Source organism: Mesorhizobium sp. CC13 (assembly GCF_039907765.1).
Lineage (GTDB): Bacteria > Pseudomonadota > Alphaproteobacteria > Rhizobiales > Rhizobiaceae > Aminobacter.
On the sequence record NZ_JARDJI010000008.1, the window covers coordinates 110,467 to 165,679 of the forward strand.

General features: G+C 65.1%; 62 protein-coding genes and 1 tRNA gene (2 of these 63 running past the window's edge). 28 read left to right on the forward strand and 35 right to left on the reverse strand.

The annotated features are described in order from the left end of the window. Positions 1-549: the 3' portion of a class I SAM-dependent methyltransferase gene (locus tag PV773_RS13415; RefSeq protein ID WP_347966818.1), read on the forward strand. 72 nt of this gene lie to the left of the window's left edge; the window shows 549 of its 621 coding nt (coding positions 73-621); its start codon lies off the left edge, out of view; the stop codon is at positions 547-549. A 21-nt stretch (positions 550-570) separates the two neighbouring features. Here PV773_RS13415 and PV773_RS13420 read toward each other — a convergent pair whose 3' ends face one another. The 5 genes from PV773_RS13420 to PV773_RS13440 form a co-directional block, all read right to left on the reverse strand. Then, entirely contained in the window at positions 571-915 is a 345-nt protein-coding gene (locus tag PV773_RS13420; RefSeq protein ID WP_347966819.1) for a cupin domain-containing protein, read from the reverse strand. Positions 916-974: 59 nt separating this feature from the next. Further along, on the reverse strand, positions 975-2,258 hold the full coding sequence (locus tag PV773_RS13425; protein WP_347966820.1) for an O-acetylhomoserine aminocarboxypropyltransferase: 1,284 nt from the start codon (positions 2,256-2,258) through the stop codon (positions 975-977). A gap of 146 nt (positions 2,259-2,404) precedes the next feature. Then, positions 2,405-2,926, reverse strand: coding sequence for a CoA-binding protein (locus PV773_RS13430; protein WP_347966821.1), 522 nt, complete (start codon positions 2,924-2,926; stop codon positions 2,405-2,407). Positions 2,927-3,028: 102 nt separating this feature from the next. Further along, a complete protein-coding gene (locus PV773_RS13435; protein WP_347966822.1) occupies positions 3,029-3,451 on the reverse strand; it encodes a VOC family protein in 423 nt (140 codons plus the stop codon). A gap of 1 nt (position 3,452) precedes the next feature. After that, on the reverse strand, positions 3,453-4,274 hold the full coding sequence (locus PV773_RS13440) for an enoyl-CoA hydratase (protein WP_347966823.1): 822 nt from the start codon (positions 4,272-4,274) through the stop codon (positions 3,453-3,455). Between the two features lie 174 nt (positions 4,275-4,448). Here PV773_RS13440 and PV773_RS13445 point away from each other — a divergent pair, with 174 nt between their 5' ends. The 5 genes from PV773_RS13445 (at position 4,449) to rpsI (ending at position 6,764) form a co-directional block, all read left to right on the forward strand. Beyond that, positions 4,449-4,901 (forward strand): PaaI family thioesterase, encoded by a 453-nt coding sequence (locus PV773_RS13445; RefSeq protein WP_347966824.1) that lies wholly within the window; start codon positions 4,449-4,451, stop codon positions 4,899-4,901. Positions 4,902-4,957: 56 nt separating this feature from the next. Next, on the forward strand, positions 4,958-5,143 hold the full coding sequence (locus PV773_RS13450; RefSeq protein WP_347966825.1) for a type II toxin-antitoxin system HicA family toxin: 186 nt from the start codon (positions 4,958-4,960) through the stop codon (positions 5,141-5,143). An 18-nt stretch (positions 5,144-5,161) separates the two neighbouring features. After that, positions 5,162-5,560: a type II toxin-antitoxin system HicB family antitoxin gene (locus PV773_RS13455; protein WP_347966826.1), complete on the forward strand. Its 399-nt coding sequence runs from the start codon at positions 5,162-5,164 to the stop codon at positions 5,558-5,560. Positions 5,561-5,826: 266 nt separating this feature from the next. Further along, on the forward strand, positions 5,827-6,288 hold the full coding sequence (rplM, locus tag PV773_RS13460; RefSeq protein WP_340037657.1) for a 50S ribosomal protein L13: 462 nt from the start codon (positions 5,827-5,829) through the stop codon (positions 6,286-6,288). A 2-nt stretch (positions 6,289-6,290) separates the two neighbouring features. Next, positions 6,291-6,764, forward strand: a complete 474-nt coding sequence (gene rpsI / locus PV773_RS13465; RefSeq protein WP_347966827.1) for a 30S ribosomal protein S9 — start codon at positions 6,291-6,293, stop codon at positions 6,762-6,764. An 87-nt stretch (positions 6,765-6,851) separates the two neighbouring features. Here rpsI and PV773_RS13470 read toward each other — a convergent pair whose 3' ends face one another. Beyond that, positions 6,852-7,925, reverse strand: coding sequence for a glycerophosphodiester phosphodiesterase family protein (locus tag PV773_RS13470; RefSeq protein ID WP_347966828.1), 1,074 nt, complete (start codon positions 7,923-7,925; stop codon positions 6,852-6,854). Positions 7,926-8,113: 188 nt separating this feature from the next. On the opposite strand from PV773_RS13470, the gene speB reads away from it, so the two are divergent. From speB to PV773_RS13485, 3 genes are all read left to right on the forward strand, one after another. Beyond that, entirely contained in the window at positions 8,114-9,070 is a 957-nt protein-coding gene (gene speB, locus PV773_RS13475; RefSeq protein WP_347966829.1) for an agmatinase, read from the forward strand. Between the two features lie 87 nt (positions 9,071-9,157). Further along, positions 9,158-10,090 (forward strand): N-acetyl-gamma-glutamyl-phosphate reductase, encoded by a 933-nt coding sequence (gene argC / locus PV773_RS13480; protein WP_347966830.1) that lies wholly within the window; start codon positions 9,158-9,160, stop codon positions 10,088-10,090. Further along, entirely contained in the window at positions 10,091-10,930 is an 840-nt protein-coding gene (locus tag PV773_RS13485; protein ID WP_347966831.1) for an aminoglycoside phosphotransferase family protein, read from the forward strand. On the opposite strand, the gene PV773_RS13490 is transcribed toward PV773_RS13485, so the two are convergent. Further along, a complete protein-coding gene (locus tag PV773_RS13490) occupies positions 10,920-12,014 on the reverse strand; it encodes a COX15/CtaA family protein (RefSeq protein WP_347966832.1) in 1,095 nt (364 codons plus the stop codon). The two genes, PV773_RS13485 and PV773_RS13490, sit on opposite strands and share 11 nt — an antisense overlap. A gap of 166 nt (positions 12,015-12,180) precedes the next feature. On the opposite strand from PV773_RS13490, the gene PV773_RS13495 reads away from it, so the two are divergent. Further along, positions 12,181-12,390, forward strand: coding sequence for a DUF2842 domain-containing protein (locus PV773_RS13495; protein WP_347966833.1), 210 nt, complete (start codon positions 12,181-12,183; stop codon positions 12,388-12,390). Between the two features lie 4 nt (positions 12,391-12,394). On the opposite strand, the gene PV773_RS13500 is transcribed toward PV773_RS13495, so the two are convergent. Next, positions 12,395-13,453, reverse strand: coding sequence for a polysaccharide deacetylase family protein (locus PV773_RS13500; RefSeq protein ID WP_347966834.1), 1,059 nt, complete (start codon positions 13,451-13,453; stop codon positions 12,395-12,397). A gap of 91 nt (positions 13,454-13,544) precedes the next feature. Here PV773_RS13500 and PV773_RS13505 point away from each other — a divergent pair, with 91 nt between their 5' ends. Further along, on the forward strand, positions 13,545-14,747 hold the full coding sequence (locus PV773_RS13505) for a GNAT family N-acetyltransferase (protein WP_347966835.1): 1,203 nt from the start codon (positions 13,545-13,547) through the stop codon (positions 14,745-14,747). A gap of 4 nt (positions 14,748-14,751) precedes the next feature. On the opposite strand, the gene PV773_RS13510 is transcribed toward PV773_RS13505, so the two are convergent. Beyond that, positions 14,752-16,941: an exopolysaccharide transport family protein gene (locus tag PV773_RS13510; protein WP_347966836.1), complete on the reverse strand. Its 2,190-nt coding sequence runs from the start codon at positions 16,939-16,941 to the stop codon at positions 14,752-14,754. Positions 16,942-17,133: 192 nt separating this feature from the next. Between PV773_RS13510 and PV773_RS13515 the strand changes: the two genes are divergently transcribed. From PV773_RS13515 to PV773_RS13550, 8 genes are all read left to right on the forward strand, one after another. Then, entirely contained in the window at positions 17,134-17,700 is a 567-nt protein-coding gene (locus tag PV773_RS13515) for a polysaccharide biosynthesis/export family protein (RefSeq protein ID WP_340037670.1), read from the forward strand. Positions 17,701-17,718: 18 nt separating this feature from the next. Continuing rightward, positions 17,719-18,900, forward strand: a complete 1,182-nt coding sequence (locus PV773_RS13520) for a glycosyltransferase (protein ID WP_347966837.1) — start codon at positions 17,719-17,721, stop codon at positions 18,898-18,900. Between the two features lie 53 nt (positions 18,901-18,953). After that, positions 18,954-20,489 (forward strand): undecaprenyl-phosphate glucose phosphotransferase, encoded by a 1,536-nt coding sequence (locus PV773_RS13525; RefSeq protein ID WP_347966838.1) that lies wholly within the window; start codon positions 18,954-18,956, stop codon positions 20,487-20,489. Beyond that, positions 20,486-21,724 carry an O-antigen ligase family protein gene (locus tag PV773_RS13530; RefSeq protein ID WP_347966839.1) on the forward strand — a complete coding sequence of 413 codons (1,239 nt, stop codon included), beginning with the start codon at positions 20,486-20,488 and terminating at the stop codon, positions 21,722-21,724. Before PV773_RS13525 ends, PV773_RS13530 begins: the two co-directional genes overlap by 4 nt. A 214-nt stretch (positions 21,725-21,938) precedes the next feature. After that, on the forward strand, positions 21,939-22,181 hold the full coding sequence (locus tag PV773_RS13535; RefSeq protein WP_347966840.1) for a hypothetical protein: 243 nt from the start codon (positions 21,939-21,941) through the stop codon (positions 22,179-22,181). A 192-nt stretch (positions 22,182-22,373) separates the two neighbouring features. Then, positions 22,374-22,616 (forward strand): hypothetical protein, encoded by a 243-nt coding sequence (locus tag PV773_RS13540; protein WP_347966841.1) that lies wholly within the window; start codon positions 22,374-22,376, stop codon positions 22,614-22,616. A 202-nt stretch (positions 22,617-22,818) separates the two neighbouring features. Beyond that, the gene (locus PV773_RS13545; RefSeq protein ID WP_340037676.1) at positions 22,819-23,055 is read left to right on the forward strand and encodes a hypothetical protein; all 237 of its coding nucleotides are present in this window, start codon (positions 22,819-22,821) and stop codon (positions 23,053-23,055) included. Between the two features lie 270 nt (positions 23,056-23,325). After that, the gene (locus PV773_RS13550; RefSeq protein ID WP_347966842.1) at positions 23,326-23,577 is read left to right on the forward strand and encodes a hypothetical protein; all 252 of its coding nucleotides are present in this window, start codon (positions 23,326-23,328) and stop codon (positions 23,575-23,577) included. A gap of 126 nt (positions 23,578-23,703) precedes the next feature. Here PV773_RS13550 and PV773_RS13555 read toward each other — a convergent pair. The 7 genes from PV773_RS13555 to PV773_RS13585 form a co-directional block, all read right to left on the reverse strand. Next, positions 23,704-23,780, reverse strand: a tRNA-Pro gene (locus PV773_RS13555). A gap of 123 nt (positions 23,781-23,903) precedes the next feature. Beyond that, positions 23,904-24,440 (reverse strand): MerR family transcriptional regulator, encoded by a 537-nt coding sequence (locus PV773_RS13560; RefSeq protein ID WP_347966843.1) that lies wholly within the window; start codon positions 24,438-24,440, stop codon positions 23,904-23,906. Between the two features lie 111 nt (positions 24,441-24,551). Beyond that, the gene (locus tag PV773_RS13565; protein ID WP_340037679.1) at positions 24,552-24,875 is read right to left on the reverse strand and encodes an integration host factor subunit alpha; all 324 of its coding nucleotides are present in this window, start codon (positions 24,873-24,875) and stop codon (positions 24,552-24,554) included. 130 nt (positions 24,876-25,005) lie between these two features. Next, on the reverse strand, positions 25,006-25,977 hold the full coding sequence (locus PV773_RS13570; protein WP_347966844.1) for a beta-ketoacyl-ACP synthase III: 972 nt from the start codon (positions 25,975-25,977) through the stop codon (positions 25,006-25,008). A gap of 11 nt (positions 25,978-25,988) precedes the next feature. Beyond that, positions 25,989-27,056, reverse strand: a complete 1,068-nt coding sequence (gene plsX / locus PV773_RS13575; RefSeq protein WP_347966845.1) for a phosphate acyltransferase PlsX — start codon at positions 27,054-27,056, stop codon at positions 25,989-25,991. A gap of 106 nt (positions 27,057-27,162) precedes the next feature. Next, positions 27,163-27,717, reverse strand: coding sequence for a DUF177 domain-containing protein (locus PV773_RS13580; protein WP_347966846.1), 555 nt, complete (start codon positions 27,715-27,717; stop codon positions 27,163-27,165). Between the two features lie 12 nt (positions 27,718-27,729). After that, positions 27,730-28,272: a ubiquinol-cytochrome C chaperone family protein gene (locus tag PV773_RS13585; RefSeq protein WP_347966847.1), complete on the reverse strand. Its 543-nt coding sequence runs from the start codon at positions 28,270-28,272 to the stop codon at positions 27,730-27,732. Between the two features lie 124 nt (positions 28,273-28,396). On the opposite strand from PV773_RS13585, the gene PV773_RS13590 reads away from it, so the two are divergent. Next, a complete protein-coding gene (locus tag PV773_RS13590) occupies positions 28,397-28,918 on the forward strand; it encodes an outer membrane protein assembly factor BamE (RefSeq protein ID WP_347966848.1) in 522 nt (173 codons plus the stop codon). A 148-nt stretch (positions 28,919-29,066) separates the two neighbouring features. On the opposite strand, the gene PV773_RS13595 is transcribed toward PV773_RS13590, so the two are convergent. Both PV773_RS13595 and PV773_RS13600 read right to left on the reverse strand, forming a co-directional pair. Then, a complete protein-coding gene (locus PV773_RS13595; protein WP_347966849.1) occupies positions 29,067-31,208 on the reverse strand; it encodes a sodium-translocating pyrophosphatase in 2,142 nt (713 codons plus the stop codon). Between the two features lie 195 nt (positions 31,209-31,403). Next, a complete protein-coding gene (locus tag PV773_RS13600) occupies positions 31,404-31,898 on the reverse strand; it encodes a DUF2165 domain-containing protein (protein WP_347966850.1) in 495 nt (164 codons plus the stop codon). Between PV773_RS13600 and PV773_RS13605 the strand changes: the two genes are divergently transcribed. Beyond that, a complete protein-coding gene (locus PV773_RS13605) occupies positions 31,897-32,208 on the forward strand; it encodes a hypothetical protein (protein WP_347966851.1) in 312 nt (103 codons plus the stop codon). The two genes, PV773_RS13600 and PV773_RS13605, sit on opposite strands and share 2 nt — an antisense overlap. A gap of 7 nt (positions 32,209-32,215) precedes the next feature. Here PV773_RS13605 and PV773_RS13610 read toward each other — a convergent pair whose 3' ends face one another. The 15 genes from PV773_RS13610 to PV773_RS13680 all read right to left on the reverse strand — a co-directional run bounded on the left by PV773_RS13610 (position 32,216) and on the right by PV773_RS13680 (position 46,176). Then, the gene (locus PV773_RS13610; RefSeq protein ID WP_347966852.1) at positions 32,216-32,968 is read right to left on the reverse strand and encodes an ABC transporter permease; all 753 of its coding nucleotides are present in this window, start codon (positions 32,966-32,968) and stop codon (positions 32,216-32,218) included. Then, the gene (locus PV773_RS13615) at positions 32,965-33,903 is read right to left on the reverse strand and encodes an ABC transporter ATP-binding protein (RefSeq protein ID WP_347966853.1); all 939 of its coding nucleotides are present in this window, start codon (positions 33,901-33,903) and stop codon (positions 32,965-32,967) included. The genes PV773_RS13610 and PV773_RS13615 overlap by 4 nt, the downstream gene beginning before the upstream one ends. Further along, positions 33,900-35,066 (reverse strand): ABC transporter permease, encoded by a 1,167-nt coding sequence (locus PV773_RS13620; RefSeq protein ID WP_347966854.1) that lies wholly within the window; start codon positions 35,064-35,066, stop codon positions 33,900-33,902. Before PV773_RS13620 ends, PV773_RS13615 begins: the two co-directional genes overlap by 4 nt. Positions 35,067-35,127: 61 nt before the next feature. Next, complete coding sequence (locus tag PV773_RS13625) at positions 35,128-36,024, reverse strand: ABC transporter substrate-binding protein (RefSeq protein ID WP_347966893.1); 897 nt, start codon at positions 36,022-36,024, stop codon at positions 35,128-35,130. A gap of 173 nt (positions 36,025-36,197) precedes the next feature. Next, positions 36,198-37,400 carry an MFS transporter gene (locus PV773_RS13630; RefSeq protein ID WP_347966855.1) on the reverse strand — a complete coding sequence of 401 codons (1,203 nt, stop codon included), beginning with the start codon at positions 37,398-37,400 and terminating at the stop codon, positions 36,198-36,200. Further along, positions 37,397-37,897: a transcription antitermination factor NusB gene (gene nusB, locus PV773_RS13635; RefSeq protein ID WP_347966856.1), complete on the reverse strand. Its 501-nt coding sequence runs from the start codon at positions 37,895-37,897 to the stop codon at positions 37,397-37,399. The genes PV773_RS13630 and nusB overlap by 4 nt, the downstream gene beginning before the upstream one ends. Further along, a complete protein-coding gene (ribH, locus tag PV773_RS13640; protein WP_347966857.1) occupies positions 37,894-38,358 on the reverse strand; it encodes a 6,7-dimethyl-8-ribityllumazine synthase in 465 nt (154 codons plus the stop codon). The genes nusB and ribH overlap by 4 nt, the downstream gene beginning before the upstream one ends. Positions 38,359-38,474: 116 nt before the next feature. Beyond that, positions 38,475-39,092 carry a riboflavin synthase gene (locus tag PV773_RS13645; RefSeq protein WP_347966894.1) on the reverse strand — a complete coding sequence of 206 codons (618 nt, stop codon included), beginning with the start codon at positions 39,090-39,092 and terminating at the stop codon, positions 38,475-38,477. Next, positions 39,092-40,216: a bifunctional diaminohydroxyphosphoribosylaminopyrimidine deaminase/5-amino-6-(5-phosphoribosylamino)uracil reductase RibD gene (ribD, locus tag PV773_RS13650; protein ID WP_347966858.1), complete on the reverse strand. Its 1,125-nt coding sequence runs from the start codon at positions 40,214-40,216 to the stop codon at positions 39,092-39,094. Before ribD ends, PV773_RS13645 begins: the two co-directional genes overlap by 1 nt. 3 nt (positions 40,217-40,219) lie before the next feature. Next, complete coding sequence (gene nrdR / locus PV773_RS13655; protein ID WP_340037695.1) at positions 40,220-40,684, reverse strand: transcriptional regulator NrdR; 465 nt, start codon at positions 40,682-40,684, stop codon at positions 40,220-40,222. 126 nt (positions 40,685-40,810) lie between these two features. After that, positions 40,811-42,112, reverse strand: coding sequence for a serine hydroxymethyltransferase (gene glyA, locus PV773_RS13660; RefSeq protein WP_347966859.1), 1,302 nt, complete (start codon positions 42,110-42,112; stop codon positions 40,811-40,813). A gap of 186 nt (positions 42,113-42,298) precedes the next feature. Then, positions 42,299-43,552, reverse strand: coding sequence for a L,D-transpeptidase family protein (locus PV773_RS13665; protein ID WP_347966860.1), 1,254 nt, complete (start codon positions 43,550-43,552; stop codon positions 42,299-42,301). Between the two features lie 428 nt (positions 43,553-43,980). Continuing rightward, on the reverse strand, positions 43,981-44,496 hold the full coding sequence (locus tag PV773_RS13670; protein ID WP_347966861.1) for a winged helix DNA-binding protein: 516 nt from the start codon (positions 44,494-44,496) through the stop codon (positions 43,981-43,983). Between the two features lie 214 nt (positions 44,497-44,710). After that, entirely contained in the window at positions 44,711-45,106 is a 396-nt protein-coding gene (locus PV773_RS13675) for a DUF6163 family protein (RefSeq protein WP_347966895.1), read from the reverse strand. A 26-nt stretch (positions 45,107-45,132) separates the two neighbouring features. Beyond that, positions 45,133-46,176, reverse strand: a complete 1,044-nt coding sequence (locus tag PV773_RS13680; RefSeq protein ID WP_347966896.1) for an enoyl-CoA hydratase/isomerase family protein — start codon at positions 46,174-46,176, stop codon at positions 45,133-45,135. 142 nt (positions 46,177-46,318) lie between these two features. On the opposite strand from PV773_RS13680, the gene hemB reads away from it, so the two are divergent. The 6 genes from hemB (at position 46,319) to PV773_RS13710 (ending at position 50,427) form a co-directional block, all read left to right on the forward strand. Further along, positions 46,319-47,350 carry a porphobilinogen synthase gene (gene hemB, locus PV773_RS13685; RefSeq protein WP_347966862.1) on the forward strand — a complete coding sequence of 344 codons (1,032 nt, stop codon included), beginning with the start codon at positions 46,319-46,321 and terminating at the stop codon, positions 47,348-47,350. A gap of 47 nt (positions 47,351-47,397) precedes the next feature. Next, on the forward strand, positions 47,398-47,691 hold the full coding sequence (locus PV773_RS13690; protein WP_347966863.1) for a nucleotidyltransferase domain-containing protein: 294 nt from the start codon (positions 47,398-47,400) through the stop codon (positions 47,689-47,691). After that, positions 47,691-47,975 (forward strand): HepT-like ribonuclease domain-containing protein, encoded by a 285-nt coding sequence (locus tag PV773_RS13695; protein ID WP_347966864.1) that lies wholly within the window; start codon positions 47,691-47,693, stop codon positions 47,973-47,975. Before PV773_RS13690 ends, PV773_RS13695 begins: the two co-directional genes overlap by 1 nt. Positions 47,976-48,110: 135 nt before the next feature. Next, entirely contained in the window at positions 48,111-48,581 is a 471-nt protein-coding gene (locus PV773_RS13700; RefSeq protein WP_347966865.1) for an RDD family protein, read from the forward strand. A gap of 139 nt (positions 48,582-48,720) precedes the next feature. Further along, positions 48,721-49,476 (forward strand): arginyltransferase, encoded by a 756-nt coding sequence (locus PV773_RS13705; RefSeq protein WP_347966866.1) that lies wholly within the window; start codon positions 48,721-48,723, stop codon positions 49,474-49,476. Between the two features lie 51 nt (positions 49,477-49,527). Next, on the forward strand, positions 49,528-50,427 hold the full coding sequence (locus tag PV773_RS13710; RefSeq protein ID WP_347966867.1) for a DMT family transporter: 900 nt from the start codon (positions 49,528-49,530) through the stop codon (positions 50,425-50,427). Between the two features lie 14 nt (positions 50,428-50,441). On the opposite strand, the gene PV773_RS13715 is transcribed toward PV773_RS13710, so the two are convergent. Further along, positions 50,442-51,611, reverse strand: coding sequence for an AI-2E family transporter (locus PV773_RS13715; RefSeq protein ID WP_347966897.1), 1,170 nt, complete (start codon positions 51,609-51,611; stop codon positions 50,442-50,444). A gap of 193 nt (positions 51,612-51,804) precedes the next feature. Then, the gene (gene parC, locus PV773_RS13720; protein ID WP_347966868.1) at positions 51,805-54,108 is read right to left on the reverse strand and encodes a DNA topoisomerase IV subunit A; all 2,304 of its coding nucleotides are present in this window, start codon (positions 54,106-54,108) and stop codon (positions 51,805-51,807) included. Between the two features lie 264 nt (positions 54,109-54,372). Here parC and PV773_RS13725 point away from each other — a divergent pair, with 264 nt between their 5' ends. After that, positions 54,373-55,213 carry the 5' portion of a hypothetical protein gene (locus tag PV773_RS13725; RefSeq protein WP_347966869.1) on the forward strand. It continues 350 nt past the right edge of the window, so 841 of the gene's 1,191 nt are visible here — the first part of the coding sequence; the start codon lies at positions 54,373-54,375; the stop codon falls past the right edge of the window.

Here is a 55,213-nt window from a genome sequence, read left to right on the forward strand (position 1 = left end):
GATGCCTACGCATCGCGGAGCGCGCCGGCAGCCGACCGGCTACAGCGTTTCGTCGCGCGACTGCCCGGAGGCGGCACGATCCTCGAGCTCGGCTGCGGCGCCGGCCAGGACAGCGAGGCGATGACGAAGCTCGGCTTCGACGTCACGCCCACCGACGGCACGCCGGAGATGGCGGCTGCGGCTGCCAGACGGCTCGGCCGGCCGGTCAGTGTGCTGCTGTTCGGCGACATCGAAGGGCACCAGCTGTATGACGGCGTCTGGGCCAGTGCCTGCCTGCTGCATGTGCCGCGCACCGACCTGCCGGGCATCCTCGCCAGGATCCAGACCGCGCTGCGCCCGGGCGGCGTGTTCTATGCGAGCTACAAGGCCGGCACGGCGGAAGGCCGCGACCGCTTCGGCCGCTACTACAACTATCCGTCGGCCGAGTGGCTGGCCGCCGCCTACGGCACGACCGGCTGGAAGTCCGTTGAGATCGTCGCGGCGACCGGCGGCGGCTATGACGGGCTGCCGACCGACTGGCTGCACGTCATCGCGACCAAGGCTGCGTAGCGCCGAGGCGCCGAAAGACGACTACAGCCGGATCACATATTCCTTGCGAGTCGTTTCAAGCACTTCCCAGCTGCCCTTGAAGCCGGGCCTGAGCACGAAACTGTCGCCGGCTCGGACGGTGCGGGCATCGCCCCCGTCCTCGGCAATGACGGAGACGCCCGCGAGGATGTGGCAGAACTCCCACTCGTCGTATTCGATACGCCACTTGCCGGGGGTCGATTCCCAGATGCCGGCATAGAGGCCGCCCTCGGCCTCCTCGGCATTCCAGGTGCGGAACCGGGGGTTGCCTGAAATCAGCCGCCCTTCGGCCGGCGCGCCGGTCTCCGGCTCGATGCCGTCGGTCTCGATCTTCAGAAATCTCGGCAAGTCCACCCCCGAACGCAAATGGCCCCGGCGTGGAGCCGGGGCCACTGTCGCACGGCCGATCAGACCTTGGCCAGTGCCTGCTCGAGGTCGGCCACGATGTCGCCGACATCCTCGATGCCCACCGACAGGCGGACGACGTCGGGGCCGGCGCCCGCGGCCACCTTCTGCTCGGCGGAGAGCTGGCGGTGGGTGGTCGAGGCCGGGTGGATGACCAGCGACTTGGTGTCGCCGACATTGGCGAGGTGCGAGAAGAGCTCCAGCGATTCCACGAACTTGACGCCGGCTGCGTAGCCGCCCTTGAGGCCGAAGGTGAAGACCGCGCCAGCACCGTTGGGCGAGTATTTCTTCATCAGCGCGTGGTTCTTGTCGCCCTTGAGGCCGGGATAGGAGACCCAGGCGACCTTGGGGTGTTCGGACAGCCAGCCGGCGACGGTAAGCGCGTTGTCGCAGTGACGCTGCATGCGCAGCGGCAACGTCTCGAGGCCGGTCAGGATCAGGAACGAGTTGAACGGCGAAATCGCCGGGCCGAAGTCGCGCAGGCCGAGCACACGCGCGGCAATGGCGAAGGCGAAGTTGCCGAAGGTCTCGTGCAGGACGATGCCGCCATATTCAGGGCGCGGCTCCGACAGCATCGGATACTTGCCCGACTTCGACCAGTCGAAGGTGCCGCCGTCGACGATGGCGCCGCCGATCGAATTGCCGTGGCCGCCGATGAACTTGGTCAAAGAGTGGACGACGATGTCGGCACCGTGCTCGATCGGGCGGATGAGGTAGGGGCTGGCCAGCGTGTTGTCGACGATCAGCGGCAGGCCGTGCCTGCGGGCAATGTCGCCGACCTTCTCGATGTCGACGAAGGTGCCGCCGGGATTGGCCAGGCTCTCGATGAAGATCGCCTTGGTGTTGCCGTCGATGTGCTTCTCGAAGCTCGAGATGTCGTTGGTATCGGCCCAGCGGACCTCCCAGCCGAAATTCTTGAAGGCATGGCCGAACTGGTTGATCGAGCCGCCATAAAGCTTGTTCGCAGCGACGAAATTGTCGCCGGGGCGCATGAGATTGTGGAACACGAGCAGCTGCGCGGCATGGCCCGAGGCGGTGGCGAGCGCCGCCGTGCCGCCTTCGAGGGCCGCGACGCGCTCCTCCAGCACCGCCTGCGTCGGGTTCATGATGCGGGTGTAGATGTTGCCGAAGGCCTTCAGCCCGAACAGCGAGGCGGCGTGGTCGGTGTCGTCGAAGACATAGGACGTGGTCTGGTAGATGGGCGTGGCGCGGGCGCCGGTGGCCGGGTCAGGCTTGGCGCCGGCATGGACGGCGAGCGTGTTAAAGCCCGGTGTGCGTTGGGACATTTTTCTCTCCAAGGATCAGGTCCATCGAAATCGGTGGCTATCTTTGGCCAAGGGCGGGGCCTAATGCAAAGACGAAAATTTCGGGCCTGCCAGACTTCGGCGGACGAAAATTCCATGACCGATGCAGGCGGCCCCTCCGGATGCGATTATTTTGCCCGGATGCCGAAACTCTGGAAGCCCTGGCGCATCACCGGCCGCTTCGACGAGAGCACGCCTGAATTGACGCCCGTCCAGCCGATCTCACCGGCAAGGCGGGCATATTCGATCTTGGGGCAGCGGTTCATGACCACCTTGATGCCGGCCGCCTCGGCGCGAGCGGCGGCCTCGTCGTGCCGCACCGTCAGCTGCATCCAGATGACCTTCGGCAGGGGTTCCAGCTTCAGCACGTCCTCGACGATCGCAGGGACGGCGGCTGAGGCGCGGAAGACGTCGACCATGTCGATGGCGACGGGAATGTCGGCCAGGCTGGCATAGGTCGTGCGGCCGAGGATCGCCTTGCCGGCATGGCCCGGGTTGACGGGGAAAACCTCGTAGCCCTTGCCGATCAGGTACTTCATGACGAAGTAGCTCGGCCTGACGTCGTTGGCGGAGGCTCCGACGACCGCGATCGTCCGGACCGCATCCAGGATGCCGGCGATGTAGCCGTCGTCATAGGCGTCGTGGTTCATGGCTCGTCCCCGTTCGAACGTCCGGGATAGCGCCTTCCGAAAGAAGGCGCAAACCGAGGATCGCCGCGACCGTCCGGACTGCCTGGAGGGGCGGACAAGGGCTCAGGGCAGCGAGATGCTGCCGTCCTCGGCAATGGGAAAGTCGGGATTGTGCGCAACCTCCCAGAGATACCCCTCCGTGTCGGCGAAATAGCCGTACCAGCCGCCCCAGAAAGCACGCTGCGCCGGCTTGACGATCCGCCCTCCTGCCCGCTCGGCATTGGCCAGCACCTCGTCCACTTCCGCCTCGGTGCGCGTGTTGTAGGCAAGCGAGACACCGGAAAAGCCGGCCTTGCCGGCGGCAACGCCGGCATCGGCTGCGAGCTGATCGCGCCCCCAGAGGCCCAGGACCAGGCAGCCCATCTGGAAGAACGCCACGCCTTCGGTGATGGCCTGGTTCCGCTTCAGCCCCATCGCCTCGTAGAAGCGCACGGCGCGATCGAGATCTTCGACGCCGAGGGTGACGAGCGAAATCCGCGCTTCCAAGCTATTCTCCCTTCCACTCCGGTTCGCGCTTCTCGATGAAGGCGCCGATGCCCTCCTCCGCATCCCTGGCCAGCATGTTCTCCACCATTATGCGCGCGGCGTGGCCGTAGGCTTCGGCCAGCCCCATCTCGGCCTGGGCATAGAATGCCTCCTTGCCGATCTTGAGCGTCAAAGGCGATTTCGAAACAATGGTCTGGGCGTATTTTCCGACAATCTGATTCAGGTACTCCCGGGGCACGACGCGGTTGACCAATCCGAAGTCGCGCGCGGTGATCGCATCGATCGTCTCGCCGGTGAGCAGCATTTCCATCGCCTGCTTGCGCGAGACGTTGCGCGACAACGCCACCATCGGCGTCGAGCAGAACAGGCCGATGTTGACGCCCGGCGTCGAAAAGCTGGACTGGTCGGAGGCGATGGCGAGGTCGCAACTGGCGACCAGCTGCAGGCCGGCGGCCATGGCGACCCCGTCGACCTCGGCGATCACCGGCTTCGGATGCCGGACGATCGCCTGCATCAGGGCCGAACAGCGCGACATCGTGAGTTCGAAGAAGCCGCGGCCCCGGTCGGCGTCAGTGCGGTGCGCGGTCATTTCCTTGAGGTCGTGGCCGGCGCAGAACAGCTTGCCCGACGCGGCCAGGACGATGACGCGCACGGCCGCGTCGTCGCGGGCGGCGTCGAGCCGTTCCTGAAGGGCCGCCATCGTGTCCAGGGACAGCGCGTTGGCGGGAGGATTGGCCAGCACCAGGCGCAGGACGCCCTTGTCGAAAGCGGACAGGACCGGCCCCTCCGAGACGCCGCGCTTCATGGTGACGATTTCTGCCATTCCTGTCTCCAACGGGTGCGCCAGCGGAGAATCGCCGGCTTCGACCAAAGCCATATACGCCTGGGCTTGATCCGCGGTTCCCAATCGTGCCTTGCTGGCGCCCGATCGAGGCGCATGCCGTGGGACCATGATGATGCCGGAACCGCAGTTTCCGGAAATTGGGATGGAATTGCAATGCCGGAACAGAATGGACTGAAGCCGATGCTGGATGCGAGGCAGGTCGACGAGCTGCTCAGACGCGTCTACCCGCAGCTCAACGAGCACTACGACTTCTACCAGACGGTCGAGGTCTTTCCAGGCGGCTGCACGGTGCGGCTGAACGCCGACGAACGGCACCTGAGGCCCGGCGGAACGGTCTCCGGCCCTTCCCTGTTCACGCTGGCCGACATCGGCGGCTACGTCTGCGCGCTGAGCCATGCCGGGCCGGACGCGTTGTCGGTGACCACCAACCTCAACATCAACTTCATGCGCAAGGCCGAGGCCGGACCGATCGACGGCCATTGCCGCATCCTCAAGCTCGGCAAGAGCCTGATGGTGTTCGACATCGACATAGTCGCGGGCCCCGATCGGCATACGGTGGCGCATGCGACCGGCACCTATTCGATCCCGCCGAGACGACCACGCTAGCAAGAACTGGAAACCACCCAGTCAGTGTGTATATATCTACACATCGAGCAACCCAGATGGAACGAGACGGCCGGAAGATCATCAAGCGGCTCAAAGAAGAAGGGTTCGAGCTCATCTCAGTGCGCGGCTCTCACCACAAGTTCCGGAAGGGCGACGTCGTCCTCGTCGTTCCCCATCCGGAGAGGGACTTGCCGACCGGGACGGCGAGGGCAATTGCCAAGCAGGCAGGCTGGATCAAGTAGGCAGCGAGGAGATTGACCATGAGAAGCTATCTCGCACTCGTCGAGAAGGAGGCCGAGAGCGCATTCGGCGTACGCTTTCCCGATCTTCCCGGGTGCTTTTCGGCCGCGGACGACCAGGAAAGGATCGTACCGAATGCCGTGGAGGCGCTGCAGCTCTGGGCGGAGGACATGCCGCTCCCCTCTCCTTCGTCGCATGCCAGCATCCTGGCCCTGCCTGACGTGAAGGAGGCCCTTGCGTCCGGTGGCTTTCTTGTGGCGGTTCCCCTGATCGACAACGACAGCGCCGTCGTACGTGCAAACGTCACCTTCGAACGCGGCGTTCTGCGCGCGATCGATGCCGCCGCGCGCGAGCGCGGGATCACGAGATCGGCATTTCTGGCGAGTGCCGCGCGCCGGGAGATAGAGTCCAAACATTAGGAATCACGAGCAAATCGCCGACAGGCGGCGACCGGCATGTGCGGTAAAATATTACCACAATAACAAGTTATTGTTTTCGCTATATTTTTCGGCACAGTGGCCGGATGTTGGCGCTTGACGCGACCGAAACCCTCGCCTATAAGCCCATTCGAAACAGCGGCCCGCAATGGCCGCCGTTTTGTTATTGGCGCGCGGCTCCGGCTTGTCGCCAATGAAAGCAACAAGAAACGCCTTCTCCGGAAGGTCCCAAACGAAAGCATGTAACCATGGCAACCTTTTCGCAGAAGCCTGCGGACGTGGTGAAGAAGTGGGTGCTGATCGACGCCGAGGGTCTCGTCGTCGGCCGTCTCGCCTCGCTCGTCGCCAACATCCTCCGCGGCAAGAACAAGCCCACCTTCACGCCCCACGTCGACGACGGTGACAATGTCATCATCATCAACGCCGACAAGGTCGTGTTCACCGGCAAGAAGTACACCGACAAGGTGTATTACTGGCACACCGGCCACCCCGGCGGCATCAAGGAGCGCACCGCTCGCCAGCTGATCGAAGGCCGTTTCCCCGAGCGCGTGCTCGAGAAGGCCGTCGAGCGCATGATCCCGCGCGGCCCGCTCGGCCGTCGCCAGATGAAGAATCTCCGCGTCTATGCAGGCGCCGAACATCCGCATGTCGCCCAGCAGCCTGTGACGCTCGACGTCGGCGCGCTGAACGCGAAGAACAAGAGGGCTTGATAATGGCTGATCTTTCCTCGCTCGCAGAGCTCGGCACCGTCGCCGCCGTCCAGCCGGCTGCTCCGGTCCACGTCCAGAAGCTCGACAAGAGCGGCCGCGCCTATGCCACCGGCAAGCGCAAGGACGCCATCGCCCGCGTCTGGGTCAAGCCCGGCTCCGGCAAGATCATCGTCAACGACAAGGAATTCGGCGCCTATTTCGCCCGTCCGGTCCTGCAGATGATCCTGAACCAGCCGATCGTCGCAGCCAACCGCGTCGGCCAGTACGACATCATCGCCACCGTCGTCGGCGGCGGTCTGTCGGGCCAGGCCGGTGCCGTTCGTCACGGCATCTCGAAGGCGCTGACCTACTACGAGCCGGCGCTGCGCGGCGTGCTCAAGAAGGGCGGCTTCCTGACCCGCGACAGCCGTACCGTCGAGCGTAAGAAGTACGGCAAGGCCAAGGCCCGCCGTTCGTTCCAGTTCTCGAAGCGCTAAGCTTCCGGGAAATTGCAGTTTCGGAAAGGCCGCCTTCGGGCGGCCTTTTTCTTTGTTGCAATTTTCTTTGATGCGGTCGCGCCGAACTCAATTGGTCGGCTGCACCGGAACGCCAGCGGTGCCCTGCCCCGCGGCAGACGCCACGGCCTCGTTCGCGTCGGCATAGGGCACCCGGTAGCCGTTGGCCGCCAGCCAGTCGATGGCGGCACGCGGCTCGTCGGTCTGGATCATGGTCGCGCCACGGTCCGCCCAGAAGCCGAACACCTCACCGGGAAAACCTGCCGCCACGGCGAGCTCGTCGCCGCGTCCGCCGGCAAGATAGCCGCCCGGCTTGTTGACGATGGCGTGGGTGTCGACCCAGATGTGCCAGTTGCCGCGCACCGCGGCCGCCCTCACCCGCGCCGAGAACAGCGGGCCGCCGTTGTCCGTCATCTTCTCTGCGTCGCCGCGCCAGGCGATCATCTCCACTGCACGCGCGGCGAAGGCCTTCCCGGCCGCTTCGACGAAGGCGGGATCGCGCACGGCGTCGTCGGCCATGATCGGCATGAACTGGATGCCGCCGCCCAGGCGCGCCATCGTCGCCTTGACCGTGGCGAGGCGCTCGGCGTTCCACAGGTTCGCCTTGACGACAACCTGCGCTTCCATGCCCATGGCGCGCCCCAGCGCCACCATATCGACGAGATCGGCGGTCTCCAGCTTGTTGTCGAGGTTGACGAGGATCCTGTCCTTGGCGACGGCGAGCAATTCGCGCAGCGTCGGAACCGGCTCGGACGTCACCTCGCCGGTGCCTTCGACGACGAGGCGGCACTGCCGCAGCTCGTCCATGGTGCGCGCAACGACCTCGCCCTTGCAGTTCGTGGTCCGGTCGAGCCAGCTGTCATGCATGACCACCAGTTCGCCGTCCCTGGACCTGCGGATGTCGATCTCGACCATTTCGGCGCCGGCGGCGATGGCATCGCGCAGGGCGGCAAGCGAATTTTCGGCAAAGCGCCTCTTGCCGTCCTGCAACCCGCCTGCCCTGTGGGCCACGACCATCACATGGTCGCGCCATTGGTTGGCGTTGCCGAAGCGCTCCAGTATCTGCTCGGAGCGCGAGCCCGCCTGTGCCTCGAGGCCGAGGCCCAACAACAACGAAAGCGCGCCGGCCAGAACCGCTCGCATGGGAATCGCTCCGTGCCCGTGGATGCCGGCTAGCTCCTAGGCAACGGCGATGACAGGGGCGTGAAGCGCACATGACAGGGCTATGAAGGCCGCCGTCATACGGGTTTCGCCATGGGGCTGGCATGTTCAGCCCGGCTTCTGTAGTTCTTGCGCCCTCGAATTGCGAAAGACCGGATAGGAGACTACGCATGCCCGCTTCGTCGATCGATCACGCCTTCACCGCGCGGAACTCCAAGGGCCGTTCGGGTGATCCGACCTATGCGGGCGCGTTGTCCTTCATGCGGCGGAGATATTCGAAGAACGTCACGGGGGCAGACGCCGTCATCTGGGGCATCCCCTTCGACGCGGCCGTGACCAACCGTCCCGGCGCGCGCTTCGGCCCGCAGGCCATACGTCGCGCCTCGGCCATCTTCGACTGCGACCCGCAATATCCGTTCCAGCGCGACCTGTTCGACGACCTCGCGGTGGTCGACTACGGCGACTGCCTGCTCGACAGCGGCAACCACCAGAAGACGCCGGCCGCGATCGAACGGGAAGCCGCGAAGATCCTGAAGTCGGGCGCCTTCCTACTCACCCTCGGCGGCGACCATTTCGTCACCTGGCCGGTGCTCAAGGCGCATGCGGCGATCCACGGGCCGATGGCGCTGGTGCAGTTCGACGCCCACCAGGACACGTGGCCGGACGACGGCAAGCGCATCGACCACGGCTCGTTCGTGGCGCGCGCGGTCAAGGACGGCATCATCGACCCCGATCGCTCGATCCAGATCGGCATCCGGACGCACGCGCCCGACGACTGCGGCATCAAGATCCTCTACGGCCACGAGGTCGAGGAGATGCGCGCCGCCGACATCGCCTATGCGATCGTCGAGCGCACCGGCGGCCGCAAGACCTACGTTACCTTCGACATCGACTGCCTCGACCCGGCCTATGCGCCCGGAACCGGCACGCCGGTGGCGGGCGGCCCGTCGTCAGCCAAGATCCTTTCGGTGCTGCGCCAGATGAACCAGATCGACATCGTCGGCGCCGACATCGTCGAGGTTGCGCCGGCCTACGACCATGCCGATATCACGGCGATCGCCGGCTCGACGGTCGCCATGCACTATCTCGGCCTGCTGGCCGAACGAAAGGCGCGCGGGAATGGCTGAGACGACGATTCAAGGACTTTCGAGCCAGAGTCCGAATTTGGCCACAAGCCTCTGACACTGCTTATTTTTCGACGGAACGACAGGCACATGAAACCGAAAATCTTCATCGACGGCGAGCACGGCACCACCGGTCTGCAGATCAGGTCGCTGCTCGCAGGGCGACACGACATCGAGGTGATTTCGGTGCCTGTCGAGCGCCGCAAGGACCTGGCGGCGCGCAAGGAGTTCCTCAACGCCGCCGACGTGGCGATCCTGTGCCTGCCCGACGACGCGGCGAAGGAGAGCGTGGCGCTCATCGAAAACGACACGACGCGGGTGATCGACGCCTCGACGGCGCATCGCGTGGCCGAAGGCTGGACCTACGGCTTCCCGGAGATGGACGAGGCGCAGACGAAGGCGATCGCCGCCTCGAAGCGCGTGGCCAACCCCGGCTGCTGGCCCCAGGGCCCGATCGCCGGCCTGCGTCCGCTCATCACCGCCGGCCTGCTGCCGGCCGACTTCCCGGTCACCATCAACGGCATCTCCGGCTACTCCGGCGGCGGCCGGCAGATGATCGAGGATTACGAAGCCCAGGGCGAGAATTCGCCGGAATTCCTGCCCTACGGGCTGATGCTCAAGCACAAGCACGTGGCAGAGCTGCGCGCCTACGCCAAGCTCGCGCACGACCCGATCATGCAGCCGGCCGTCGGCAACTTCGCCCAGGGCATGATCACCATCGTGCCGCTGCAGCTCGGCCGCCTCGCCAAGGTGCCGACCGGCAGGGATTTGCACGCCGTGCTCGCCGACCACTATACCGGCCTGAAGGGCGGCGTGGTCGAGGTCGCCCCGCTCATCGACTTCGAGCGCAGCGGCGACATCCAGCCCGAGATGTATAACGGCACCAACAAGATGAAACTCTATGTCAGCGCCAACGACAGCCGCGCGCAGGCACTGCTGATCGCCGTCTACGACAATCTCGGCAAGGGAGCGTCGGGTGCGGCGGTGCAGAACCTCGACCTGATGCTCGGGCTGCATCACTGAATGGACCAGGCGGTCTTTCCGTCTCACTGGAACGTCGCCGACCCTGAGTTCATTGCAGAAACGTTCTCCAGCCGTATCTGGAAGGTGCGGCTGGCAGACGGAGGCCCGGCGATCGTCAAGGCGCTGAAGCCGTTCGACGACGTGGCCGACGAGCTGCGCGGCGCACATTATCTCGGCTGGCGCGACGGCGTGTGCGCCGTGAGGCTGCTCGGTCTCGAGGGGCGGCAGATGCTGCTCGAATATGCCGGCGACCGGCTGCTCACCGATGAGCTGAACGAGCAAGGCGACCGCCACGCCACCGACATCGCCAACGAGGTGCTGGCGCGGCTGTTCTCGCCGTCGGATACCCTTCCTCCCGCCGGCCTGCAGCCGCTCAGGCTGCGTTACGAAAGCCTGTTCAAGAAGGCACGGGCCGATCGCGACGCCGGCGTGGACAGCCTCTATGTCGAGGTTGCCGTGATTGCCGAGCGCCTGCTGTCAAATCCGTATGAGTTGCGCGTGCTCCATGGCGACCTGCACCACGACAACATCCTGCTCGGCGCGCGCGGCTGGCTGGTCATCGACCCCAAGGGCATTCTGGGCGACCCGGCTTTCGACGCGGCGAACCTGTTCTATAACCCGCTCCACCGCCACGACCTCAGCCTGAACCCGGAGCGCATCGCCTACATGGCGGAGAGCTTTGCCAGGACGCTCGGGCAGCGCCCGGACGCCATTCTCGACCACGCCATCGCCTGGGGCTGCCTGTCGTCGTCCTGGCATGCCGAGGACAGGAACGTCGCAGACGAGGCGAGCGAACTCGCCGTCGTGGCGGCGATCCGCGACGTGCGGGCTAGCTTCTGACCTCGACCTCGTTGTCCAGCGGATAGGCACCCTTGGTCGCGCGCCAGTGGGCGGTGGCGAAGATCAGCACGAACAATGCAAAGGCCTGGTGCAGCAGCGCCCAGTGCATCTGCGCCTGCGCCAGCAAGGTGCCTATCCCGATCGCCGCCTGCACGAGGATCAGCAGCGCCAGAACCCAGGCGCGGCGCGCGTGCGTCGTCCTCGGCGCAATACGCACGGTCGAAAACACGTGCCAGAGAGAGACCGCAAGCAGCGTGTAGGCGAACATGCGGTGGACGAACTGCACCGTCTTCGGGCTTTCGAAGAAGTTGCGCCAGACCGGCTCGATGATCAGAAGGTCGCCGGGGACGATCGCACCGTCCATCAGCGGCCAGGTGTTGTAGCTGAGGCCGGCATGCAGGCCGGCCACCAGGGCGCCGAGATAGATCTGGAACAGGATCAAAAGCACCATGATGCCGGCGAAGCGCTGGACGCGCCGGTCGGCCGGCCTTTCGGAATAGACCGCGAGGCCGCGGGCGATGTAGGCGACCGCGATGACGATGATGCAGGCGAAGGTCAGGTGGATCGCCAAGCGATACTGGCTGACCGAAACACGCTCGGACAAGCCAGACGCCACCATCCACCAGCCGACGAAGCCCTGCAGGCCGCCAAGCGCGAGAAGGCCGACCAGCTTCGGCTTGAGGCGGCTTTCGAGACGGCCGGAGAGCCAGAACAACGCCAAGGGGATGGCGACGAGGAAGCCGACGCCGCGGGCAAGCAGGCGATGCGCCCATTCCCACCAGAAGATGCCCTTGAATTCGTCGAGGGTCATGCCCTTGTTGATCTGTTCGTATTGCGGGATCTGCTGGTATTTTTCGAACTCTTCCTGCCATTCGGCCTGGTTGAGCGGCGGAATGACGCCGTGGATCGGCTTCCATTCGGTGATCGACAGGCCCGAGCCGGTCATGCGCGTTGCGCCGCCGACCATGACGAGGGCGAACAGCACGAGCAGCACGACATAGAGCCAGCCGCGCACCCAGGAGCGGTGACGCAGTTCCCTGTTGCGGGCGGCCAATGGAGCGGCGGCATCGGTCAAGGCGGTCATGGCTATCGTTCCGGCACTTTCAAAACCGCGGGGACTGGTGGACCATCACGACCCGGCTGGCAAGCGCGGGTTACGCGACACGCCGTCGCGCCGCGGCAGTGCCCGCCGTCCCAGGTTGCGCGGACGACACCAAAAGACTATGCGGAGCCTCGAAAGGGAAGAAGAAATGCCCGTACGCGTCAAGAAGCTGATCGGTACCGTCCTTCTGGTGCTGCTGGTGGTCATCTATGCGCTGGTCGCGACGATGGTCGCCGTGGCGCAGCTCGCGCAGTCCGGCGCCCTCGTCCATCTCGTCTTCTTCTTCCTGAGCGGACTGCTGTGGGTGCTGCCGGCGATGTGGATCATCAAGTGGATGGTCAAGCCCGCCGGCCGCTAACCGATCACACGGTCACCAGCCGCCTGCCGCGGTTTGCCATCACCGTGGTGGCCCCCGAAAGCATCGCCCGCATAGCAGCCAGATCCTGATGCCGCCCGTTGACCGATAGTCGCGGCAGGGCATGCAGATGCCCTGCATGCTCCGGCCTGAGCACGCCGTGCCGGGTGGTGACGGCCGAGACATAGCCCGCCTCCCCCGCAAGCAGCGTCTCTCGCCGTCCGACGGCTTCCGAATGACCGTAGGGATAGGCAAAATGGCTTGGCGCCTTGCCCAGCTCGGCCTCGATCAGGCTGCGCGACCGGTGCATCTCGCGCAGCACCGCCTCCGGGTCCAGCCGCTTGAGATTGTAGTGGTTGACCGTATGTGCGCCGATGGTCACCAACGGATGCCTGGCGATCTGCCTGACCTCGTCCCAATTCATCAAGAGTTTCGCGCTGGCCGCGTGCACATCCACGCCCGCCGCCCTGGTCCAGCCGTCGAGGACCTTGCGCTGGTCCGCCTCGGCGACCTCGTCGGTGAGGTAGCTCGACAAGCGGCTGAAGGCTGCTGAACGCCCCGCGGGGGTCGAGCAGTCGAAGCTCGCTTCCGCTCCGGCCATCGAAACCGTCAGGCGCGCAGTCGATCCCACCAGCTCGTCGAGCCCTTCCCACCAGAGGTCGACGACACCGGAGGTCAGGCCCGGCGCGACATAGATGGCGATCGGCACCTCGTGGTGCTCGAGCACCGGCAGTGCCTCCAGCAGATTGTCGCGATAAGCGTCGTCAGCAGTCACCGCGGCAAACGGCTCGCCATTGCCGGGCGTGCGCAAGCGCAGGACCGCTTCGTCCATCGAGACGAAGCGGTAGCCCAGCCGCTTCATCTCGCGGACCAGGGCATCGAGAAATTGCGGCGTAATCGAGAGGTGACGGTTGGCGCCGTCGGGACGGCCAAGCCGGGCGGTCACCCGATGCAGCATCAGGATCACACCGACATTTCCGACGAGCGGCCTGGCGAGCGCGCTCAGGCCGGTATGGCCGATCAGCAGAAAAGCCAGCTTCTGGGCGATCTCGGCTGCGTCGAGCATTCCTTCACCTTTGGCGCCTAGCCTGTCGGGACGTTTTCGAACACGCCGCGGCAAACCCCACAAACGATCCATAGGGGGGAAGGATTGAAGTATGGTTGACGCTATCGCCGCGCGCAGTGCCGATGGCGCCCCGCGCCCGGCTCCGTCCAAGGCCGTTCCGGCCGCGCGGGCGGTGCCGGCCACCGGTGCTTCAGTGGCCGCGTACCGCGATTTCGCCCGCACCGCGGTCCATGCGCCGCCACAGAGCCCGGACTGGGTGTCCGCCTGGACGGAGACCAACCGCACCGACGCGATCCTCGCCACGCTGTACTTTGGAGATCGCCCCGTCGTGGCGCTGGCGCTGGAGGTCAGCCGAGTGGGACCGTTCAAGGTCGCCCGCTTCATGGGCGGCAGGCATGCCAACGGCAATTTTGCCGTGGCCGACAAGGCCTGGCTTGCAACGGCGACGGCTGAAGACGTCGACAGGCTGATGCGCGCGATCGCGCAGGCGCGCCCCGACGTCGACCTCGTCGCACTCGAACGCCTGCTCGCCGATTGCGACGGGCTGGCCAATCCGCTCTTGAGGCTCCCCTCCTCGCCGAGCCCCAACGTGGCGCTGGCGGTCGATCTCGACGGCGGCTTCGAGGCCGTGCTCGGCCGCACCCCCGGCAAGAAGAAGGCGAAGCGGCATCGCAGCCAGGAGCGCAAGTACGAGGCGGTCGGCGGCGCGCAACGCTTCGTCGCCACGACGGAAGCCGAGACCGGCGCGATGCTGGACGCGTTCTTTGCCATGAAGGCACAGCGCTTCCGTGCCATGGGCATCGCGGACGTATTCGAGCCGGAAGAAACCCGCTGGTTCTACCGCAAGCTGTTCGCCAAAGCGCTCGGGCAGGAGCGGCCCGCCTTCGTCCTGCATGGCCTGAAGGTCGGCGACGCCTATCGCGCCGTTACCGGCTCCAGCTGGGCCGGCAGCCGCTTCATCTGCGAGTTCGGCGCCATAGCCGACGACGAGTTGGCCCATGTCAGCCCGGGCGAATACCTGTTCTTCGACAATATCGGGGAGGCATGCGGGCAAGGCTTCGGCATCTACGACTTCAGCGTCGGTGACGAGCCGTACAAACGCACATGGTGCGATCTCGAGCTACGGCACGCCGACGTCTACGTGCCGCTGACGGTCAAGGGCCGTGCCTACGCGACCGGCATGCGCTCGGCCGCCGCGCTCAAGCGCGCGATCAAGGGCAACCAGGCGCTCTGGGCGGCGGTCAAGCGCCTGCGAACGATGACGCGCGGCAAGGACCAGCCGGACGCGGACTGACGGCTCAGGCCGCCGAACGCGTCGGCAGGGGCGCGTCGGGCAGGTCGTGGCCCACCGGCGTCACCAGGATCACGTCGTCATAGCCGCCGGCGCGCAGCCCGTCGGCAGCGTCGGCGACCTCGTCGTCGTGATCGAGGAAACTGACCAGCACCTCGGTGCCTTCGCCCACCAGGCGCCTGATCTCGCCGGCATCGGCCGGGCCGCACTCGACGACGACGATGTCGTAGGCCGTGGTCAGCGACTCCATGATGATCGGCAGACGATCGACCGCCCGCATCGCCAGCGCGGGGTCGGCCGTGCCCACCGGCATGACATCGCAGTCGGAATAATAGTCGGTGCGGATGACGTCAGTGAACTGCGCCTCCGCGGCAAGCAGGTTGGTGATGCCCGGATAGCGCCGGCCATCGAGCATCGGCCGCGAGGCGGCGCCCGAGGCAGTGAGGTCGAGCAGCAGCACGCGCAATCCCGCATCGGCCATCTCGCGCGCCACCAGGACGGCGGTAGCCGCAGCCTCGTCGCCCTCGGGCGAGACGAAAATCGCGCGGGTCGCGCCGCTCGCGATCAGCCGCTCGGCTGCACCTTCGATGCCGATCGCCGCGGGCACGCGCATGTCCGCGTCCGTCGCGGCGCCCGAACCGGCTTGCGGCCGTTCCATTTCGTCGGGCTGCTCATCGTCGAGCATCAGGCGAGCCTCGGCATCCTCCCAGGGCAGATCACCGGTGTCGTCGGCGAGGTTGGCCACCCGGCGCGCGGGCATGCCGACCTCGGTCACCGGAGCCACGCGCGCACCAGGCGCCGGACGCATGGCACGGCCCGAAAACAGTTCCTGCAGCAGGGTCACGATCGCCATGAGCAGCAGCGAGCCCGCGAACGCAGCCCCGACGATGGGCAGCACCTTGGGGAAATAGGCCTCCGAAGGCACGATCGCGCGCGAAAACACCCGCGCGTCGACCGGTAGATAGTTGCGGTCCTGGCGCGACGAAGCCTCGCGATAGCGGGTGAGATAGGATTCGAGCAGCGCCCGCTGGGCCGCAGCCTCGCGTTCGAGCGCCCTGAGTTCCACCTCCTGCTCGGAAGCGCGGGCCGACTCGGCCTTCAGCGTATTGAGATCGGCGATCAGCTGCTTCTCGCGCAGATCCGCCGTCCTCTCTTCGTTGACCATTCCCTTCAGCACCTTCTCGGCCTCGGCGCGAATCTGGGCATCGAGGTCGGCAAGCTGCGAGTTCAGCGCCCTGATGCGCGGATGGTTGGGCAGCAAGGTCGTGGAAAGGTCGGCGATGTCGGCCTTGAGCTGCACCTGCCGCTCGCGCAGCCGCTGGATCAGGCCGGACGAGAGTACCTCGGGGATGGCATCGATGGAGCCACCGCCCTTGAGCGCCTGGCGCACGCTCTGCGCCGTGGCCTCGGCCGCGGCCCGGCCGGCGCGCACCCTGGAGAGCTCGCTCGAAAGCTCCGACAATTGCTGCGTGGCCAGAACCGAGTTGTTCTGGCCGACCAGCAGATCCGACTGCGCCCGGTAGGCGGCGACGCTACCCTCGGCGTCCTTCACCCGCTGGGTCAGGTCGGCGATCTCGGGCTTGAGCCAATCGGTCGCCTCCGTACTCGACGCCAGCTTGGCGTCGCGCTGGAACGCCATGTAGGCATCGGCGATCGCATTCGGCACGCCGGCGGCCAGTTTCGGGTCCTCGGAGGAAAACTGGATGACGATGACGCGCGACTTCTCGATACGGTAGACGCTCAACTTCTCGCGGAACGCCTTGAGCACCCGCTCCTCCGGCGGCAATTCGCCGGGATCGCTCTTGAGACCGGCGATCACCAGAAGCCGCGCCAGGCTGGACATGTCGGCCGCGGCATCGAACTCCGGCCGGCTGGCCAGGTCGAGCTGCTTGGCGACCTGCTTCAGGATGTCGCTAGAGGCGATGACCTCCACCTGGCTGGCCACCCCCTCCTCGTCGAGGATCGGCCGTTCGGCCTCGCTGCTGCCGTCGGGCCGGGTGAAGACGGATTCACGCGTCTCGATCAGCACCCGCGTTTCGGCGCGATAGTGAGGCGTGGCCAGCGAGGAAAGTACAAACGCAAGCCCGGTTACAGTTATGGAGACAACGGCAAGTCGCCGCCAGTTCCTGACAAGACTGGCAAAGAGCTGACCGAGGTCGACGTCGACGTCACCTGCGCTGGACTGGACGGCAGACATGCATTCCTACTCCGAGGCTGAGCAGGATGAAGGTAAACAAACATGGTAACCCATCGGTTAATATCGGGCTCGCCCGCCAATATAGGGCATCAGCCGCGACGACTTTACCGACCATTAACCCTAACAAGTCGATAACTGGCACGAACCGCTCAGCCGAGCGTGGCTCAAGCAGTCGAAGGTACGTCTTTTCAAATGAGCAGGTCCGTTCCCGTCCGTAACGCGCTTGTCGCCGCCATGCTCGTGGTTGCCGGGTGCGCGAGCTACAAGCCCGCTCCGGCCGCCTTCCACGAAGTGCTCGACCAGCCCTACAGGCTCGGCGCCGGCGACAGGATCCGCGTCACGGTGTTCGAGCAGGAAGGGCTGACCAACACCTACAGCGTCGACCAGTCCGGCTACATCTCCTTCCCGCTCGTCGGCGCCGTGCCGGCGCGCGGCTACACCGCCCAGCAGATCGAGAAGGCGCTGGCGGCGAAGCTGCGCGAGGGCTACCTGCGCGACCCGGACGTGTCGGTCGAGATCGACAGGTACCGGCCGGTCTTCGTCATGGGCGAAGTCGGCGCGGCCGGACAATATTCATACGTGCCCGGCCTGACCGTGCAAAAGGCCATCGCCATGGCCGGCGGCTTCAGCGCGCGCGCCAACCAGGCCGATGTCGACATCACCCGCGACATCAACGGCAAGGTGATGACCGGCCGCGTAGTGACCTCCGACCCGCTCTTGCCGGGCGACACGGTCTATGTACGCGAGCGCCTGTTTTGAGCCGCAACGGGGCGGAACGTGAGCGACAGACTTCGGATCGTCCACTGCTTCAGATCCCCGGTCGGCGGGATCTTCCGGCACGTGCGCGACCTGACGGAGGCGCAGGTCGAGGCCGGCCACTCGGTCGGCATCATCTGCGATGCGTCGACGGGCGGCGCGCATGAGGACCGACTCTTCGAGGCGATCGAGCCGATGCTGGCCCTGGGCATCAGGCGGACACCCATGCAGCGCCATATCGGCCCAGGTGACATCGCCGCGGGCTGGCGCAGCTACAGGATCATCAAGGAATTGCAGCCGGACGTTCTGCACGGGCACGGGGCCAAGGGTGGCACCTATGCTCGAGCCTTCGGCTCACTGTTGCGGGTTTCAAGGTCTCGCGTGGCCCGCCTCTATTCGCCGCATGGCGGCAGCCTGCACTACGACGAACGGACGACGACGGGGAAGCTGTTCTTCGGGCTGGAACGCCTCATGGAGCGCTTCACCGACCACCTCCTGTTCGTGTCCGACTACGAGCGCCGCACATTCCACCGCAAGGTCGGCCATCCGCGCATAGCCAACAGCCTCGTCTACAACGGCCTCGGCGAAGCGGAGTTCGAGCCGGTGGCGGCCCAACACGACGCGGCGGACTTCCTCTATATCGGCATGATGCGCGACCTGAAGGGGCCGGACCTCTTCATCGACGGGCTCGCCCGCACGGGCCAGCACCTGGGCAGGCCGGTAAGTGCCGTCATGGTGGGCGACGGCGAGCACCTGCCCCGCTACAAAGCCCAGGTGGAAAGGCTCGGCCTCACCGGCGAAGTGCGCTTCATGGACCCGATGCCGGCGCGCCAGGCCTTCGCACTCGCGCGCTGCGTCGTCGTCCCTTCACGCGCCGAAGCGATGCCCTACGTGGTCCTGGAGACGCTTGCCGCGGGAAAACCGATCATCGCCACCTCGGTCGGCGGCATCCCGGAGATATTGGGCAAGGCGTCCCCTGCCCTGACCTATCCCGACGCCGGCGACATATCAGAAAAGATGATGGCAGCGCTAGAATCGCCGTCCGGCTACGCGGCACTCATGCCCGGCATCGCCGAACTCAGAGGCCGTTTCAGCGTGACGGTCATGGCCTCGCAAGTAGAAGAGGCCTATCTTTCCGCCCTCGATCGCCGTCCCTGCCGAAACACTTTTGCCGGGCAGGTCGGTTGTTCAAGGGTTTCTTAGCCGATCTTTGCTAGGTCAACCGGGTTATCCGATGGCTGACCTGCAGATCGACCATGAACAACCTCGACCCGAGCAAGCGCTTCACCCCGGATGCCGTCAAGGCGGCAACCACTGACGGCAAGGCCGACCGTTCGACGCGCCTGAACAGCATTGCCCAGGAAGTGGCCACCCAGTACCGACGGGACACGATGTCCCCGGTCATGGTGAGCGGCGTCCTGCGCATCGTCGAATTCTCGCTGCTGCTCGGCTCGGGCATGCTCTTCTATCTCTACAATGTCGGCTTCCTGGCCCATCTCGGCTGGCAGTACCCGCTGATCATCCTCTTGGCCTCCATCTCGGCGGTGCTGATCTTCGAGATCATGGACGGCTACCAGCTTCAGTCGCTGCTGCGGCCCGGCGCGACCATCGCCCGGATCGTGGTGTCCTGGTTCGCGACCTTCGCGCTGATGGCGGTCGTCGCCTTCTTCATGAAGGTGTCAGCGGATTTCTCCCGCCTGCTCTTTGCCGAATGGTTCGCGGTCGGCCTCGTGCTGGTCGTAACCTTGCGCCTCGTCATGGCCCGCTTCATCCGACGCTGGGCGCGCAACGGCAGGATGGAGCGGCGGGCAGTCATCGTCGGCGGCGGCAAGGCGGCCGAGACCCTCATCCGCTCCATCGAGCAGCAGCCGTTCAACGACATCCGCATCTGCGGCATCTTCGACGACCGCGACGACCGGCGCTCGCCTCCGATCGTCGCGGGCTATCCGAAGCTCGGCACGGTGTCCGAACTGCTCGAGTTCGCCCGCATCGCGCGCATCGACATGCTGATCGTGTCGTTGCCGCTGACGGCGGAGACGCGCGTGCTGCAACTGCTGAAAAAACTCTGGGTGCTGCCGGTCGACATCCGGCTTTCGGCCCATTCCAACCAGCTGCAGTTCCGGCCGCGCTCCTACTCCTACATCGGCTCGGTGCCGATGCTGGACATCTTCGACAAGCCGATCAACGACTGGGATTCTGTCGCCAAGCGGACCTTCGACATCGTCTTCAGCCTGATCGGCATCGTCGTATTCTCGCCGGTGATGATCGCCACGGCGATCGCCATCAAGCTCGACAGCAAGGGTCCGGTGCTGTTCAAGCAGAAGCGCCACGGCTTCAACAACGAGGTGATCGAGGTCTACAAGTTCCGCTCGATGTATGCCGAGCAGGCCGATCCGACCGCGCGCAAGGCCGTGACCAAGAACGACCCGCGCGTCACCCGCGTCGGCCGCTTCATCCGCAAGACCTCGATCGACGAGCTGCCGCAGTTCTTCAATGCGCTGTTCGGCAGCCTGTCGCTGGTCGGCCCGCGGCCGCATGCGGTCGCCGCGCAGTCGCACAACCTGCTCTATAACGAAGTGGTGGACGGCTATTTCGCCCGCCACAAGGTCAAGCCCGGCGTCACCGGCTGGGCCCAGATCAACGGCTGGCGCGGCGAGATGGACACGGACGAGAAGATCCGCAAGCGCACCGAATTCGATCTCTACTACATCGAGAACTGGTCGCTCTGGATCGACGTCAAGATCCTGTTCCTGACGCCGATCCGGCTGCTCGACACGGAAAACGCCTATTGAGCGCGATCACCCATGACCTGCCGCGCGCGGCCGTCAACGCCAAGCTGATCGGCCTGGTTTCGACCGGCGCGGTCGCATTCGGGGTGCTGCTGTCCGGGTTCGTCATCCGCGAGCCCGCGCCATATGAAATCTACATGGCCGGGCTGATCGCCGTCTGGTCGGTGTTCGGGCTGACGCTGTCGCGCGCCATCGCGCCGCTGGCGGTGCTGCTGATCATCTTCAACATCGGCGGACTGATCTCGATGACGCAGATGGCGGACATCGGCAGCACCCCGCTCTATCTTGCCGTCTCCCTGTTCCTTGCGTTCACGGCCATCTTCTTCGCCGCCGTTACAGAATCCGACCTCAAGCTCTACCGGGTCATCTATTTGTCCTGGATCGTTTCGGCCGTCGTGACCTCGCTGCTCGGAATCGTCGGGTATTTCGGCATCCTGCCCGGAACCGAGATGTTCACCAAGTTCGACCGCGCGGCGGGTGCCTTCCAGGATCCCAACGTGTTCGGACCGTATCTCGCCCTTCCCGGCATCTACCTGCTGCAGCGCATCCTCACCGGGAGCCCCGCCCGGATGGCGCTCTACACCGTGCCGCTGCTGATCATAACGGGAGGCATCTTCCTGTCCTTCTCGCGCGGCGCCTGGGGCCTGTTCGCGGTTTCGGCTGTCCTGCTCACGGGCCTGCTCTTCCTCAAGAGCAGCAGCGGCAAATTTCGACTCAGGATCGTCGTCATGAGCATCGCCGCACTGGCATTGCTCGCAGCGGGCCTGATCATCGCCCTGCAGATCCCCAGCGTCGCCGAACTGTTCACCACGCGCGCCCAGCTGGTGCAGGAGTACGACGGCGCGCGCGTGGGCCGGTTCGCCCGCTATGGCATCGGCTTCCTGATGGCGCTCGAGAAGCCGTTCGGCATCGGCCCGCTCGTCTTCGGCCAGATCTATGGCGAGGACACGCACGACATCTGGCTCAAAGCCCTGATGGACTACGGCTGGCTGGGCTTCGCCAGCTACCTCATGTTGATCGTCTGGACGCTCGCCGCCGGTTTCCGCATCCTGCTTCGCGACCGGCCGTGGCAACCCTATCTGCTCCCGGCCTATGTCGTCTTCATCGGCCACGTCGCCCTCGGAACGGTGATCGATACCGATCACTGGCGGCACTTCTACTTGCTGCTCGGCCTGATCTGGGGCGCGATCGCGCTCGAGGCGCGCCACCAGCGCGCCGTCATATCCGTGGCCGGCTGATCCGAAGCGACACGGCCAACCTCACGCATCACCCTCGATATTGTGAACAGTCCGGCACCAAAAGCCGGCTCACTTCCGTGTGACCGTTTTGTGAATCAGAGTGACCGTTCCAGCTATGGTAATCTGAAAAGAAGCCGCCTATTTGAGCATGGTAAGCGAAACGACCAAAACAAAACGATCGGTTCCGCTAATAAAGCTGAAAGGAACTTTCGAAATGAAAAAGATCATCCTCGCTGCCTCGGCAGTCGCCCTCATGTCCGGCGCCGCATTTGCTTCGTCCGCCGATGGCGTTGTTGGTAGCTACAACGCAGACGTCCGTGTCATTACCCTCGAAAGCGGCAAAAGCTTCACCGTTCCGCGTCACGTTGCCGTGCCGTCGATCCAGGCCGGCGAGAAGGTCTCGATCCAGCTGAACGATGAAGGCGACCGTGTCACCGGCGTGCTGAAGTCGCTCTAAGGACTGCGGACTACCCTCCAAGGACTTCCTGAAAGACAGCCTCCCAAGCTGAAGATCGAAAGGGCCACGGGCTCTCCCAACCGTGGCTTCTTTCCCGCCGCGAGGCCGCCTCGACAGGCGGCCCGGCGCAAACACAAAGCGGAACGGCCGGATCAGAAGATCCGCTTCCGCCGACATGAAAGGAATACGACAATGAAGAAGATCATCCTCGCTGCCTCCGCCCTCGCCCTGATGTCCGGCGCTGCCTTGGCATCGTCCGCTGACGGTGTCGTCGGCAAGTACAACGCCGACGTCCGCGTCATCACGCTCGAAGGCGGCAAGAGCTTCACCATCCCGCGCGATGTCGCCGTGCCGTCGATCCAGGCCGGCGAGAAGGTCTCGATCGACCTTAACGACGAAGGCGACCGCGTCACCGCTGTGCTGAAGTCGCTCTAAGGACCTCGGACTACCCTCCAGGGACCACCCGAAAGACAGCCTCCCAAGCTGAAAATCGAAAGAGCCACGGCCCCTCCCAACAGTGGCCTCTTTCCAGCCGCCAAGCCGCCAGCAAGTTGACAGGCAGCCCGGCTCAAACAGCAAGCGGAACGACCGGATCAGAAAGATCCGCATCCGCCGACACGTTGAAAGAAACACGACAATGAAGAAGATCATCCTCACCGCTTCCGCCTTCGCCCTGATGTCCGGCGCTGCTTTCGCGTCCTCCGCTGTCGGCGTCGTCAGCAGCTACAACCCCGACGTCCGCGTCATCACGCTCGAAGGCGGCAAGAGCTTCACCATCCCGCGCGACGTCGCCGTGCCGTCGATCCAGGCCGGCGAGCGGGTGTCGATCGACCTGAACGACGAAGGCGACCGCGTCACCGCCGTACTGAGGTAAGGCGACGGACTCCCCCCCTTGGCAGCCTGCCAGGCTGCCAAGCGAAAAGCCACGGGCCCGCGCCCGTGGCTTTTTTGTTGCCGGCCGTGGCCGACGGGCGCGCAACGAGCGACGAGCGGCCAAGTTTCGCGCCGGACGGAACAATCATCCGTGAGCGCATTGTGTTTCGAGTTTACCGGAATGAGCGCAACCCCGGCCGACGGCGGCCGTAGCTTCGGGCATCCAGGCATCGACCCCGATGCCCCAAACGATCACCGAAGGAGAAATGCCATGCACAAGCTCGTTCTTGCGACCACCTCGCTCGTCCTGATCTCGGGCGCCGCCTTTGCATCTGAAGTCAACGGCGTGATCGCCAAGTTCAATCCCGCGGCTCGCGTCGTCACGCTCGAAGGCGGCAAGAGCTTCACCATCCCGCGCGACGTCGCCCTGCCCTTGCTCCAGCGCGGCGGGCACATCTCGATCCAGCTGGACGACGAGGGGGACAAGGTCGACAGCGTTTTGATCCCGCCCTCGATGATGTGACGGAACAAGGCCGGCGCCACGAGAGGCCAACGTATCCGTGGCGCCGTACGCCCCTGAATTCGATGGAATCACAATGCGCCTGTGCGAGGCGCTTGCCTAAGCAAAGCATTGCAGGGGAAGGGAAAATGGTCGGAGTGGCCGGATTCGAACCGACGACCCCTTGACCCCCAGTCAAGTGCGCTACCGGGCTGCGCTACACTCCGGACCGGTCGCGATGTATCTTGATAATACCGTCCCGGTCAACCCAAATCGGCGGCTTTTCCGTCAATCTTGTTCATAGTTTCGATCGGCGGGGCGGATGCAGCCATCGCCCGCCGATGCGGTCCTCAACGAACCTGATCGAGCAACCTCTTGCACTCCAGGAGGTCGAACAGCGCCTCCTGCAGGAGTGCGCGGTTGTCACGCGTCAGCTTGCCGCCGTCGGCGGCGACGGGCCCTTCGTCATCGGCCTTGCCCAGGCCGAAGAAGCGCCGGCTGAGCTTGGCCCTGGCTTCGCCGACGAGCATCTCGTCGTCGACGCGCGGCTGGGCTGCCGGGGTCATCGGGGCCTCGGCCTGCTTGCGCTGGGCGATGGCCTCTACGGCCGCCACATCGCCGCTGCCAACCGCGACCAGGAACTGGTTGCCGTTGTCGCGCAGGAGTTTCTGCACGCCCTTGATGGTATAGCCCTGCTCATAGAGCATGTGGCGGATACCCTTGATGAGTTCCACATCCTGCGGCCGGTAGTATCGGCGGCCGCCGCCGCGCTTCATCGGCTTGATCTGGGTGAAACGCGTCTCCCAGAAACGCAGCACGTGCTGCGGCAGGTCCAGATCTTCGGCAACTTCGCTGATGGTGCGGAAGGCGTCGGGGCTCTTGTCCATGGTCGCCACTTTCGCAAACGATTCGCGATTCATTTCAGCGGTTTGTGTGACGACATTCAAGCCCCGTACGAATCACGAACGGGCAATCAACCGATAAAAGCCGCGATTGCGCTACTTGGCGGCCTTCGACTTGCCGTTCTGGTGCGCGCGCAGGATGCGGCTCTTGAGCACGTTGGATGCCTTGAAGGTCATCACCCGGCGCGGCAGGATCGGAACCTCCTCGCCGGTCTTCGGATTGCGCCCGACACGCTCGTTCTTGTCGCGCACGTGAAAGGTTGCGAAGGACGAGAGCTTGACCGTCTCCCCGCGGACGATCGCCTCGCAGATTTCGTCGATTACCGTCTCGACCAGTTGTGCCGATTCGGTGCGCGAGAGGCCGACCTTACGGTAGACGGCTTCGGCGAGGTCGGCACGCGTCAGTGTCTTTCCCCCCATGCGGCGGTCCAATCCTCAAAACTACAATTTCGCAAACGCGCCGGAGGTTAAGTAATTGATCCGTCAAGGTCAAGAACCGAACCGCAGCCGGCGCACGCGAGCTGCGGGATGGCGCTTGCGCCATCGGGAATCACCAGCGCAGCAGAACCGCGCCCCAGGTGAAGCCCCCGCCCATGGCCTCGAGCATCACGAGGTCGCCCTTCTTGATGCGGCCGTCCGCGACGGCCGCCGAAAGCGCCAGCGGAACCGAGGCGGCGGAGGTGTTGCCGTGCAGATGGACGGTGACGACCGCCTTCTCCTCGGCGATGCCGAGCTTCTTGGCGGAAGCGTCGATGATTCGCTTGTTGGCCTGATGCGGCACGAACCAGTCGAGGTCGTCGGCAGAGATGCTGGCCTGGGCGAAGACATCCTCGATCACGTCCGTGATCATGCCCACGGCGTGCTTGAAGACCTCGCGGCCCTCCATCTTGAGATGGCCGACGGTGCCGGTTGTCGAAGGGCCGCCGTCGACGAACAGCTTGTCCTTATGGGTGCCGTCCGAACGCAGGCTGGCGGCAAGCACGCCGCGATCGGCAATCGTCCCCTCGCCATGCTGGGCTTCGAGCACGAGCGCGCCGGCGCCGTCGCCGAAAAGGACGCAGGTCGAGCGGTCGTTCCAGTCGAGGATGCGCGAGAAGGTCTCCGACCCGATCACCAGCACGCGCTTGGCCAGGCCGCCCTTGATGTAGAGATCGGCGGTCGTGACCGCATAGACGAAGCCGCTGCAGACGGCCTGCATGTCAAAGGCGAATCCGTGCCGCATGCCGAGCCGGTTCTGGATCTCGACGGCGGTCGCCGGGAACGTGTTGTTCGGCGTGGATGTCGCCAGCACGATCAGGTCGATGTCATCGGGCGTCAGCCCGGCATTGGCGAGCGCGGCGCGCGCGGCGGCTTCGCCCAGCGACGCCGTCGTCTCGTCGTCGGCGGCGATATGACGCTGGCGAATGCCGGTGCGCTGGACGATCCACTCGTCCGAGGTTTCGACCACGCCTTCGAAATCGGTGTTCTTCATGATGCGGCGGGGCAACGCCGAGCCGATGCCGCGCACAACTGATCTGATCACTTCGACAAGTCCTATTCCTGTTCTTCAACCGCGGCGCTGGATCGTCCCATCGCTGCATGCGGGTTGCGTGCATGAAACAGGTCGAGATCGGCCTCGATGCGGTCGAGCAGCCGGTTGCGAACCATATCGTACGCCATCTCTATCGCTGCCGCGAAACCATCCGCGTCGGCACCGCCATGGCTCTTCACCACCACGCCGTTCAGGCCAAGGAACACGCCACCGTTGGCACGGCGCACGTCCATCTTCTCGCGCAGCCGGTCGAACGCGCCCTTGGCGAATATGTAGCCGATCTTGGCCATCAGCGTGCGGCTCATCGCCTCGCGGAGGTAACCGGCGATCTGGCGCGCAGTTCCCTCGGCGGTCTTCAGCGCGATGTTGCCGGAGAAACCCTCGGTCACCACGACGTCCGTCGCGCCCTTGCCGATGTCGTCGCCCTCGACGAAACCCTGATAGCTCATGGAAGCCATGTTGGCCTCGCGCAGCATGCGCCCGGCTTCCTTGACCTCTTCCTGTCCCTTGATCTCCTCGACGCCGACATTGAGCAGCCCGACCGAAGGCCGCTCGATCCCGAACAGCGCCCGGGCCATGCCGGTTCCCAGAATGGCGAAGTCGATCAGCTGATGGGCGTCCGCGCCGATCGTGGCGCCGACATCGAGCACGACGCTCTCGCCGCGCGTGGTCGGCCACAGCGCGGCGATGGCCGGGCGATCGATGGTCGCCATGGTCCGCAGGCAGAATTTCGACATGGCCATCAGCGCGCCGGTGTTGCCGGCGGACACGCAGGCGTCGGACGTGCCCGACTTCACCGCCTCGATGGCCTTCCACATCGACGACTTCCAGCGGCCGTGGCGCAGCGCCTGGCTCGGCTTGTCGTCCATGCGGACGGCGACCTCGCTGTGGTGGAACTCGCTGACCGCGGCCAGCCGCGGATGCTTGGCGAGTTCGGGGCGAACCGCCTCCTCGCGACCGTAGATGATGAAACGAACGTCGCTGCGCCGGACGGCGACCTTGGCCAGAGCGGGGATGACCACGGAGGGTCCGTGATCGCCTCCCATGGCATCAACTGAAATCCTGATCACGCGTCGGTCATCTCACTGTTGGCGTAGCGGGGCACGCATAAACCCGGGCGGAAAATAGCGGTTTTGGATCGCCGTACAACCGGATTACGCGAATCGAAAATCGATTTCAAAGTTTCTTGGCAATCAAACGCAGCTTTTTCTGGAACTCGCTCTCGACCGGCCCGCCGTCTTCGTCGGTCGCGGCGGTCATCGTGGCGCCCTTCTTGCGCGGGTAAGGATCGATGCCGAGGCCGAAGAACTCCTCGGCCAGCGCGCCGACGTCGATGCTGTCGCCCTCGAAGGTTTCGGGGCTATCCGGCCCCTCGGCATCGAGGAGGATCTCACCGCCGACATGGAAACCCTCGCGACCGAGCTTGGAATCCTGCGGCAGGAAGACGCCTTCGACCTCTTCGTCGATCTTCGCGTCGAGCGGCTCCATGGTGACGATGCAGGCCTGGGTGATCGCCGCCTCGACGCGGCCGCGGACCTTGACCCCGTTGCGCTTCCAGCTTGTGACGAGAAGCTCGGCGCGGTAGCGCTCGACCGAAAGCAGGCCATGCGCCTCGGCCAGGGCTTCGCGCTGCGCCGCATCGGCCTCGATGACCACCGACATGCCCTTCTGCGGCAGGCGCGCAACATTGACGGTGAACGAGACCGGGCTGTGGGTCTGGAGGTGTTTCATGGATGGCCTCCTTCAGGCCGCCTTGGGCGCCGGGTATTCGAGCCTGCCGGCGCAGATGTCGCTGGTCTGCTGCGCCTTGAGGAAAACATCTGCCCCCAGCACATAGTCCGCCAGCGCGGAGGCCTCGGGCCAGCTTGCGTCTTCCGGGCGGACATTGCGCGCGAGCGCCGCGGCCAATCCTGCCCTGTCGCTGCCCTCGACCGCCGCCCTGTAGGCCTCGGTGCGGCCATAGAACATCTTAGCCAGCTTCTTCATCCGCTTTGGCACGCCGACGTCGCTGATTCCAAGTTCGCGCAGCGAGTGGTCGACGTCGAGAAAAAACTCGTCGATCAGCAATTGCGCGATCTCGGCCGGAGGCCCCTGTTCGCCGCGCAGGCGGTGCTGGAACAGAAACATGTGCAGCGACAGCATCTCGAAGCGCCCGAGCGGCGTGTCCGGCACGTTCCACGCAGAATAAAGCGGCTCCTGCCGCGCCGCCGCCACGATTCGTGTATAGAGCGCGTCCGTGATGGCGCGGTTGGCTTGGCGTTGACGGCCAAACAGACGCTGGAACATGAGAGGGCGGTCTCCCGGGGACCCGTTTCGCTAGGTGGCCTTGTTGCATCGGCGCGCAAGCTGGTTTACCGGTTTTGCGGCTTCGCGCAAGCCAGGGCCCTGGCACGACAGGATGGAGTTGTTGTTGCAGTCGCTGAAATTCAAGATGCCATTTTCGCTGCGGCCGGCCGGTGCCGCGTCGCTTGTCGCGGCTGCCGTCGTGCTTTCGGCGTGCAACACCTCGAAGACCTTCGGTGACCTTAACCCGGGCGAGACATTGACCCAGGGCTACGTCATCGACCAGCAGTCGATCGACTCCGTGCCAGTCGGCTCGAGCCGCGAACAGGTGCTGCTGGCGCTGGGCACGCCTTCGACCACCGCCACCTTCGACAACGAGGTGTTCTATTACATCTCCCAGACTCGCAAGCGCGCCGTCGCCTTCGCCAAGCCGAAGCTCGTCGACCAGCGCGTGCTGGCCGTCTATTTCGGCACCGACGGCCGCGTCTCCCAGATCGCCAATTACGGCCTGCAGGACGGCAAGGTCTTCGATTTCATCACGCGCACGACGCCGACCGGCGGCAAGGACCAGAACTTCCTCGGCCAGCTGCTCTCGGGTGCCGGCAAGATGGGTTCGAGCGCTGCCAGCAGCATCTTCGGCGGCAGCTGATCGGCCGTCAGGGCTCCAGAAATCTCAGGCAACAAGACCCGCGGGAGCAATCTCGCGGGTTTTTCTTTGCTCTTGCACGCATGAAAAACCCCGCCCGCGCGACGCGGACGGGGTCTTTTTCCTTGCCAGGTCCCCGAAGGGGCGTGGCTCAGCTATGCGCCAGGACGGCCAACAGCAGCAATGCCACGATGTTGGTGATCTTGATCGCCGGGTTCACGGCCGGCCCGGCCGTGTCCTTGTAGGGATCGCCGACGGTGTCGCCGGTGACCGACGCCTTGTGGGCTTCGGAACCCTTCATGTGCTTGACGCCATCCTTGTCGGTGAAGCCGTCCTCGAAGGACTTCTTGGCGTTGTCCCAGGCGCCGCCGCCGGAGGTCATCGAGATCGCCACGAACAGGCCGTTGACGATGACGCCAAGCAGCGATGCGCCGAGGGCGGCGAAGGCCGACGCCTTGGAGCCGGAGATCAGGAGCACGCCGAAATAGACGACCAGCGGCGCCAGCACCGGCAGCAGCGACGGGATGATCATCTCCTTGATCGCAGCCTTGGTGAGCAGATCGACGGCGCGGGCGTAGTTCGGCTTGGAGGTCCCCTGCATGATGCCGGGATTCTCGCGGAACTGCTTGCGCACTTCCTCGACGATCGCCCCGGCCGCGCGTCCGACGGCGGTCATGGCGATGCCGCCGAACAGATACGGGATCAGGCCGCCGAAGATCAGACCTGCGACGACGTAGGGGTTCGACAGGTCGAAGGAGACCGTGCCGATGTCGGCGAAGTACGGGAACTGCGCACTGTTGGCCGCGAAGTACTGCAGGTCGTAGCTGTAGGCTGCGAACAGCACCAGCGCGCCGAGGCCGGCGGAACCGATGGCATAGCCCTTGGTCACCGCCTTGGTGGTGTTGCCGACGGCGTCGAGCGCGTCGGTCGACTGACGCACTTCCTTCGGCAGGCCGGACATCTCGGCGATGCCGCCGGCATTGTCGGTGACCGGGCCGAAGGCGTCGAGCGCCACGATCATGCCGGCGAGCCCGAGCATGGTGGTGACGGCGATCGCGGTGCCGAACAGGCCGGCGATCTGGAAGGTGGCGATGATGCCGCCGACGATGACGATCGCCGGCAGCGCCGTCGATTCGAGCGAAACGGCGAGACCCTGGATGACGTTGGTGCCGTGACCGGTGACCGACGCCTGGGCGATCGAATTGACGGGACGCTTGTTGGTGCCGGTGTAGTATTCGGTGATGACCACGATCAGGCCGGTCACCAGGAGGCCGATGAGCCCGCAGATGAAGAGGTTCCAGCCCGTGACAACGACGCCATTGGCCAGGCCGACCTCGCCCCAGCCGATGGTGAGCGACGTGGCGGCGCCGAGGCCCAGTATCGACAGCAGGCCGGTGACGATCAGGCCCTTGTAGAGGGCGCCCATGATCGAGCCGTTGGAGCCGAGCTTGACGAAGAACGTGCCCGCGATCGAGGTGATGATGCAGGCGCCGCAGATGGCGAGCGGATAGAGCATCACGCTCGAAAGCACCGCCGAGCCGGCGAAGAAGATGGCGCCGAGAACCATGGTGGCGACGACCGTCACCGCGTAGGTCTCGAACAGGTCGGCCGCCATGCCGGCGCAGTCGCCGACATTGTCGCCGACGTTGTCGGCAATCGTCGCCGGATTGCGCGGATCGTCCTCCGGAATGCCCGCTTCGACCTTGCCGACGAGATCGCCGCCGACGTCCGCACCCTTGGTGAAGATGCCGCCGCCGAGACGCGCGAAGATCGAGATCAGCGAGGCGCCGAAGCCGAGCGCCACCAGCGAGTCGACGACCATGCGGTCGTTGGGCGCGAGCCCCATCGGCCCGGTGAGGACCCAGTAGTAAACGGACACGCCGAGCAGGGCGAGGCCGGCGACGAGCAGGCCGGTGATGGCGCCCGACTTGAAGGCGATGTCGAGGCCGGCGGCCAGGCTGTTGGAGGCTGCCTGGGCGGTGCGCACATTGGCGCGAACCGAGACGTGCATGCCGATGAAACCCGCAGTCCCGGACAGGACTGCACCAATCAAAAAGCCGATCGCCGCGGTGCCGGAAAGCAGCCACCAGGCGAGCAGGAACACGACGACGCCGACGATGGCGATGGTCGTGTACTGGCGCGCCAGATATGCCTGCGCACCTTCACGGATGGCAGCAGAGATTTCCTGCATGCGTGCACTGCCCTGGTCGGATGCAAGCACCGACTGCGTCGCCCAGATGGCGTAAAGGACAGATAGCAAGCCGCAGGCGATGACGACGTAAAGCATTGTCATTGCCAATTCTCTTCCCTGATTGCGCCCGGATATCCCCTCCCCGGGCTAAGTGAACGAGACCGGCAGCCTATGTGCTGGTGCCGGCCCCCGGTGCGACAATCCGAAACAGGGCCAAGGACGTCAAGATATCGCCAAGCTTTTGTCCCGGCTTTCGCCAAGCCGCTTCGAAAGGCCCGGCGAAAATCAAAAAGCGCCTCAGGCCAGGTCGCGGTCGGGCTGGTTGACGTAGATCAGCACCGCCAGCATCGTCATGTAGAACTTGAAGGCCGCGTCCTGGCCATTCCAGGTGCTTGACTGCCACATGGCGAACCATTCGCCGCCGACCACCATGAAGCCGAAGAACCAGACGAGAAAACCCATGGTGGCGCCAAGCGCGACAAAACCCTTGGCGTCGTTGAATTCCTGTCCGGACCCATTGCGCTGCTGCCAGAGCTTCAGCGCGGCGACGAGGAAGAGCACGAAGGTCAACGCCTCGCCGAAGATGATCATCCAGTAGCCGACGCTCCAGAGGGTCGGGTTGGTGATCGAGCGATACATCAGCGCATTGCCGGGAAAGGTCGTGTCCATGCTCAGAACGTGCTGGACGAATGCGAAGTTGGAGCCGTAGTCGGTGATATTGCCGAACGCCACGAGAAAGGCGAAAGCTGCGAGGCAGAGACACATGACGATCTTGGAGAGACGCCAAATCATGGCCAGAATTCCTTCGAATGACGGATCGGGGCATCGACCAGATCAATCACCGAGTCTCGCGGGCGGCGCAACAGGCCAGCCGGTCCAGCTGGTGCTGACCGGTTCGGCCAGGATGTACGCCGGAAAGCTCGGGCTGGACGCGGCCATTGGCGCGCTGAAGCTTATGTCGGAATGCCAGACCGGCGACGTGGTCTCGATCGCGTCGGGCGCGGGCAGCCATGATTTCGCCGTGCTGCGCCGCCGCTGGGTCGTGGAAGGCGGTGCAATCCGGCTCGAGATCACGCTCGACCATCCGGTGCGCGGCCGCTAGCAAGGGATCAGGATTGCGTCGCCAGCCCCATGCGCCTGGCTGCGATGCGCTCCAGAGCCGACAGCACGTCATAGATCAGCACGGCAAGGGCTGCCACGATCAGCCCGCCCTGCAGGACGAAGGCGAGGTTGTTGGACTGCAGCCCCGCGATGATGACTTCGCCCACGGTTTTTGCGGCGACCGTCGAGCCGATGGTCGCCGTCGCCAGGCTGATGACGACCGACAGCCGGATGCCGGCCAGGATCACCGGAACGCTCAGCGGCAGCTCGATCTGGACGAGGCGCTGCCAGCCGGTCATGCCGGCGCCGCGCGCTGCCTCGACGACGTTGGCCGGCGTGGTGGTGAGCCCCGTCAGCGTGTTCTCGAAGATCGGCAAAAGCCCATAGAGGAAAAGCGCGATCAGCGTCGGCTTCTCGCCGAAGCCGACGGCCGGAACGGCGAGCGCCAGCACCGCGACCGGGGGAAAGGTCTGCCCGATGTTCACCAGGCTGCGCGACAGCGGCAGGAACTCGGCTCCGGCGGGGCGCGTCACCAGGATGGCGAGCGAAACGGCTACGACGATCGCCGCGGCCGTGGCGATCGCCACTGTCCGCAGGTGCAGAAGCGCCAGCGACAGCAGGCTGCCCTGGTTGTAGATCGCCGGCGCGCCGTTCTGCGTCAGCGGCTTGAACACCGGCTCGAACCAGGCCGGATTGGCGAGGAACGCCACCAGCAGGACCAGCAGCGCCAGTCGCAGGACCGTGGGGATCCACGCCCTCATGCGGGCCTCGCGGCGCGCTTGACCAGCCCGTCGACCGTCACCCGGCCGATGGCCTTGCCGTCGCCATCGGTCACCGGCATTTCGGAACGGCCGGACCACAACAGCTTTGCCAGGGCGTCGCGCTGCGTCGCGTCGGCGCCGATGGCTTCGCCCTCCGCCTGCCCCGGCTCGATGGCCTCGTCGACGGATCCCAGCGAAAGCAGCTTGAAGGGCCGGTCGCTGGTGCCGATCAGCGTCTCGACGAAATCGTTGGCAGGCCGGGCAAGGATTTCCGCCGGCCCGGCGTACTGGACCAGGCGGCCGGCATCCATGACGGCGATGCGGTCGCCGAGGTGGACGGCCTCCTCCATGTCGTGCGTGACGAGCACGATGGTGGTGCCGAAGCGCTTCTGGATGGCAAGCAGGTCGTCCTGCGCCTTGGTGCGGATGATGGGGTCGAGCGCGCCGAAGGGCTCATCCATCAGAAGCACGTTGGGCTCGGCGGCGAGTGCGCGGGCAACGCCGACGCGCTGCTGCTGGCCGCCCGACAGCTCGTGCGGATAGCGCGGCCCGAAGGCCGCGGGATCGAGCTGGAAGAGCGCCAGCAGCTCGTCGACCCGCGCCTTGGTGCGTGCCGCGTCCCAGCCGAGCAGCACGGGCACCGTGGCGATGTTCTGCGCCACCGTCCGGTGCGGAAACAGGCCGTGCCCCTGAATGGCGTAGCCGATGCTGCGGCGCAGCTGCGGGCCCGGCACCGAACGGTTGTCGAGCCCGTCCAGCCTGATCGCTCCCGACGTCTGTTCGACCAGGCGGTTGATCATGCGCAGGAGCGTGGTCTTGCCCGAGCCGGACGTGCCGACGATCACCGTAATCGTGCGCGGCTCGATGACCATCGACACGTCGTCGACGACGGTCACGTCGCCGTATCGCTTGGTGACATGTTCGATTTCGATCATGCGGCCTCCGCCACGGGTCTGCCTGTCGCGGCCGTTTCGATGACCGCGTCGAGAATGATTGCCGCGGCGAAGGCCAGCGCGACCGTCGGCACCGCTCCGAGCAGCACCAGGTCCATCGCCGTCTGGCCGACGCCCTGGAAGACGAAGACGCCGAAGCCGCCGCCGCCGATGAGCGCGGCGATGGTGGCGAGCCCGATGTTCTGGACCAGAACGATGCGGATGCCGGTCAGGATCACCGGAAAGGCGAGCGGGAACTCGACGCCTTTCAGGCGCTGCCAGTCGGTCATGCCGGTGCCGCGGGCGGCATCGTTGGCGGCGCGCGGGACTCCCGCCAGCCCGACGACCGTGTTGGCGACCACCGGCAGCAGCGAATAGAGGAACAGCGCGACGAAGGCCGGCGCCACGCCTATGCCGCGAATGCCGATGGCGGCCGCGCCCGGGATATTGGCCGCCACCCAGCCCAGCGGGGCGATCAGGATGCCGAACAGGGCGATGGATGGGATGGTCTGGATGATGTTGAGCGTATTGAGCACCCCTGCCCTGAGCCATTCGACGCGGTGACTGAGGACGCCGAGCGGCAGGCCGATGACCACGGCGCCGACGAGCGAGCCGAGAGCCAGGGTGACATGACGCCTGGCCTCGATCCAGAAGCTGTCGGCGCGGTTGGCATATTCCTTGAGGAGCGACAGATCGTTCCAGGCCCCGGACGCGAGCAGCAACCAGACCGCCATCGCGGCGGCCGCAAGGACCGCGACGCGCCCCGCCGGCGACAACTGCAGCCTCGTGAGGCCGTCGGCCAGCAGCAGCGTGAACGCAAAGACCAAAATCCAGAATCCGGAGGCCGGCGAGATGCGGGCAAACGTGTTGCCCTCAGGTGTGAGGAACGCCCCGGCGACACCGATCAGAGCCGCGAGCATCACAAGAGCGTCGACACTTGCGGCCAGCCTGATCACGAGCGGCGTTCGCAACAGCGCAATCAGCCCCGACACAACCAAAATGGCGAGAAGCAGCAAGCCAAAGGGCTGCGGCAGCGCCTCGAGTATCGACCGGGGTTCGCCGGCGACGATACGGTTGGCGCGAAACGTGGCGAATGGCGCAACCAAGGCGCCATAGGCGGCGATCGCGGCGATCACCACGCCAAGCTTGTCAAATCTGATGCTCACGGCCGAGATGCGTCCCCGCTGCCTGTGGCGCGCCCCGACAGCCGAGGCGCGCCGCAGGAGCTTACTTCAGAAAGCCGTTCTTCTTCAGGAAATCCTCGGCGACTGCCTTGGCAGGCTCGCCGCCTACCTGGACGCGGCCGTTCAGCTCCTGGAGCGTGACGAGGTCGAGCTTCTCGAACACGGGCTTCAGCAGGGTCTCGATCTCCGGATGCTGCTTGAGCACCGCCTCGCGAACGATCGGCGCCGGCTGGTAGACCGGCTGCACGCCCTTGTCGTCCGTGAGCACGACGAGGCCGGAGGGGGCAATGCCGCCGTCGGTGCCGTAGACCATGGCGGCGTTGGCACCGTTGGTCTGGTTGGCGGCTGCGGCAATGGTGGCGGCGGTGTCGCCGCCGGACAGCGTGATCAGCTGCTCCGGCTTGAGGGTGAAGCCGTAGGTCGTCTGGAAGGCAGGCAGCGCGGCCGCCGAATTGACGAACTCGGCGGATGCCGCCAGCACCACATTGCCGCCGCCGGAGACGTATTTGCCGAAGTCGCTGAGGGTGGCGAGCTTGTTCGGCTCGGTCACGTCCTTGCGCAGCGCAATCGCCCAGGTGTTGTTGGCCGGTGCCGGCGAGAGCCAGACGATCTTGTTGGCATCGTAGTCGAGCTTCTTGGCGGTCTCGTAGCCCTTGGCGGCATCCTTCCAGACCGGATCATCCGCCTTCTCGAAGAAGAAGCCGGCATTGCCGGTATACTCCGGATAGATGTCGATCTCGCCCGCGGCAATCGCCTTGCGGACGACCGGCGTCGCACCGAGCTGGATGCGGTCGGTCGTGGCGATGTCGTTGGCGTTGAGAACCGACTGGATGATGTTGCCCAGCACGCCGCCCTCGGTGTCGATCTTGGACGAGACGACCACCTGCGCACTTGCAGCACCCGTTGCGATGCCGAATGAAACTCCGGCAACCGCCAGAATAGTCTTGAAGCTCACGATACCCCCCTTTGATGTGGCCGGTGACGGACGTTGCTTACATATGAGCACGCCGTCTGCCTTACGTCGGGGCATACGCTTTCACTACATTGGGCTTGCGCGCAATATTTTTTTGAAGTTCGAACTAATCGGCGGCAAGGACTGCCGCCAATTTCCCGTCAGGCCATCTGGCGGCGGCTCGCCTTGGCCAGTGTGGCCAGGGCGCCGAGGCAGACCACGCAAACCGGGAAAACCAGCCAGTTCAGCATGTTCCAGCCATAGGCGTTGTAGACCGCACCCGACAGCAGGGAGGCCAGCGCCACGGCACCGAACAACACGAAATCGTGAAAGCCCTGCACCCTCGCCTTCTCCGAAGGGCGGTAGGCGGTGGCCACGATCGCGGTCGCGCCGATGAAGCCGAAGTTCCAGCCGAGCCCGAGCAGAATCAGGGCCGACCAGAACTGCCAGAGCGCGATGCCCGACAGTGCCACGATGGCGCAGCCGATGAGCAGCAAGATGCCCAACCCCACCATGCGCTCGGGGCCGAAGCGCCGGATGAGGCTGCCGGTGAAGAAGCTCGGCCCGAACATGGCCATCACGTGCCACGAGATGCCGAGCGTCGCCTGGTCGGGCGAGAAGCCGCAGCCGACCATGGCGAGCGGCGCGCCGGTCATGACGAAGGTCATCAGCGTGTAGGTGCCGACCGCGCAGACCAGGGCGGCGGCGAAGCGCGGCTGGGTCACGATCTCCTTGAGCGGCCTGGCGTCCGCGGCGGCGGAATCCTGGTGCGCGTGCGCGCCTTCCGTCACCCGGAGGAAGGACAGGATGACGGCGCCGACCGCGGCGAGCCCGATGATGGCCGCGAACGAACCCGCAAACATCACCGGCGCGAACAACTCGCGGGTGAAGATCACGATCTGCGGGCCGAGGATGGCAGTGATGATGCCGCCGGCAAGCACGAAGGAAATGGCGTTGGCCTTGAATTCAGGCGGGGCGTTGTCGGCCGCGGCGAAGCGGAACTGCTGGACGAAGGCACTGCCGGCGCCAAGCATCAGCAGACCGAACACGAAGAGCCAGAACTCGGCCCGGAACAGCGCCAGCGTCGCGATGGCGCCGCCGACGGCCGTCACGGCCGTGCCGAACATGAAGCCGCCGCGCTGGCCTAGGCTGCGGATGATGGCAGCGGCGGGAAGCGCGCCAAGCGCCATGCCCAGGCTGAAGCCAGTGATGGGAAGCGTCGCCAGCGACTTGTCTTCGCCGAGGAGGTAGAACCCAGCCAGGCCGCCAATCGAGAAGGAGATCGGCGCGGCCGAGCCTATGATGGCTTGCGATGCGGCGAGGATGTAGGCAGTTCGCCGCGCTTCGCGTTCGCCAACGGTCATGTCGCGTCCTTGCCCTTGCCTTCGCCGCGCAGCTTGCGGGAAACGCGGTCGAGCACCGCATTGACGAGCTTGGGCTCGTCGTCCTCGTAGAAGGCCTTGGCGATGTCGACATATTCCGACACGATCACCGCCACCGGAACGTCCTGGCGCTTCATCAGTTCGTAGACGCCGGCGCGCAGAATGGCGCGCAGCGTGGAATCGAGGCGCGACAGCGGCCAGTCTTCGGTGAGCGCCTGGCGGATCACCGGATCGACGGTCTTCTGGTTCTCGACCACGCCGGACAGGATGGCCCGGAACCACTGCGCGTCGGCCTCGCGGTAGAGCGCGCCGTCGACTTCCTTGCCGAGCCGGAAGGCCTCGTACTCGGCAGTGATCTCGAGCAGGCCGCTGCCGGCCACGTCCATCTGGTAGAGCGCCTGGACGGCGGCGAGACGGGCCGCGCCGCGCTTGTTGGCGTGGCGGACGGCCGGCTGGCCCTTGTCTTCGGAAGAGCTCACGATCGGGCGGCTCCCAGTTTCTCGCGCACGGCGATCATGGTCAGCGCGGCACGGGCCGCGAAGCCGCCCTTGTCGCCTTCGCCGCGGCGGGCGCGCACCCAGGCCTGCTCGTCGTTTTCGGTGGTCAGGATGCCGTTGCCGACGGCGATCGACTCGGCGACCGAGAGATCCATCAGCGCGCGGGCGGATTCGTTGGCGACGATCTCGAAATGATAGGTCTCGCCGCGGATGACGGTGCCGAGCGCGACATAACCGTCATAGTGGGTGCCCTCGTCGTCGGCCGCATCGAGGGCAAAGGAGATCACGGCCGGAATTTCGAGCGCACCGGGCACGGTGACCACGTCATAGGAAGCGCCGGCTTCGTCGAGCGCGGCCTTGGCGCCGTCGAGCAGCGCGTCGGCGAGGTCGTCGTAGAAGCGCGCCTCGACGATGAGGAGCTTCAGTTTCTTGTCATTGGCCATGTTCGATCTCCGGCAGAGCCGGTCACTTAGGCCGAACCGGGGGAGTTCGCAAGCGAAGTGTTAAGGGCCAGAGCATGAAACCGCCGGCCGCCTTGCGCAAGCCGCTTGCGGTCGTCTCAGAGCCCTTCCCGGGCAGCGTCGGCGAGCCGCGCCGCATATCGCGCCATGGTGTCGACCTCGATGTTGATGCGGTCGCCGACCTTGCGTTCGCCCCAGGTCGTCACCCGCAGCGAATGGTGGATCAACAGCACGTCGAAACGCGTGCCCTCGACCTTGTTGACTGTCAGCGACGTGCCGTCGAGGGCAACCGAACCCTTGGGCGCGACGAACTTCGCCAATTCGCGTGGCGCCTCCAGCCGGAACCGCACCGCCTCGCCCTCGTCCTCGCGCGAAACGATCTCGGCCATGCCGTCGACATGGCCCGAAACGATGTGCCCGCCAAGCTCGTCGCCGATCTTGAGCGCGCGTTCGAGGTTGATGCGGCGCCCGGCGGTCCACTCGCTCGCGGTAGTGAGGCGCAAGGCCTCCTCCCAGGCTTCGACCTCGAACCAGCGGGCGTTGGACGCCTCTTCCGGCAGCCTGACGACGGTCAGGCAGACCCCCGAGCAGGCGATCGAAGCGCCGATGTCGATAGTCCTGGGATCGTAGGCCGTATCGATGCGCAGGCGCACGCCCTGGTCGAGCGGAGCGGTGGACGCAACGGTCCCCACGTCGGTGACGATCCCGGTGAACATCAGATATCCCTTATCCATTCGGCGAAGCCGTCCTCGGCGTAGCGCGCCTCGTGCACCAGCCGGAACCCTGCCGGTATATGGTCGCGGCCGATCGGCGCCGCAATGCCGTCCGAGCCGATCGCCTCGGGGCCGTAGAACAGCGCGATCCTGTCGACCAGCCCGTCCTCGAGGAACGCGCGCGCCGTATCCGCCCCGCCCTCGACGATGATGCGCGACATGCCCTGATTGGCCAGGTCCTCGAGCAGTTCGGGCAGCGCGACCCGCCCGTCATAGCTCTCGGTCGCCAGAAACTTCACGCCGGCGCGTTCGAGCTCGGCCCGGTTGGCCGGGTCGCCCTCCTCGCAGGTGGCCACCAGCACGGGCACGTCGAGCGCCGAGCGGGCCAGCTTCGAGGCCGCGGGCAGACGGGTCAGCCTGTCGAGCACGATCCGAGCCGGCGACCGCGTCCTGAGGCCCGGCAGGCGCACGGTGAGCTCGGGATCGTCGGCGATTGCCGTGCCGATGCCGATCAGGATCGCGTCGCATTCGGCGCGCATGACGTGGACCTGGCGCCGCGCCACCTCGCCGGTGATTTCGATCTGCCCCTCGCCTCGCCGGCCGATCATGCCGTCGGCGGAAAGCGCAAGCTTCAGAATCACTTCCGGCCGCTTGTTGACGGATCGATTCAGGTAGCCGGCCAGCTGGTCGGCCGCCTCGGCGGCCAGCACCCGCTCCCTGACCTCGATGCCGGCGGTACGCAGGATGGCGTAGCCGTTGCCCGACACGCGGGGGTCGGGATCGCTGGCCGCGCCGACGACGCGCGTTATGCCGGCGCTGACGAGCGCATTGGCGCATGGCGGCGTGCGGCCATGATGGGCGCAGGGCTCGAGCGTCACATAGGCGGTGGCGCCGCGCGCCAGCTCGCCGGCTTCGGCGAGCGCCTGCGGCTCGGCATGGGGCCGCCCGCCGATGGCAGTGACGCCCCTGCCCACGATGACCGGACCGTTGCCGTCGTCGCGGACGATCAGCGTACCGACGGAAGGATTGGTCGAAGTGAGGCCAAGATGCCGGCGCGCGTAACGGATCGCGGCTGCCATGAAGCGGCGATCGATGCGGTCCTGCTCAGGCGTGGTCGTTCCGGGCATGGCTCAGCCGGCGTCCTCGTCGCCCTTCAGTTCGCCGAGCACCTCGTGGAAGTCCTTGGCCTCGCGAAAATTGCGGTAGACGGAGGCGAACCGCACATAGGCGACGTCGTCGAGCGACTTCAGCGCCTCCATGACCAGCCGGCCGATCTCGCCGGAGGGGATTTCGCTTTCGCCCGAGCTTTCGAGCTGGCGGACGATGCCGGTGACGGCGCGCTCGATGCGCTCGGGATCGACGTTGCGCTTGCGCACGGCGATCTCGACCGAGCGGGCGAGCTTGTCGCGGTCGAAGGGAACCTTGCGGCCCGATTTCTTGACCACCACCAGGTCGCGCAGTTGCACGCGCTCGAAGGTGGTGAAGCGGCCGCCGCATACCGGGCAGATGCGCCGCCGGCGGATGGCCGCGCCGTCCTCGGCGGGACGCGAGTCCTTCACCTGCGTGTCTTCAGACTGGCAATAGGGGCAGCGCATCGTTCGGCCTTGTCTTCGAATCCCGTCCGCGAAAGGCTTAAAGCATGATCCGCAAAAGCAGAAGCCCCATCCCGGGCAGCCGGGACGGGGCTTCGCCATTGATGTCGCGCCCGAGGGCGCTCGGGCTCAACCCAGATACGGATAGAGCGGGAAGCGCTCGGTCAGACTGACGACCTTCTGCTTGACGGCAGCTTCAACCGCAGCGTTGCCCTCGTCGGAATTCGCAACCTTGAGCCCGTCCAGGACTTCCGCGATCAGCTGGCCGATCTCGCGGAACTCGGCTTCGCCGAAGCCGCGGGTGGTGCCCGCCGGCGTGCCGAGACGGACACCGGAGGTGACGAAGGGCTTCTCCGGATCGAAGGGGATGCCGTTCTTGTTGCAGGTGATGTTGGCGCGGCCGAGAGCCGCCTCGGCGCGCTTGCCGGTGGCGTTCTTGGGACGCAGGTCGACCAGCATCAGGTGGTTGTCGGTGCCGCCCGAGACGATGTCGAGGCCGGTTTCCTTGAGGCTCTCGGCGAGCGCCTTGGCGTTGGCCGCGACGTTCTGGGCGTAGGTCTTGAATTCGGGCTTCAGCGCCTCGCCGAAGGCCACGGCCTTGGCGGCGATGACGTGCATCAGCGGGCCGCCCTGCAGGCCGGGGAACACCGCCGAATTCATCTTCTTGGCGATTTCCTCGTCATTGGTGAGGATCATGCCGCCGCGCGGGCCGCGCAGCGACTTGTGCGTGGTCGTGGTGACCACATGCGCATGCGGCAGCGGCGACGGGTGCACGCCACCGGCGACGAGGCCGGCGATGTGGGCCATGTCGACCATCAGATAGGCGCCGATGGAATCGGCGATCTCGCGGAAGCGCTGCCAGTCCCAGATACGCGAATAGGCGGTGCCGCCGGCAAGGATGAGCTTGGGGTTGTGGGCATGGGCCAGGCGCTCGATCTCGTCCATGTCGAGCAGGTGGTCGTCCTTGCGCACGCCGTAGGAGACGACCTTGAACCACTTGCCGGACATGTTGACCGGCGAGCCGTGGGTCAGGTGGCCGCCCGAATTCAGGTCGAGGCCCATGAAGGTGTCGCCCGGCTGCAGCAGGCCCAGGAACACGGCCTGGTTCATCTGGCTGCCGGAATTGGGCTGGACGTTGGCGAACTTGCAGTCGAACAGCTTCTTGGCGCGCTCGATGGCGAGTTCCTCGGCCACGTCGACGTACTGGCAGCCGCCGTAGTAGCGCTTGCCCGGGTAACCCTCGGCATATTTGTTGGTCATGATCGAGCCCTGCGCCTCGAGAACGGCGCGGGAAACGATGTTTTCCGACGCGATCAGTTCGATCTCATGGCGCTGGCGACCGAGCTCATTGCGGATCGAGCCGAAAATCTCCGGATCGGACTCCGAAAGCGGGGTGCCAAAGAAGGATTCGAGGTTTTTGGAGACGGCCATCGGCAATTGATCCTTGCTGTCCGGTGGGGGCATCGTGGAGGTTCGGCGGGGCATTAACACACTTGCCCCTGCGTCGCCACGCGAAGTGCGAAATTTCGTGGTCGCATTTGGACCGACAGCAAAAAAGGCCGCCCCGGGGGGGGGGGCGGCCTTTTCTCAGCTTTTCCGAATTGCCAGGCGATCGGCTCAGAGCGCCGAGGTCATCTGCAGTTCGTCGACCCCGTCGCGGCCATAGATGTCGTCGCGGAACTGGACGACGCCATCGCCGGTGGACCAGGCGGAGATGTAGGTGAAGTAGACCGGCACCGGATTGGTGACGGGGACCGGCGTGTTCTCGCCCGACTTGATGGTCTGCTCGAAATGCTGGCGGCTCCAGCCCGGCGTATCGCGGAGGATCCAGGTCACCAGGTCGCGGACGTTCTGGACGCGCACGCAGCCCGAGGAATCAAAGCGCATCAGCTTGTCGAACAGGCTCTGCTGCGGCGTGTCGTGCATGTAGACGCCATCGGGGCTCGGGAAGTTGATCTTCACCGACGCCATGGCGTTGATGGCGCCCGGATCCTGGCGGAACAGGTACTTGGCGGCCTCTTCCGTCGACCAGTCGACGGTCATCGGATCGACCTCGCTGCCGTCCGGCGCGATGAGGCGGATCTTGCTCTTGGTCAGATACTCGGGATCCTTGCGCATCAGCGGGATGATGTCCTTGCGGACGATCGAGACCGGCGCATTCCAGTACGGGTTGACGACGATCTCGTTGATCTTCGAGGCAACGATCGGCGTCTGCCGGTCGACCTTGCCGACGATCGCCGTATGGCGGAGCACGACGCGGTCGCCCTCGACGGCCTCGATCTGGGCCGCCGGGATGTTGACGTTCACGTAGCGTTCGCCAAGCTGGCCGGCCTGCGCCTGGAGGCGCTGGAGGTTGGTCTCGAGCTGGCCGAGGCGCACCTGGGCGCTGACATTCATGGCAGCATAGGTGTACTGGCCCATGACGCCGTCGGACGGCAGGCCATGACGGGCCTGGAAGCGCTTGAGCGCCGCGTCGACATAGGTGTCGAACGAGTTGGAGATGCCGGCGCGCGGCGACAGGTCGCCGGACACCATCAGGCGCTGGCGCAGGATCGCGACATCGGGATCGTCCACGCCGAGCTGAAGCTTCTTGGTCGCCGGCACGACGGGCCAGCCGCCCTGGGCGACGACGTTCTGGTACTGGGCGATGGCCTGCTGGACGAAGCCGACCGTCTGGGGCGAAAAGATCGGCAGCGTGGTGGCGACCTTGCCGCCCTGGGTCACGCGCGCATCGAACTCGTCGTCCCAGTTGCCGCGGCGCGACGAGCCGAGCACCTCACCGATCACGTCCTGGGCACTTGCGGCGCCCGACAAGGCTGCCATGGCGATAGCACCGGCACCGGAGAGAAAGAAACGGCGACTTGTTTTCATGGGCGTCCCAGACATTTTCGCGCAACTTCAAGGGCAGGAGAATATCCCGCAACGGTATGACGGCCATGCTTAACAATTAGCCAACCATAACCCGGAACAGCCCGCGCCCGAAACGCGGCATCGACGACCGGATTGCTGACGGCCACATAAAGGCAGCTACTGGCACATCACAGATCGCTTTCGGTTTTCACCCGAATATGGCGGCAACATGGCTATGCCGCCCCAACGGCCGGCAACATTACAGAAAAAGGAAGGGCCGGTGCATTTCTGCAACCGGCCCAGCGACTGGAGGGTCGTTCCTTCGGATGGCTCGGCCAGGCTCGCCTGTGGCAGCGAGAGAGGGGCAATAGGGCAACAGGTCGGGATGCCTGCTTCGCTGCCCTGTTCCCCTATTGCCCCGCTCCCCGCCACAAGCGGCGGCCGTTGTGTCACATCCGGTAAGCGATGGTGTCGTTCCAGAAGCGGTCGAGGCGCTGCAGGGCCCGGTTCATCTGCTTGAATTCGTCGGTGTTGATGCCGCCGACCTGCTCGATCGAGCCGACATGGCGCTCGTAGAGACCGGCCACGACCTCGGCCACTTCCTGGCCCTTCGGTGTCAGACTGACGCGGACCGAGCGACGGTCGATGCGCGAGCGCTGGTGGTTGATGAAGTCGAGCTCGACCAGCTTCTTGAGGTTGTAAGAGACATTCGAGCCGAGATAGTAGCCGCGGGAACGCAGTTCACCGGCGGTCAGCTCGGCGTTGCCGATGTTGAACAGCAGCAACGCCTGGATCGCGTTGATGTCGCTGCGGCCGTTGCGATCGAACTCATCCTTGACAACGTCAAGTAGACGGCGATGCAGTCTCTCGACCAGCTGGAGCGATTCCAAGTAAAGAGAACGGATCGCCTCGTTACGATCCTCGGAATTCATGACGGGCTTGGCCGCCTGACGCGAAGTGATCATTGTTTTTGCCTCTCGTTTGTCGCCTGGTGAGTTTTTGTTTTGATCTCACCTTGAGCGCGAACTTATCGAATACCCATAAAATTCGACTTAAACGTCAGGCTTAACAAGGGCTTACCAGCCACTGGTTTCGAAAGAGGGTTAACGAAAGCCCCTCCGAGTAAGAAAAATTAACCTTGAATTTTACGGAATGGTCCGCAACGCCTTGAACGCGTTGCTACTGGGTCGCCGCCCGACGCTGCTGAAGGTGCAGCAGGACGCGGAAGGTCGCGTAAACGAGTGCAACCACGGCATGGGCGACGACGATCAAAGGGCGGCCGCCGAACAGATCGGGGAAGCCCGCATACATGACCGTCTCGGTCGCCGCGCAGATGAACCAGATCACCGGTCCCCAGGACGAGAGCATCCACAGGCCGATCGCCGCGAAGGGAAAGAACACCGCCAGGGTGGCGGTCGCGACCTGCCAGTGCAAGGGCATCAGGTCGAAACGCCACAAGGTGGCGTCGTAGAGCCCGATGAGCCGAACCCAGTAGAGGACGCCGAACAACAGGCAATAGCCGGCGACGACGCGCAGGAACCAGGCAAAGGCATTCTCGAGCGTCGAGGGGTGCATTTCCTGGAGGCGGTTGACGCTGTCGATCACAGGACGAGTTCCCTGTCGCCGAGCGGTTCGAAATAGCGGTCGATGTCGGCCGGGTCGACATCCGCGATGCGCGACGGCTGCCAGACGGGCGTCGACCCCTTGTCGACGAGGACGGCCCGGATGCCTTCGTAGAAGTCGTGCCCCGCCAGCATGCGGTTGAGGATGCGGAACTCCATCCGCATGCAGTCTTCCATCGACATGGTAAGGCCGGCGCGCACCTGGCGGAAGGCGACGAACAGGCTGGTGGGCGACCGCGACAGGATGGTGGCGAGCGTCTTGGCTGCAAATTCGCTCGATCCAGCCTCCGCCTGCAGGCTTTCCAAGACGTCCTCGAGCGTCGGCTTGGCGAAATGCCGCGCGATGGCTTCCAGCGTGTCGCGGTCGGTTTCGCGCTTCGCGGCCTGGAAGTAGCTGCGCAGCACGGCTTCCGCTTCACCGGTCTCGCACAGGCGCTGGAGAAGGCCGGTGATGCCTTCGGCCGCTATCGTGTGCGTCGCCAGCCCCGACCAGAGCGCGTCGCCATAACGGATGCGGTTGCCGGTCAGCGCCAGATACATGCCGAAATGACTGCCGAGGTCGGGCAGCAGATGGCTGCCGCCGACATCCGGGAAGAAGCCGATGCCCACTTCCGGCATGGCGAACTGGGCGTTTTCAGTGAGGACCCGGTGCGAGCCGTGGAACGAGATGCCGACGCCGCCGCCCATGACGATGCCGTCGATCAGCGACAGATAGGGCTTGGCGTAGCGCTGGACATGCGCGTTGAGACGGTATTCGTCGGCGAAGAACTGGACGGGCGGAGAGCCGGTATTGCGGCTTTCGTAGACATTCATGATGTCGCCGCCGGCGGAAAATGCCCTGCCCTCGGCCCTGACGACGACGAGCGCCACCTCGCGGTCGTGCTCCCAGGCCTTGAGCCCGCGCGACAGCGCGAGCACCATGTTGTGGGTCAGCGCATTCAGCGCCTTCGGCCGCGTCAGCGTAACGATGCCGGCCCTGCCGGTCCGCTCGAAGCGGATTTCATCACCGCCGCCAAAATCAATAACCAAGAGATTCCCTCACATCGAAGCCGGGTTCGAAGAGCTAATGTGCTGTGCGTGGGTGCGTCAATGCCGCAGGTGCCATCGCGCCGCTTGGTCTTGGGCAAACCGGCATGCTAAAAACCGCACAATCCGGAGACCATCGATGAATAAGTTCACCCCCGCCAAGCCAGCCGGCGCGCGCAGCGTCGACGAGATCACCGGCAGCCGCCGCCTGCGCCGCATGCGCAAGGCAGACTGGTCGCGGCGCCTGGTCCAGGAAAACCGGCTGACGGTGGACGACCTGATCTGGCCGATCTTCATCATCGACGGCGAGAACCGGCGGGAAGCGATCCCGGCGATGCCCGGCGTGTTCCGCATGTCCGTCGACCTTGCGGTCAAGGAAGCGGAGCGCGCCGCCAAGCTCGGCATCCCCGCACTCGCCACCTTCCCCAATGTCGACATGGGCCTGCGCGACCAGACCGGCGCGCATATCCTCGAGCCGGACAACGTCATCAATCGCGCCACCCGCGCGATCAAGGCGGCGGTTCCGGAGATCGGCGTCATCACCGACGTGGCGCTCGACCCGTTCACCAGCCATGGCCATGACGGCATCCTGCGCGACGGCATCATCGTCAACGACGAGACGGTCGCCCAGGTGGCCGCGGCCGCCGTGCTGCAGGCGGCGGCGGGCTCCGACATCATCGCTCCCTCCGACATGATGGACGGGCGCATCGGCGCGATCCGCGACGCGCTCGACGACAACGGCTTCCAGGACGTGGCGATCATGTCCTACGCGACCAAGTTCGCCTCGGCCTTCTACGGCCCCTATCGCGAGGCGATCGGCACGCAAGGCCTGCTCAAGGGCGACAAGAAGACCTACTACCTCGACCACGCCAATTCCGACGAGGCGATGCGCGAGGCCGAGCAGGATCTCGCCGAGGGCGCCGACATGCTGATGGTCAAGCCCGGCCTGCCCTATCTCGACATCATCCGGCGGCTTAAGGACGAGTTCCGGATGCCGACCTTCGCCTATCAGGTATCGGGCGAGTATTCGATGATCAAGGCTGCCGGCGCCAATGGCTGGATCGACGGCGAAAAGGCCATGGTCGAGAGCCTGCTCGCCTTCAAGCGCGCCGGCTGCGACGGCATCCTCACCTATTTCGCGCCGGAAGTGGCGGCGATGCTGAAGGGGTGAGCTGGCGGCGCCTACAACACAGTCCGCAAGTGCTATAGTATGCGGATATGACCAGATCGGAAGCGATAAGAATACTACGCGAGAACGCCGCCGTACGAGGCATGGGCGCGACGTCGCTGTACCTGTTCGGATCAACAGCTCGTGATGAGCCTTCATTGGGCAGCGATCTCGATCTTTTCATCGACTACGATCCGCACAGCCGCTTCTCTTTGATAGATCTAGTCGGCATCAAGCAGCTTTTCGAAGAGGCGATGGCGACGGAAATCGATGTCACGACACGTAACAGCCTGCATCCGCAATTGAAGGCTGACATCGAGCGCACAGCCATTCGCGTGTTCTGATGGCACAACGTAAAGTCGGGCCTATCCTTGCCGAAATACTTGCAGCACTCGACGGGATCGAGAAGGCAACATCAGGCAAGACGCTCCACGACTACGAACAGGATTGGCTGCTGAAGCACGGCGTCCAACGTGGCATCGAGATCATTTCGGAAGCCGCGCGGCACCTGCCGGCCGAATTGTTCGTGACCGAACCCGGGATTCCGTGGAAGCAAATACGCGGAATCGGCAACGTCCTGAGACACGAGTACCACCGGATCGCCATCCCATTGTCTGGGCGGTCGTGACCGACAGCCTACCGACACTGCGTAAAGCCATCGAACGCATCGCCACTGAAGTTGCGAAGCGGGAATCTTGAATTCCGATGCGACCCCACCCATCTGCTCCCACGCAGGCACTTGCGCCTGCATGCAGAGGATTGAATGACCGCACGCGTCCTGGACGGCGAAATCATCACCAACAGGCTCGACGACGTCCGGGCATATGACGGCGTGCGCACGCGCCGCGTGCTGGCTTTCCTGATCGACTACCTGATCGTTGGACTGTTGACGATCCCGTTCGCGATCGTCGTCTTCTTTCTGGGCATCCTGACGCTCGGGCTCGGCTGGGCGCTGTTCGGCATCCTGTTGCCGCTCGTGGCGCTCGCCTACGTGTGGACGACGCTTGGCGGCCCCAACCAGGCGACCACCGGCATGCGCGTCATGGGCATCCGCATCGACCGCCTCGACGGCCGCCCGATCGACGGGCTGCTGGCGGTCGTGCACTCGGTCCTGTTCTGGGCCGGCAATGTGATGCTCACCCCGCTTGTCCTGCTGGTCACGCTGTTTTCCGACCGCAAGCGCACGCTGCACGACCTGCTGCTCGGCACCGTGGTCAGCCGCAGCGACCGCTGATTGGGCCTTTTGGCGTGGCAAATCACGCTTTCGCGCTAAAATGTGAAGGCGAGTTGCGGTCTGCCTTCACATTCATGTTGAATTTTTCGCAGTCAGCGCCAAGCTAGGGGTCATTCGTGGGGAGTCTTCTAGACGCTCGATGACGCAGCATTCGACCCATTCGCCGCAATTCTTCCTGACGGCACCTTCTCCCTGCCCCTATCTTGAAGGGCAATTCGAGCGAAAGGTCTTCACGCATCTCGTCGGGGACAAGGCGCCGGAGATGAACGACCTGCTGACCCAGGGCGGCTTCCGGCGTTCGCAGAACATTGCCTACCGTCCGGCCTGCGAGACATGCCGCGCCTGCGTCTCGGTCCGCATCCTTGCGCAGGAATTCGTGCCGACACGCAACATGCGCCGGGTGATCGAACACAATACCGACCTGATTGGGGCGATGCATGACGCGGAGCCCTCGACGGAGCAATATTCGCTGTTCCGCGCCTATCTCGACGCCCGTCACCGCAAGGGCGGCATGTCGGACATGACCGTGCTCGACTACGCCATGATGGTCGAAGACACCCATGTCGACACAAAGGTGATCGAATACCGCCGCCGCGGCCCGGACTCCTTCATCACCGGCAAGGGCCAGGGCGAGCTGATCGCGGTGGCCCTGACGGACAAGATGTCGGATGGCCTGTCGATGGTCTACTCCTACTTCAATCCGGAGATGGACCATCGCTCCCTCGGCACCTTCATGATCCTCGACCACATCGCCCGCGCCCGCGCCATGGGCCTGCCCCACGTCTATCTCGGCTACTGGGTCAACGGTTCACGCAAGATGAACTATAAGATACGGTTCAAGCCGCAAGAGCATCTCGCGCCCAAGGGCTGGGAGCGCTTCGAAGGCAAGAGCTGATAACGTCCGGCCCGTTTCCACGCTGCCGTCGACCGTCTGGCAGAGGAAACCGTGGCTGACACCCATTCGAACCACACCAAGGGGCTGTTGCTCACCGGCATCGGCGGCCTCGCGCTGACCGTCGACATTCCGCTCATCAAGCTGGCGGCCGGCAACAACTGGTCGATCCTGATGATGCGGAGCGGCACCACCTTCCTGGCCGCGATCGTCATCTGGCTGGTCTGGCGCGCGTTCGACCGCAATGCCCCGCAACTCATCCCCGGCAAGGCGGGCCTGGTGGTCGCCAGCCTCTACGGCATAGGCTCGATTTCATTCATCACCGCCGTCTACAACACGTCCACGGCAAACCTCGTCTTCATCCTGGCCTTCAACACCGTCTTTGCGGCGCTGCTGTCGTGGATATTCCTGCGCGAGAGACCGCGCCCTGCCACGATGCTGGCGATGCTGTTCATGATCGGCGGCGTGCTCGTCATCGTCGGAGGCTCGATCGGGACAGGCCATGTTTTCGGCGACCTGATGGCGGTCGTATCGGCCTTCTGCATTGCCTCGGCCATCACCATCTCGCGCTCTAGCGGCAAGGACATGGGCTTCACCGCCCTGGTCGGGGTGCTGTTTCCCTGCCTGGTCGCGGCCTTCATGGTCTCCAAGACCGGTTTTCAGGTCGAGGCGCCGTGGTGGATCATCTTCAACGGCGCGGTGATCATGCCGATCTCGTTCTTCTGCCTCGCCAACGGCCCGAAATATCTCTCCGGGCCCGAGGTGGCGATGTTCTACCTGCTCGAGACGGTGCTCGCGCCGATCTGGGTCTGGATGATCTTTGCCGAGGTGCCGACGACGAACAGCCTGATCGGCGGAGCGATCCTCATCGTGACGCTCGTCGCCCACTCGGCCTGGCAGCTTGCCCAGAGCCGCAAGCGTCGCGCCGGCGCGGTCCTCGAGCAGGCAGCCTAGAGCCCGCGCGCGCTCTAGCCGGCCTGCGTCCGCTTGGCCGGCGCATCGTCGCCCGCCGCTTCGGCCGCGCGCGGCGCCTCGCCCTCGGTCGGGGCATTGGCGGCGACGATCGCGGCCTCGTCGGTCAGTTCGATCTCGCGGATCCATTCGCGCCAGATGGCGACGAGCAGCGCCATCAGCACCGGCCCGATGAACAGGCCGAGCAGGCCCATCGTCTTGACGCCGCCGATGAGGCCGAAAAAGGTCGGCAGGAACGGCAGCTTGATCGGGCCGCCCACCAGCCTCGGCCGCAGCGTCTTGTCGACGATGAAGAGCTCGATCGAACCCCAGGCGAACAGGGCCACGCCGGCAATCGGCGAGCCGCTGGCGAGGAGATAGACCGAGACGAGCGTGAAACATAGCGGCGCGCCGCCGGGGATCAGCGCCATGAAGCCGGTGATGACGCCGAGGGTCACCGGCGAGGGCACGCCGGCGATCCAGTAGGCGACGCCGAGCACGACGCCCTCGCCTATCGCGATCACCGTCATGCCCATCACCGTGGCGCTGATGGTCTTGGGCACCACGCGCGAGATGCGCTCCCATCGCATCGGCAGGATGCGCTCGCCGAGCCGGTCGAGCTGGCCCACGAACGCCTCGCCGTCGCGATAGGTGAAGAACAGGGCGATCAGCATGAACAGCATGGTGAGCAGGATGCTGAAGGCGCTGCCGCCGGCGGCGAGAACGCCGCGGTAGATGCTGCCGATATTTGCGCCGCTGAAGAGCTGGAACAGTTCGCCGATCGAGCCCGGATGGCCGATATTGCGGGTCCATTGCTCGTTGAGCCACTCGCCGACGACCGGCAGGTTGGCGATCCACGCAGGCGTCGACGCGCCCTGGCGGTTGGTGTTCACCGCCCAGGCGAACCATTCGCGGATCTCGTTCACCGCATAGGTCGAGGCAAAGGAGATGGGCACCACGAGGAAGGCGACGATGAACAGCAGCGCCAAAGTGGCGGCGATGGTGCGGTTGCCTTCGACGGCCGCGAGCAGCCGGCGGTAGATGGGCCAGCTGGCGAAGGCGATGACAAGCGCTGCCAGCACCGGCACGAGGAACCCATGGAAGAAATAGATGCCTGCCGCCACGATCAGGACCAGCAGCCAGCGGGCCGCCGACAATGGCGGGACGAGCGGCGCGCGCATCGGCATGGACGGGCCGAAGAGCCGCGGCTCGCGCTCCGGTTTGCGGGGATTGGACAGTCTCAAGGGCCTTGATCTCCTTGGCCCTGGTATGGACCCTAGCTGGACGCCCGGCGACACCGCATGACACCGGCTAGAGGATCATAGAGCCTAACGCGGCGGCGCGCACGCAAACTTTGGATGCCGTACGCCTGCCCCGACGTCAACCGAAGCGCCCGGTGCGCGGGAACCCCTTGGGAACCATCCGGCCCGCGGTGGCGCGGGCGCCGATCCACTCCGCCAGTTCCTCGCGGGTGCGGGTGAAAGTGCGCTCGGCCGAATCCTGCCAGGTAAGCCCCGTCTCCATCGCGAAGGCCTTCACGTCGAGGACGCCGCCATCCTTGTATTTCTGCAGGCGTACGCCCTTGCCGCGGGTCATCTCGGGGATTTCCTGCAACGCAAACACCAGCATCTTGCGGTTCTCGCCGACGATGGCGAGGTGGTCGCCGAGCAGCGGCACGCAGAGCTTGGCCTCGTCGGGCGTCTTGACGTTCATCACCTGCTTGCCCTTGCGGGTGTTGGCGATGACCTCGTCCTCGGGCACCACGAAGCCGTTGCCCTCGTGGCTGACCAGCAGCAGCTTGCGCTTGGGCTCGTGGACGAAGGCGGTGACGATGTCCTGATCATTCTCCATGTCCACGATGATGCGGATCGGCTCGCCGTGACCGCGACCGCCCGGCAGGCGGTCGGCGCCGATGGTGTAGAACTTGCCGCCCGTGGTGAAGACCAGGATCTTGTCCGTCGTCTGGGCATGGAAGGCGAGCTTGAGGCTGTCGCCCTCCTTGAAGGAAAGCTGCGAATGATCGGCCAGATGGCCCTTCATCGCCCGCAGCCAGCCCTTTTCGGAGACCACGACCGTCACCGGCTCCTTCTCGATCATGGCGTGATGGATGTCGGTAAGGTCGTGCTCGGGCGCTGCGGTGAACTCCGTGCGGCGGCGGCCAAGCTCGGTATCGAGACCATAGTGCTTGCGCACGTTGGCCACTTCCCACTTGATCGTCTGCCACTGCTTGCCCTCGGACGAGAGCAGCGCCTCGATCTGCTTCTTCTCGGCGCTGAGGGCGTCGTATTCCTTGCGGATCTCGAATTCCTCGAGCTTGCGCAGCGCCCGCAGGCGCATGTTGAGGATGGCCTCGGCCTGCGTGTCGGTGAGGTCCCAGCGGGCCATCATGACCTGCTTGGGCTCGTCCTCCTCCCGGATGATGCGGATCACCTCGTCGATGTTGAGGTAGGCGATCAGGTAGCCGCCGAGGATTTCCAGCCGCCGCTCGATTTCGCCGAGGCGGAACTGCGAGCGCCGGACGAGCACGTCGCGACGGTGCTCGAGCCATTCCTGCAGCACGCTCTTGAGCGAAAGCACGTTCGGCACCTTGCCGCGCGACAGGACGTTCATGTTGAGCGAGAAGCGGCTTTCGAGCTCGGTAAGCTTGAACAGCGACTCCATCAGAAGGCCAGGATCGACGGTGCGGCTCTTGGGCACCAGCACGACGCGGATGTCCTCGGCGCTCTCGTCGCGTATGTCCTCGAGCAGCGGCAGCTTGCGCGCGATCAGGAGCTCGGCGATCTTCTCGATCAGCCGCGACTTGAGCACGCCGTAGGGGATCTCGGTGACGACGATGTTCCAGGTGCCCCTGCCCTGGTCTTCCTGGTGCCACTTGGCGCGCACGCGGAACCCGCCACGGCCGGTCTCGTAGGCCTGGACGATCGAAGCCCAGTCATCGACAACGCTGCCGCCGGTCGGGAAGTCGGGGCCGCGCACCTTGCAAGCCAGGGCAAGCTCGGGGTCGTCCTTGATCTGCTCCCACTCCGAGGGGGAGGTCATGAGGTCAGCGACCGAGGCCTGCGGATTGTCGATGAGATGGAGCGCAGCACTGCACAGCTCGGCGGCGTTGTGCGGCGGGATCGACGTCGCCATGCCGACCGCGATGCCCGACGAACCGTTGGCCAGCAAGTTCGGGAAGGCACCCGGCAGGACGATGGGCTCCTCGTCCTCCTCATTGTAGGTCGGACGGAAGTCGACGGCATCCTCGGTGATGCCCTCGAGCAGCGACACCGCCACCTCGGTCATGCGCGCTTCGGTGTAGCGCATGGCGGCGGCGTTATCGCCGTCGATGTTGCCGAAGTTGCCCTGCCCGTCGACCAGCGGATAGCGGACCGAAAAATCCTGGGCCAGGCGCACCAGCGCGTCGTAGATCGACTGATCGCCGTGCGGGTGGAACTTGCCCATCACCTCGCCGACGATGCGGGCGCATTTGGCGAATCCCTGGTCGGGATTGAGCCTGAGCAGACGCATGGCGTGCATGATGCGGCGGTGGACGGGCTTCAGCCCGTCGCGCACATCCGGCAGCGCCCGGTGCATGATGGTCGACAGCGCATACGCAAGATAGCGCTCCTCGAGCGCCTTCTTGAGGTCGACCGGTTCGATGTTGTCACCGCCGCCGGACGGCGGCAAAAGCCCTTTTCCCATGGGTTTGGACTAACGGAACGGGCGATTCGCGACAAGCCTTATCGGCAAAAGCAAGGGTGGACGGCGCCCGGATGCGACGAATCTTTCCGCTCGCTAAAGTAGCAATCCCGCGGTCAGCCGGTCATTCACCATTTTTGCGCGTGTTGGATTGCAGCGATTGCCTTTTGCCTCGAATTGCGGCCATTGTCATGACGGCGCCTTCTTCCAGTCCAGTTCGTGACGGACGAAAGGCCGAACGATTCCTAACAGTCTCAGGGAACCACAATGACGCAACATCGCTCTGCATTCGGCAAGCTCGTGCTATCGACATTCCTCTTCACGCTGCCGCTGAACGCTGCGTTCGCCCAGGAGGCCGGCGCAGTGGCCGAAAGGCTCAAGACAGTGCTGGCCACACAGAACATGACGCTCGGCTGGAGCAGTGCAACCGGCGACGCGTCGGAGATCGTCCTCGAAGGCGCCACCATCACCGTGGCCGGAGAAGGCAAGGCGTTCCCGATCGGCAAGCTGACGCTAACCGGTGTCGCCGACGACAACGGCGGCTACAAGATCGCGACGATCAGCACCGAGCCCTACAGCGTCACCCAGGACGGCGCGACCGTCGACATCAGCCCGTTGACCTTCGGCAACGTGAAATTGCCGGCCGAAGGCTCCACCGACCCGCTCGCCTCGCTGCTGATGTACGAGACTGCGGCGCTCGACAATCTCAGCGTCAAGGTGGGCGACAAGCAGGCCTTCCAGATGACCAACTTCACTGCCGAGGTGACGCCGCCGGTCGACGGCAAGGCCATGTCGTTCACCGGCGGGGCCGAGAAGTTCTCGGCCGACCTCAGCCTCGTCGAGGACCCGCAGTCGAAGGCGGCGATCGACGCGCTCGGCTACCAGAACATCAGCGGCAACCTGCAGCTCGCCGGCACCTGGCAGCCGACCGACGGACGCATGACACTGTCGCAGTACAATATCGCGGTCGACAATGCCGGCGCATTCGGCATGACCTTCGACCTCGGCGGCTACACGCTCGACTTCATCAAGTCGGTGCAGGACCTGCAGAAGACCATGGCCGCGCAGCCGCAGGGCGCAGACAGTTCGGCCCAAGGCCTGGCCATGC

Bases quoted from the DNA above. Each gene is read 5' to 3' on its own strand.
- PV773_RS13425 (WP_347966820.1), bottom strand. From the start codon at position 2,258: ATGTCCCAACGCACACCGGGCTTTAACACGCTCGCCGTCCATGCCGGC.
- PV773_RS13430 (WP_347966821.1), bottom strand. From the start codon at position 2,926: ATGAACCACGACGCCTATGACGACGGCTACATCGCCGGCATCCTGGAT.
- PV773_RS13440 (WP_347966823.1), bottom strand. From the start codon at position 4,274: ATGGCAGAAATCGTCACCATGAAGCGCGGCGTCTCGGAGGGGCCGGTC.
- PV773_RS13445 (WP_347966824.1), top strand. From the start codon at position 4,449: ATGCCGGAACAGAATGGACTGAAGCCGATGCTGGATGCGAGGCAGGTC.
- PV773_RS13450 (WP_347966825.1), top strand. From the start codon at position 4,958: ATGGAACGAGACGGCCGGAAGATCATCAAGCGGCTCAAAGAAGAAGGG.
- PV773_RS13455 (WP_347966826.1), top strand. From the start codon at position 5,162: ATGAGAAGCTATCTCGCACTCGTCGAGAAGGAGGCCGAGAGCGCATTC.
- rplM (WP_340037657.1), top strand. From the start codon at position 5,827: ATGGCAACCTTTTCGCAGAAGCCTGCGGACGTGGTGAAGAAGTGGGTG.
- rpsI (WP_347966827.1), top strand. From the start codon at position 6,291: ATGGCTGATCTTTCCTCGCTCGCAGAGCTCGGCACCGTCGCCGCCGTC.
- PV773_RS13470 (WP_347966828.1), bottom strand. From the start codon at position 7,925: ATGCGAGCGGTTCTGGCCGGCGCGCTTTCGTTGTTGTTGGGCCTCGGC.
- speB (WP_347966829.1), top strand. From the start codon at position 8,114: ATGCCCGCTTCGTCGATCGATCACGCCTTCACCGCGCGGAACTCCAAG.
- argC (WP_347966830.1), top strand. From the start codon at position 9,158: ATGAAACCGAAAATCTTCATCGACGGCGAGCACGGCACCACCGGTCTG.
- PV773_RS13485 (WP_347966831.1), top strand. From the start codon at position 10,091: ATGGACCAGGCGGTCTTTCCGTCTCACTGGAACGTCGCCGACCCTGAG.
- PV773_RS13490 (WP_347966832.1), bottom strand. From the start codon at position 12,014: ATGACCGCCTTGACCGATGCCGCCGCTCCATTGGCCGCCCGCAACAGG.
- PV773_RS13495 (WP_347966833.1), top strand. From the start codon at position 12,181: ATGCCCGTACGCGTCAAGAAGCTGATCGGTACCGTCCTTCTGGTGCTG.
- PV773_RS13500 (WP_347966834.1), bottom strand. From the start codon at position 13,453: ATGCTCGACGCAGCCGAGATCGCCCAGAAGCTGGCTTTTCTGCTGATC.
- PV773_RS13505 (WP_347966835.1), top strand. From the start codon at position 13,545: ATGGTTGACGCTATCGCCGCGCGCAGTGCCGATGGCGCCCCGCGCCCG.
- PV773_RS13510 (WP_347966836.1), bottom strand. From the start codon at position 16,941: ATGTCTGCCGTCCAGTCCAGCGCAGGTGACGTCGACGTCGACCTCGGT.
- PV773_RS13515 (WP_340037670.1), top strand. From the start codon at position 17,134: ATGAGCAGGTCCGTTCCCGTCCGTAACGCGCTTGTCGCCGCCATGCTC.
- PV773_RS13525 (WP_347966838.1), top strand. From the start codon at position 18,954: ATGAACAACCTCGACCCGAGCAAGCGCTTCACCCCGGATGCCGTCAAG.
- PV773_RS13535 (WP_347966840.1), top strand. From the start codon at position 21,939: ATGAAAAAGATCATCCTCGCTGCCTCGGCAGTCGCCCTCATGTCCGGC.
- PV773_RS13540 (WP_347966841.1), top strand. From the start codon at position 22,374: ATGAAGAAGATCATCCTCGCTGCCTCCGCCCTCGCCCTGATGTCCGGC.
- PV773_RS13545 (WP_340037676.1), top strand. From the start codon at position 22,819: ATGAAGAAGATCATCCTCACCGCTTCCGCCTTCGCCCTGATGTCCGGC.
- PV773_RS13550 (WP_347966842.1), top strand. From the start codon at position 23,326: ATGCACAAGCTCGTTCTTGCGACCACCTCGCTCGTCCTGATCTCGGGC.
- PV773_RS13560 (WP_347966843.1), bottom strand. From the start codon at position 24,440: ATGGACAAGAGCCCCGACGCCTTCCGCACCATCAGCGAAGTTGCCGAA.
- PV773_RS13565 (WP_340037679.1), bottom strand. From the start codon at position 24,875: ATGGGGGGAAAGACACTGACGCGTGCCGACCTCGCCGAAGCCGTCTAC.
- PV773_RS13580 (WP_347966846.1), bottom strand. From the start codon at position 27,717: ATGAAACACCTCCAGACCCACAGCCCGGTCTCGTTCACCGTCAATGTT.
- PV773_RS13585 (WP_347966847.1), bottom strand. From the start codon at position 28,272: ATGTTCCAGCGTCTGTTTGGCCGTCAACGCCAAGCCAACCGCGCCATC.
- PV773_RS13595 (WP_347966849.1), bottom strand. From the start codon at position 31,208: ATGACAATGCTTTACGTCGTCATCGCCTGCGGCTTGCTATCTGTCCTT.
- PV773_RS13605 (WP_347966851.1), top strand. From the start codon at position 31,897: ATGGCCAGAATTCCTTCGAATGACGGATCGGGGCATCGACCAGATCAA.
- PV773_RS13600 (WP_347966850.1), bottom strand. From the start codon at position 31,898: ATGATTTGGCGTCTCTCCAAGATCGTCATGTGTCTCTGCCTCGCAGCT.
- PV773_RS13610 (WP_347966852.1), bottom strand. From the start codon at position 32,968: ATGAGGGCGTGGATCCCCACGGTCCTGCGACTGGCGCTGCTGGTCCTG.
- PV773_RS13615 (WP_347966853.1), bottom strand. From the start codon at position 33,903: ATGATCGAAATCGAACATGTCACCAAGCGATACGGCGACGTGACCGTC.
- PV773_RS13630 (WP_347966855.1), bottom strand. From the start codon at position 37,400: ATGACCGTTGGCGAACGCGAAGCGCGGCGAACTGCCTACATCCTCGCC.
- ribH (WP_347966857.1), bottom strand. From the start codon at position 38,358: ATGGCCAATGACAAGAAACTGAAGCTCCTCATCGTCGAGGCGCGCTTC.
- PV773_RS13645 (WP_347966894.1), bottom strand. From the start codon at position 39,092: ATGTTCACCGGGATCGTCACCGACGTGGGGACCGTTGCGTCCACCGCT.
- ribD (WP_347966858.1), bottom strand. From the start codon at position 40,216: ATGCCCGGAACGACCACGCCTGAGCAGGACCGCATCGATCGCCGCTTC.
- nrdR (WP_340037695.1), bottom strand. From the start codon at position 40,684: ATGCGCTGCCCCTATTGCCAGTCTGAAGACACGCAGGTGAAGGACTCG.
- glyA (WP_347966859.1), bottom strand. From the start codon at position 42,112: ATGGCCGTCTCCAAAAACCTCGAATCCTTCTTTGGCACCCCGCTTTCG.
- PV773_RS13665 (WP_347966860.1), bottom strand. From the start codon at position 43,552: ATGAAAACAAGTCGCCGTTTCTTTCTCTCCGGTGCCGGTGCTATCGCC.
- PV773_RS13670 (WP_347966861.1), bottom strand. From the start codon at position 44,496: ATGATCACTTCGCGTCAGGCGGCCAAGCCCGTCATGAATTCCGAGGAT.
- PV773_RS13675 (WP_347966895.1), bottom strand. From the start codon at position 45,106: ATGCACCCCTCGACGCTCGAGAATGCCTTTGCCTGGTTCCTGCGCGTC.
- hemB (WP_347966862.1), top strand. From the start codon at position 46,319: ATGAATAAGTTCACCCCCGCCAAGCCAGCCGGCGCGCGCAGCGTCGAC.
- PV773_RS13690 (WP_347966863.1), top strand. From the start codon at position 47,398: ATGACCAGATCGGAAGCGATAAGAATACTACGCGAGAACGCCGCCGTA.
- PV773_RS13695 (WP_347966864.1), top strand. From the start codon at position 47,691: ATGGCACAACGTAAAGTCGGGCCTATCCTTGCCGAAATACTTGCAGCA.
- PV773_RS13700 (WP_347966865.1), top strand. From the start codon at position 48,111: ATGACCGCACGCGTCCTGGACGGCGAAATCATCACCAACAGGCTCGAC.
- PV773_RS13705 (WP_347966866.1), top strand. From the start codon at position 48,721: ATGACGCAGCATTCGACCCATTCGCCGCAATTCTTCCTGACGGCACCT.
- PV773_RS13715 (WP_347966897.1), bottom strand. From the start codon at position 51,611: ATGCCGATGCGCGCGCCGCTCGTCCCGCCATTGTCGGCGGCCCGCTGG.
- parC (WP_347966868.1), bottom strand. From the start codon at position 54,108: ATGGGAAAAGGGCTTTTGCCGCCGTCCGGCGGCGGTGACAACATCGAA.